Source organism: Streptomyces sp. PT12, from assembly GCF_003311645.1.
Taxonomy (GTDB): domain Bacteria; phylum Actinomycetota; class Actinomycetes; order Streptomycetales; family Streptomycetaceae; genus Streptomyces.
Window position 1 is genome coordinate 57,672 of sequence record NZ_QEST01000216.1, and the last position, 52,428, is coordinate 110,099.

Below are 52,428 nucleotides of genomic sequence, written 5' to 3' on the forward strand. Positions count from 1 at the left end.
GACCCAGGCGGCCCGGCTCCCGAGAAATGCGCCAGTGACCAGCGTTAGCTAGCAACTAGCGAATGCTGCTCGCCAGCGCAATCGGCCGATAGCCTCCCCCCCCATGACCGCCCCGACCCGTGACGCCGATCTGACGCTGCGCGAGCGCAAGAAGCTGCGCACGCGGCGCGCGCTCGTGGAGGAGGCGTTGCGGCTGTTCACGCTTCAGGGCTTCGGCGAGACCACGCTCGACGAGCTGGTGGCCGCGGTCGACGTCTCGCAGCGCACCTTCTTCAGGAACTTCGGCTCCAAGGAGGACGTGGCCCTCGCCCCGGAGAAGGAGCTGTGGGCGGCGTATGTCGCGGAGATCGAGCGCCGCCCGCCGAGCCGCGCGCCCCTGGAGGACTACGAGGCGCCCCTGTTCGCCTCCGTGCGCGGGATGGCCGAGGGCTGGGAGGGGCGCTTCGTGGCCAGCCGCGCGCTGTGCGACCGCGCCCCCGCACTGGTCGCGCACAGCCTGCGGCACTGCGCCGAGGTCACCGAGCGCGTGCTCGACATCCAGCTGGCCCGCGGCTGCCGGGGCGGCGACGGGCGCACCGCGCGGCTGCGCCACCTCGTCCTGATGGAGGTCATGCTCACCGCCTGGCGCTGGGCCGTGGGCCGCTGGTCCGCCGAGGGGGCCGAGGGCGCGGATCGGGACGCCCTGTGCGCCCTGATGACCGAGGCGTTCGCGGCCATCCCCGGCGCCCTGGCCCTGGCCGAGCCCGAGTCGTAGGCCAGGGCTCAGGAAGGCAGAAGAACGTCGACGGCCGGTCGCCCCACCCGCGGTGGGGCGACCGGCCGTCGACGTTCGAAGCCCCTACTCCTCGACCAGCAGTCCGCGGCGCAGCCGCCCCAGCGTGCGGGCCAGCAGCCGGGAGACGTGCATCTGCGAGATGCCCAGCTCCTCGCCGATCTCGGACTGCGTCATGTTCGCGACGAAGCGCAGCGACAGGATCTTCCGGTCGCGCGGCGCCAGCTCCGCGATCAGCGGCTTGAGCGACTCGATGTACTCGATCCCCTCGAGCCCGTGGTCCTCGTAGCCGATACGGTCGGCCAGGGTGCCCTCGGCCTCGTCCTCGTCCGGCTGCGCGTCCAGGGAGCTGGCCGTGTACGCGTTCGACGCGGCCATGCCCTCCACGACGTCCTCCTCGCTGATGCTCAGCCGCTCGGCGAGCTCGGCGACGGTCGGGGAGCGGTCCAGCTTCTGGGCCAGCTCGTCCCCGGCCTTCGCCAGGTCGAGCCTGAGCTCCTGAAGCCGCCGCGGGACCCGGACCGACCAGGAGGTGTCGCGGAAGAAACGCTTGATCTCGCCGACGATCGTCGGCATCGCGAACGTGGGGAACTCCACGCCACGATCGGCCTCGAAGCGGTCGATCGCCTTGATCAGACCGATCGTTCCGACCTGGACGATGTCCTCCATCGGCTCGCTGCGCGAACGGAACCGCGACGCGGCGAACTTCACCAGCGCGAGATTCAGCTCGACCAGGGTGTTGCGTACATACGCGTACTCGTGGGTGCCTTCCTCGAGATCCGCCAGGCGCTGGAAGAGGCTCTTCGACAGAGCGCGCGCGTCCAGCGGCGCCACCTCGTCGAACGGTGGGATCTCGGGCAGCGACGCGAGCACGTCGTCCACCGCCGACTCCTCGACGGCGGGGGAGGACTGCGCGTCGGCCTTGCTGGCGTCGGTACGCGGATCTGAGATGTGGGGGGCCGGTGACGACATGATGTGTCCTCCGTCTCTTCAGTCGGCATATGGCTGCCGAAGCCGTGCGTGCGTTGGTGTTGCGGCGCCTCCAAAGCCGGGTGGACAACCATCTGATGTCCTCTAGACCTACCGGTCACTCACCGCCCGTGGCAAGTCCCTTACGCCCGAATCGAGAGGAAAATGCGGCTTGTTCGGGTGTTGGGGCGTCGCCTCAGGGGCTAAGGTTTCGAGCCTGGCCAGGAACGGGGTTCGGACTCGGAGGGGGCTGCATGGACCGTGCGGTGCCGGAGGACGCGAACCGGCGTCCGTTGACGGTCGAGGTGCGGCGCGTCGGCTCGGGCGCGGTGGTCGCGCCCGTGGGTGAGCTCGATCACCATTCCGCGGACGCGCTGCGTGAGGTCCTGGGACAGTGCGTCGCCGATGGCTGCCCGCGCATACTCATCGACTGCTCGGGGCTCGCGTTCTGCGACTCCACGGGCCTCAACGTCCTGCTGGCCACGCGCCTTGACGCGGAGGCCGCGGGCGGGCAGGTCCACCTGGCCGCCATGAGCCCGATCGTGGCCAGAATCTTCGAGATTACGGGCGCCGCGGCCGTCTTCGCGGTCCACCGCAGCGTGGAGGAGGCCCTGGCGGCCATGCCGGGAGACTGACCGGTCGAAGGCCCGCTGTACGGAACGGGTCGGCCGGGTCACACTATTGCCAGGATCGGTCGGGTGTGGTCGCCGTCCAGAGGGGCAGAAGACCACTCACGCCGGGCCGGGGGACGGTCAGGGCGGGCCAGTCAGCCAAGCGGCACTGCGGTGAGGGGAGGCGCGCATGGGCGCGACACGGCCATCTCCCACGGGCGATCAGAGCCCGGAGCCGCCCGCCCCTGCCATGGCACGGAACGACTCCGTCATACCGGACGACGCCCTGCGGAACGATGCCCTGCGCAACGACACCCTGCGCAACGACACCCTGCGGAACGGCACCGAGAGGCACCTCCAGGAGGCCGAGCAGATCCAGGCCGAGCACATCCAGGCCGAGCACATCCAGCAGGTGCGCCGCCTGCGTCTCGTGGGCGGCAACGGTGTCGTCTCGCGGGCCCGCGAGTTCACGCGCGCCGCGCTGCACGACTGGGGCTGGCTCCCCGCCGCCACCGAGGAGGCGCGCGCCCTCGCCGAGGATGTGCTGCTCGTCGTCTCCGAGCTGGTGACCAACGCCTGCCTGCACGCCGACGGCCCCGACGAGCTGCGCCTTGGGCGCGGCGTCAAGCTGCTGCGCGTCGAGGTCGCCGACCGCGGCGCCGGGATCCCCGCGCTGCGCACCACGCGCCGCGTGGGAAGGCCGGGTGGGCACGGCATGTTCATCGTGCAGCGGCTGTGCCTCGACTGGGGCGTGGTCACTGAGCCCGCCACCGGAGGCAAGACCGTGTGGGCCGAGCTGGCCGCGCCCACGGGCGACTGACCCATCGGCGCCCGACCCTTTCAGTGCCCGACCCTTTCAGTGCCCGACCCTTTCAGTGCCCGGCCCCTTGAGTGACTGACCGGAACGCGCCCCCCGCGGCCGTCTACCATCAGCGCATGACCCGAGTACTGCTCGCCGAGGACGACGCGTCCATCTCGGAGCCTCTGGCCCGGGCGCTGCGACGCGAGGGATACGAGGTCGAGGTGAGGGAGGACGGTCCAGGGGCGTTGCGGGCCGGGCTGCGGGGCGATGTCGACCTGGTGGTGCTCGACCTGGGGCTGCCGGGCATGGACGGCCTTGAGGTCTGCCGCAGGCTGCGCACCGAGGGGCTCGGGCTGCCGGTGCTGGTGCTGACCGCGCGCGCCGACGAGGTGGACACCGTGGTGGGCCTCGACGCGGGCGCCGACGACTACGTCACCAAGCCCTTCCGGCTGGCCGAGCTGCTGGCCAGGGTGCGGGCCCTGCTGCGCCGCGGCACCGCGGAGAGCGTCCCCGCGCCCGCCGTGCACGGCATCCGCATCGACGTCGAGTCCCACCGCGCCTGGATGGGCGAGGACGAGCTGCACCTGACCGCGAAGGAGTTCGACCTGCTGCGCGTGCTGGTGCGCGACGCGGGCCGCGTGGTCACGCGCGAGCAGCTGATGCGCGAGGTGTGGGACACCACGTGGTGGTCGTCCACCAAGACCCTGGACATGCACATCTCCTGGCTGCGCAAGAAGCTCGGGGACGACGCGGCCAACCCCCGGTACATCGCGACGGTCCGGGGCGTGGGATTCCGGTTCGAGAAGAGCTGACGGGGGGCGGGGAGGCGTGCGGCGCCGCCTGATCAACTCCACGCTCGCCGTGGTGCTCGTGGTCATCGCCGTCTTCGGGCTCTCCCTCTTCGCGGTCGAGACGCGCACGATCGAGTCGAGCGCCCGCGACCGCCTCGAGGCCGAGGTGGCGCGCGTGCTCGCCGACGTGGAGAGCCGCATCGCCTCGGGCGAGCCCGTCACCGCGTCCGAGCTGCGCGCCTCCGCGCCCGCCGACCGCTTCGTCCGCATCGACCTGCCCGACGCCCCCGACGTCACCCTCGGCCGCCGCCACGACGGCGCGACGCTCACCGCCGATGAGACCGGCGCCCACGGCGAGACGATCACCGTCGAGCAGGCGAGGAGCGAGGTCGACGACGAGATCAACCGGATGCTGATGATCATCCTGGTGGTCTCCCTGCTGGCCGTCGCCGCCGCCGCGCTGCTCGCGGTGCGGCAGGCGCGCCGGGTGTCCGCGCCGCTGACCGACCTGGCCGAGACGGCGGAACGGCTGGGCTCGGGCGATCCGCGCCCGCGCCACCGGCGTTACGGCGTCCCCGAGCTCGACCGGGTCGCGGACGTGCTCGACGCGAGCGCCGAGCGGATCGCGCGCATGCTCACCGCGGAGCGGCGGCTGGCCGCCGACGCCTCCCACCAGCTGCGCACGCCGCTGACGGCGCTGTCGATGCGCCTTGAGGAGATCATCGCCACCCAGGACCGCGAGACGGTCATGGAGGAGGCGGCCATCGCGCTCGCGCAGGTGGAGCGGCTGACCGATGTCGTGCAGCGGCTGCTCACCAACTCCCGTGATCCCAGGTTGGGTTCCGCGGTGGGCTTTGACCTGGACGAGATCGTGATCCAGCAGGTCGAGGAGTGGCGGCCCGCCTACCGCAGCGCCGAGCGCGTCATCGTCCACTCGGGCACGCAGGGCCTGCGCGCGGTCGGCACCCCCGGCGCGGTCTCGCAGGTGCTGGCGTGCCTCATCGAGAACTCCCTGATGCACGGCGCGGGAACGGTCGCCCTGCGCACCAGGACCACGGGGAACCAGGTGGTCGTCGAGGTCACCGACAAAGGGCCCGGCGTGCCGAGCGAGCTGGGCTCCCGCGTCTTCGAGCGCACGGTCAGCGGCCACAACTCCACGGGCCTCGGCCTGGCAGTCGCCCGCGACCTCGCCGAGGCGGACGGCGGCCGCCTCGAGCTGCTCCAGCAGCGCCCCCCGGTGTTCGCGCTCTTCCTCAGCCGCGAGAGCCGCGAGGGGGAGCGGCCTCCCGCCGGGGTGTGAGCGCGGCCACCGACGCGGTCTCGTCCTCGGGGGGCGGCGGGGGCGGGGCGACCGTGCGGAAGACCCAGGTGCGGTAGGACCAGAAGCGGAAGAGGGAGCCGATGCCCAGGCCGATGACGTTCTTCGCGAGGTTGTCCGCCAGGGGCGAGGTGAAGCCGAGGCCGTAGTGCGACAGGGCCAGCGCGCCGTTCTCGATCACCATGCCGACGCACGAGAACAGCAGGAACAGCCCCGCCTCCCTGCTGCGGCCCGTCTTGTCGCGGTGCCGGTAGGTCCAGTGGCGATTGCCGAGATAGTTCGTGCAGATCGCCGCCGATGTCGCGATCACGCCCGCGCGCAGCGGCGCGAGGTGGGCGACGTGCGCGCACAGGTTGAAGACCACCACGTTCACGAGGAAGCCGAACGCGCCCACGGTGCCGAACTTCGCGGCCTCCTGGGCGATGCCGCGCAGGCGGTCGCGGAGCGTGCGCCTCTCGCTCATGGGCGCCATGCTAACGATCCGCCCCGCGGCGGGCCGAGCCGCTGTCCAAGGGTCCCCCTCCACCGCGGTCACTCCCGCCATGGACGTGTGGGGGAGGCGGCCGGTTCCGGGCGCCGGGCCGGTGTCCGAACGCGCCCGATACGCTGGCTGTGTGACATTTCCCGTGGTCGGCATGGTCGGAGGCGGTCAGCTCGCCCGGATGACGCACGAGGCGGGCATCCCGCTCGGCATCAGGTTTCGGCTGCTCAGCGACACCCCCCAGGATTCGGCGGCACTCGTGGCGGGCGACGTGGTCGTCGGCGACCATCGCGATCTCGCGACCCTGCGCGCGTTCGCCCGAGGCTGCGATGTGATCACGTTCGATCACGAACACGTGCCGACGGAGCATCTGCGGGCGCTTGAGGCCGAGGGCATCCCCGTGCGCCCCGGCCCCGACGCCCTGGTGCACGCCCAGGACAAGGGAGTGATGCGCGCCAGGCTCGGCGCGCTCGGCATCCCGTGCCCGCGCCACCGGCTCGTGCGCGACCCGGCCGACGTGGCGCGGTTCGCCGCCGAGGTGGGCGGCTTCCCCGTGGTGCTCAAGACGACGCGCGGCGGCTACGACGGCAAGGGCGTGTGGATCGTGCGGTCCGCCGCCGAGGCCGCCGACGCCACCGCGCCGTTCCTCGCCGGGGTGCCCGTGCTCGCCGAGGAGAAGGTGGACTTCGTCCGCGAGCTGGCCGCCAACGTCGTCCGCTCCCCGCACGGCCAGGCCGTCGCCTACCCCGTCGTGGAGTCCCGCCAGGTGGACGGCGTGTGCGACACCGTGATCGCCCCCGCGCCCGGCCTGCCGGAGGCGCGCGCCACGCACGCCCAGGAGCTGGCGCTGCGCGTCGCGGGCGAGCTGGGCGTCGTGGGCCATCTCGCGGTGGAGCTGTTCGAGGCGGCCGACGGCCGGATCCTGGTCAACGAGCTGGCCATGCGCCCGCACAACTCCGGGCACTGGACCCAGGACGGCGCCGTCACCTCGCAGTTCGCCAACCACCTGAGGGCCGTGCTCGACCTGCCGCTCGGCGACCCGCGCCCGCGCGCCCCCTGGACCGTGATGGCCAACGTCCTGGGCGGCGACTTCCCCGACATGTACCCCGCGTATCTGCACTGCATGGCCCGCGATCCGGGGCTCAAGATCCACATGTATGGCAAGGACGTGAAGCCCGGCCGCAAGGTCGGCCATGTCACCACGTACGGCGACGACCTGCCCGATGTCATCGAGCGGGCCCGGCACGCCGCCGACTACCTCCGAGGGACGATCGACGAATGAACAGCCCCGCGCCGCCTCTGGTCGGCATCGTCATGGGCTCCGACTCCGACTGGCCCGTGATGCGCGGCGCCGCCGAGGCCCTGGAGGAGTTCGCCGTCCCGTTCGAGGCCGACGTGGTCTCCGCGCACCGCATGCCGCACGAGATGGTCGGCTATGCCGAGGAGGCCGCGGGGCGCGGGCTCAAGGTGATCATCGCGGGCGCCGGGGGAGCGGCCCATCTCCCCGGCATGATCGCGTCGTTGACGCCGCTGCCCGTCATCGGCGTGCCGGTGCCGCTGGCGCACCTGGACGGCATGGACTCGCTGCTCTCCATCGTGCAGATGCCCGCGGGCGTGCCCGTCGCGACCGTCTCGGTCGGCGGCGCGCGGAACGCCGGGCTGCTCGCCGTCCGCACCCTGGCCGTGCACGACGCGGCGCTGCGCGAGGCGATGACCGCGTTCCAGGACCGGCTCAAGGAGCAGGCCGTCGAGAAGGGCCGCAGGCTGCGCGCCACCCTGACGCAGCGCGAGGAGGCCAGGGCATGACCGGCTCCCTCGCCCGCGCCCGTGCGCTCCTCGCCGAGCACCCCGTCGTCGACGGGCACAACGACCTGCCGTGGGCGCTGCGCCAGCAGGTGCGCTACGACCTCGACCGGCGCGACATCGCCACCGACCAGAGCGCGCATCTGCACACCGACCTGCCGCGGCTGCGCGCGGGCGGGGTGGGGGCGCAGTTCTGGTCGGTCTATGTGCGCGCCGACCTTGCGGGGGAGGCCGCGGTGAGCGCGTGCCTCGAGCAGATCGACGTGGCGCGCAGGCTCGCCGAGCGCTACCCGTCCGAGCTGCGGCCCGCGCTGACCGCCGACGACATGGAGGCGGCGCGCGCCGATGGCCGCATCGCGTCGCTCATGGGCGCCGAGGGCGGGCACTCCATCGCCAACTCACTCGGCACGCTGCGCGCGTTCCACCTGCTCGGCGTCCGCTACATGACGCTGACGCACAACGACACGATCGACTGGGCCGACTCCGCGACCGACGAGCCGCGCCACGACGGGCTTTCCGCGTTCGGTGAGGAGGTGGTCCGCGAGATGAACCGCGTCGGGATGCTCGTGGACCTCTCCCATGTGGCGCCCTCGACCATGCGCGGGGCGCTCGCGGTGACCGAGGCGCCCCTGATCTTTTCGCACTCCTCCGCGCGCGCCGTGTGCGACCACCCGCGCAACATCCCCGACGACGTGCTCGCGCTGCTGCCGGGCAACGGCGGGGTGGCGATGGCCACGTTCGTGCCCACCTTTGTGCTGCCCGAGGCGGCGGTGTGGTCCAAGCGCGCGGCGGCCCACCTGGAGGCGCATGGCTTCCACGCGCTCGACCACACCGAGCCCGCGATGCGGCTGCTCGCGGAGTTCGAGGCCGAGCACCCGCGCCCACGCGCCACGGTGTCCACCGTGGCCGACCACCTGGACCACATGCGCGAGGTCGCGGGCGTCGACCACATCGGCCTGGGCGGCGACTACGACGGCACGGCGTTCCTGCCCGACGGGCTCGAGGACGTGTCCGGCTATCCGCGGCTGATCGCCGAGCTGCTCGACCGGGGCTGGTCGCCCGCCGACCTGTCCAAGCTGACCTGGGGGAACGCCGTGCGCGTGCTGCGCGACGCGGAGGCGGTGTCCCGCGACCTGTCCGCGCGGCGCGGCCCTTCGCTCGCGACGATCGAGGAGCTTGACGCGGCCTGACGGGCCTTCGGGGGAGCAGGGGCGGGTAATTCGGGCGATCTTCCCATAGGGGTGGATAGCGCCGGGGTGGCGCGGGGTGGTGACCGACCTCACTCGGGGCCGCGGCCGCCCGCTCGCCCCGTGCGGCGGCACCCCGGTCGTCTTCTCGCCAAGTGTGCGCTTTCCGCTCCGGGTTGGGGCGCGGGAGGCGCCAACGGTCGATCACGTTAGGTTGCTTAACGTTCACGTGCGGTCGCGGAACGGTCCATGCCGGTATCGCCGATCATGGTGTGATCATCCGCTCTTAGTTGTCTCGTCCGAATTCATCGGTTTAACGTGCTCCAGCGCCGCACCCCCGCGGCCGACCGCTCCGGACGCCGAATCCTGTCACCGGTAGCGGGAACGCAGCACTTCCGTCTGACAGGAGCGGGGGACCCACCATTCGCCGGGGCGTTGCCCGACGCACCGGCTCGGGGTGAAGCCCTCGGGACCCCAGCGGTCCCCGGGGCCGGGCGACTCCGGCCCGAACCCGACAGCTCACCTCGCAGGCGTTCGAGAGGAGCACACCTATGTCCGCACGCGGACGTCACCGTCGCCCACGCGCACGGCGCATCTCCCGTATCTCCCTGTTCCTGATGGCCGGTGGCGCCGGTGTGGCGCTGCCGTTCGTCGCCGCGGGAGCGGCCAGCGCCGCCTCCGCCGATGACACCTACACCGTGGTCAGCGGCGACTCGCTGTCCAAGATCGCCCGCGCCCAGGGCCTTCCCGGCTGGGAAGAGCTCTACGACGGCAACCGCGGCGTGGTCGGCGAGGACCCGAATCTGATCCGTCCCGGTCAGAAGCTGGTCATCGGCGATCCCGTCGAGGCCGCCGCCGAGCCGGTGCCCGCCGAGCCCGCGCCCGCCGCCGAGGAGCCCGCCCCGGCTCCCGAGCCAGAGCCCGCGCCCGCGCCCGAGCCCGCCGACGAGGCCGCCAGCGGCTTTGTCGCCCCGGTCGACGCCTCGGTGACCACCGGCTACCGCGTCGCGGGGTCCTCCTGGTCCTCCGGCTACCACACCGGCGTGGACTTCCCCGTCGGCACCGGTACCCCCGTGTCCGCGATCGGCGCGGGCGAGGTCGTGACCGCGGGCAGCGGTGGCGCCTACGGCAACGAGGTCGTCATCCGCCACGACGACGGGCACTACAGCCAGTACGCCCATCTGTCGTCCATATCGGTCAGCGCCGGTCAGACGGTGAACGCCGGTGATCAGATCGGGCTCTCCGGCTCGACGGGCAACAGCACGGGCCCGCACCTCCACTTCGAGGTCCGCACCGGCCCCGACTACGGCTCCGACGTGGACCCGCTGGCCTATCTCGCGGGCAAGGGCGTCGTTCTCTGACATCCGTAGGAGCATCCGCCGTGCCACGGCGGGCGACGGCGTGACGACGGCAGGCCCCGCCCACCCCGCGGGGCCTGCCGTCGCGTCGTGGGGTGGCGCTCAGCCGCCCTGCTTCTGGTAGGTCCGCACCGAGAGCGGCGCGAAGACCGCAGTCAGGAGCACCGGCCACCCGATGGCCAGCAGCAGGGCGTTCTCGCTCGCCCAACCCCCGCCGCCAAGACCTGGGTTGCCGAACAGCTCGCGGATCGCGGTCACCGTGGCGGACAGGGGGTTCCACTCGGCGACCGTGCCCAGCCAGTCCGGCATCAGCTCGGGCGCGGTGAAGACGTTGGACACCGCGGTCAGCGGGAATACCAGCGGGAAGACGATCATCCCCACCGTGTCGGGGTTGCGCACGACCAGGCCCAGATAGATCCCGATCCAGGTGATCGCCACCCGCAGCGCCAGCACGAGCGCCACCGCGACCAGCGCTCTGCCGACGCCCCTGTGCCACTCCCAGCCGACCAGCAGCCCGCACACGAGCAGCACCGACATCTCCAGCAGCGCCCGCAGCAGGTCGGCCGCGCTCCGCCCGGTCAGCAGCGCCGAGCGGGCCACCGGCATCGAGCGGAAGCGGTCGATCACGCCGCGCCCCGCGTCCACCGCGACCGCCGAGCCGGTCGCGCCGAGGCCGTAGAGCATCGTCATCGCGAAGACCCCGGGGAGCAGGAACTCCCGGTAGTCGCCGCCGTCGGGCAGCACCATGCCGCTGCCGAAGACATAGCCGAAGACCAGCACGAACATGATCGGCAGCATGAAGTAGAGCACCACCTCCTCGGGCGTCCGCACGAGGTGCGCCATGTTCCGCCGGGTCATCGTCAGGCCGTCGGCCATCGCGTAGCGCACGCGCCTCATCGGGCCACCCCCGCCGCGCTCGTGTGCTTCCGGTCAGCCCGCCGCCCGGTGAGCCTCAGGAACGCCTCGTCGAGCGTGGGCCGCCTGGTGCCGATGTCCTCCACCGCGATGCCCGCCGCGTGCAGCGCCCTGACCACCTCGGTCAACGCGGTGACTCGGTCGGTCACCAGCGCGCTCACCCGGCGCGTGTCCTGATCGGTGTCGGGCTCGACCCCGCACACGCGCGCGATGAGCGCGGCCACCCCGAACAGGTCGGCGGCGTCCCGCACGACGACCTCGACCCGGTCGGCGCCGATCGTCGCCTTCAGCTCGTCGGCCGTGCCCTCGGCGACCACGCGCCCGGTGTCGATCACCGAGATCCGGTCGGCCAGCTGGTCGGCCTCCTCGAGGTACTGCGTGGTCAGCAGCACCGTGGTGCCGCCCGCGACCAGCGAACGGACCGCGTCCCACACGCTGTTGCGGCTGCGCGGGTCGAGGCCCGTGGTCGGCTCGTCGAGGAACAGCACCTCGGGCGAGCGCACCAGGCTGGCCGCCAGGTCGAGGCGCCGCCGCATCCCCCCGGAGTACTGCCCGGCGTTCCTCCCCGCCGCGTCGGTCAGCTCGAAGCGCTCAAGCAGCTCGTCGGCCCGCCGCCTGGCCGCCGCGCGGCCCAGCTTGTGGAGCCTGCCGAACATCACGAGGTTCTGCCGCCCGCTGAGCTGCTCGTCGACCGCCGCGTACTGCCCGGTCAGCCCGATCCGCTCGCGCACATCGCCCGGCTGCCGCGCCACGTCGAACCCCCGGATCTCCGCGCGCCCCGCGTCGTAGCGCAGCAGCGTGGCCAGCGCGCGCACGGTCGTCGTCTTGCCCGCGCCGTTCGGCCCCAGAAGGCCGTGCACCGTGCCGGTCCGCACGGCCAGGTCAACGCCGTCGAGCGCGTGGGTGCCGCGATATCGCTTGCGCAGCCCCTCCGCCACGATCGCGTGCTCTGTCATCTCCCCAACCCCGTCCCCATATCCGAGAAACTGCTTTACGTCGAAAACTGTGTACGTCGTAGACTTGGGTATACACCATACACAGTTTTAGGATGCCGTCAACCACTTCAGTGAGGGGCGAGGATGACCGACCAGCGCCAGGCGCGTCGCGACCTCCAGGCGTCGGTGGACCTGCTCTGGCGCACCAAGGGGCCCGGCAGAAGGGGCCCGCGCGGCACCCTGACCGTGGACCGGATCGTCCAGACCGCCATCGACGTCGCCGACGCCGATGGCCTCGCGGGCGTCTCGATGCGCAAGGTCGCCGAACGGCTCGGGGTCACGACGATGTCGCTCTACCGGTACATCCCGGGCAAGGACGACCTGGTCGACCTGATGTTCGAGATGGCCACGGGGCACCCCGACACCTCGGACTGGCCCGACGACTGGCGTGGGCGGCTGACCGCCTACGCGCGCGAGTGCCGCACGATGCTGCTCCAGCGCCCCTGGATGATCGACGTCCCGATCGGCAGCCCGCCCATGGGGCCCAACAACCTCGCGTGGATGGAGGCCGTGCTCGCGTCGCTCGACGGCAGCGGCCTCGGCCAGGACGACATGGTCGGCGTGCTGTTGCTCCTCACCAACTACGTGCTGAGCGAGGTCCGCCAGGAGATCACGATGAGCCGCGCCGCGCCGCGCACGGGCGTGACATACGAGGAATGGGGCGAGATCTACGGGGAGTTGCTGGCCAGGGTGGTCGGATCCGGGCGCTACCCGGCGCTGGCGCGGGTGGTGGAGGCGGGCGTCTTCGGCCCCGAGTCCGTGGGCGCGGAGGAGGACTTCGCGTATGGCCTCGACTTCATCCTGGACGGGATCGAGGCCCTCATCCGCGAGCGCAGGGGGAAGGCGCCGAAGCGCGCGGAGTGAGAACGGCCCGCGCCGCCCCCGCGGTCAGCCCAGGGACGCCACCGCGTTCGCGATGAGAGCGCGGGCGGCCGCTCCTCGTACGGCCTGCTGTGAGAGACGTTCGAATGCGCGAGCGTACAGCTCGACCTGGCTGGGCTGTATCAGTGTGGACGCGGCATCCAGGGTGTCGGCGTGCACCCTTCGGTCATCGAAGATCGTGAAGGTCGGCATGGGCCACACGACCCGTTGTTCCGAGAAGGGGACTATGCCCACGGCGACGTTCTGCACGTCCATGACTCCGAGCAGGTGGCCGAGCTGCGCCGCCATGGTCTCGGCGCTGCACAACCGGTATCGCAACACCGACTCTTCCAGCACGAAGGAGAACCGGCGCCCGCCCCCGCTCAGCACCTCGTTCCGCCGTATCCGGGCCGCCACTGCCTCGCTCACGTCGTCCGGTGTCCCTCGGAAATCCGCGATGGAGGACAGCAGTGCGGACGCGTACCCCGGTGTCTGGACGAAACCAGGGATCACATCGGATACGTAGACGCGGAAGGTCTTGGTCCGTCGGTACAGGTCGCCGGTGCTCTCTTGCAGGCGCCGAAGGCCGGTGCGCTGAAGCCGTCTCCACTCCACATGCGCTTCGGTGGACTGCCTGTTGGCCGCGATCAGGTCGGGGGCCTGGTCGTCAGCGGCGCAGGCTCGGCACCAGGCTCGGATGTCGGCATCGGAGGGAGGCGTCTTGGCGTTCTCGATCCGGGACGACTTCGATTCCGACCAACCGCACCTGATGGCCAGCTCCCGCCCGTTGATCCCCGCGTCCTTCCGGATCTCACGAAGGCGGCCCGCCAGCTTCTCTCGGGCCTTCTGAACGCGTGAAGAGGGGTGTGGGGGCATGGAGCTGGCGTGCGTCAGACCGTGTACCCGTGGTGCGGGATCGCTCGCTCCCAGACTGCCTCGAACGCGGCGGAGCACAGCTTCACGGCTTCCGGGTCCGCCGTGATCTCGTCCTCCACCACCACGCCGTCGCCCGAGAAGTGGTGCACCCGGAGCAGCGAGTCATCGAACAGCCAGAAGTCGTTTCCCGGCAGGGCGATGGCCGTGGCCTGCCGCCGGGGCAGCCAGCGGACCTGCTCCCCCGCCGTGACGTTGGCACGGGTGACGTAGTGCTCCCACCTGATGTACTCCGACACCGGCTCGGAGACCACCCGCGCCCTGCGGATCACCACGCCCCTGGCCACGGTGTCGGCGATCAGCTGGTCGTAGGGGTGCCACCACGATCCGCGGTCCTCCCAGTCGATCCGCTCCCCGCGCCTCCACGCCTCGAACCGGTCGGTGGCGGCGTAGGAGTCGCGCAACTCCAGGTGAACGGCGGATCGCCCGCACCGGCCGAGCAGCTCAGCGAAGCTGGGCACGCTCGACGGCATCACAGGCCTCCCTGATCATCGGAACCATCCGGGCCGGAATCCTGACGACGGCCTCACTGTCGGGCACCGGACCGTTCGCGGGGCTGCTCACCTCACAGTCCGCCTGAGTCTCGGGGGTCGGCTTCCACCCCTGCAACAAGATTCCCTGAACTTCCGTGTCCACCCACACCGTCGGGCAGTGGTCCCGGTCGGGGTCGATCCCAACGAACTCCACGGCCATGGCAGGCCCCCTGATCCAGTCACTTGCTCGGGTTTGCACCAGCATCTTTGAACTGGGAGAAGGCGTCAATACCGCGCGCTGGGCCAAGCGAATCGGCGTGCAAGCTCGTGCAATCTCATGGATCCGTGACGCCCGGTCTCCGTAGCCTCCTCGGCACAGCCAGTTGAGAGCCGGAGGCAACCCTTCTCCCCGGAGGTACGCACGATGAGCACAGCCGTTCAGACCCGCACCCGTGACCCGCGGATCATCCTCAACGCACTGGCCCACCGAGTGCCCCAGCTGATCACCGAGACAGAGCCGACGCTGTGGGACCGAGAAATCGCTCTCCTGTTGCGCGACAACAGCGTCATGACCCGCGACACCGCCGAACGGCTGCTGGGCCAGGCCATCGCGTACACGATCACCGCCATGGAGCGGAAGGGCGTGGACATGGGCGTCGGCTACACGGTGGACGTGGCCGTGCATGCCCTGATCCTGGACACGCCGCTGTACTTCGCCCTGTGCGACGAGTACAACAGCGGTCAGTACAAGCACCATGCGCCCCTGATCCAGCGGCGCCGCGACGGCACCGTGACGCGGACGGCCGACATCCTGAGGGACAACGGGTTCGCCGTGGACGCCGAGTTGTGGGGCATGGACGCGGCGGAGTGCTCTCCGTGCGACAACAAGGTCCCTGACAGCCACTGACACCATCCGTACCGGGTGCCCCCGTCTCCACCGGAGCGGGGGCACCGACCCAACCGTGGAACCGAGGCCGACAGTTGCCCGCTCAGCACAACATCGAGTCCGAACGCGAACTCTGGGACGCCTTCGCCGAGAGCACGAGGGACAAGACCCTGGAGGCTGACCCGGTGTTCTGCTGGACGCAGTACGCCGGGCATGGCCCAGGTCCCGAACTCCTGGGGGCACCGAGAACGGCGCTGGAGATCGGCTGTGGCACCGGGCGGGCCCTGGCGTTTCTCCTGAACCGGGGAGTCAAGGTCACGGGCCTGGATCTGTCTCCGGTAGCCGTCAAGCACCTGATCGAACGCTGGGGGTCCACGGGAGCGGAGTTCATCTGCGCGGAAGTGCTTGAGCACCTGGCGGCGAGCACCGAGACGTATGACGCCATCTATTCGATCTTCGGAGCGGTGTGGTTCACCGACCCGGCGAAACTCCTTCCGCTGATCGCCAAGCGGCTCAACCCCGACGGCACGCTGGTCTTCTCCCAACCCCCCGCGATCCCGGGGGCCTACGGCCCCCAGGGCATGTACAAGGGCGGCTTCGCGGGCAAGGCCATGTTCACCTACCGGTACAGCTACACGCCCCGCACGTGGTCCGCACTTCTCGCCAAGAGCGGCTTCCAGGACATCGAAGCAGCCGTCCTGGACGCCCCGACCGAGGGGCACATCGGAACGTTGATCGTGCGCGGCGTGAAGCGCTGATCCCCCCGGACGGGCACCGGGCGGGAACGGGCCCGTGGGGCGTTGTCGTTGTCGTTGGCGTTGGCGTTCACGGGGCTACGGGAGGTTCCGTGCCATCACGATCCGCTGGACCTGGTTCGTGCCCTCGTAGATCTGCGTGATCTTGGCGTCGCGCATCATGCGCTCCACCGGGTAGTCGCGCGTGTAGCCGTAGCCGCCGAGGAGCTGCACCGCGTCCGTCGTGATCTCCATCGCCGCGTCGGACGCCAGGCACTTGGCCGCCGCGCCGAAGAACGTCAGGTCCGCGTCGTTCCGTTCGGACCTGGCGGCGGCCGCGTAGGTCAGCTGGCGCGCGGCCTCCAGCTTCATCGCCATGTCGGCCAGCATGAACTGCACGCCCTGGAAGTCCCCCACGGGCTTGCCGAACTGCTTGCGCTCCCGCACATACCCCTTCGCGTAGTCGAGCGCCCCCTGCGCGATCCCCACCGCCTGCGCCGCGATCGTGATCCTGGTGTGGTCGAGGGTGCGCATCGCGGTGGCGAAGCCCGTGCCCTCGTCGCCGATCATGCGCGCCGCGGGGATCCTGACGTTGTCCAGGTAGACCTCGCGCGTCGGCGACCCCTTGATGCCCAGCTTCCGCTCGGGCGCCCCGAACGACACGCCCTCGTCGCCCTTCTCGACGACGAACGCCGAGATCCCGCCGCGCGTCCGCTTCTCCGGGTCGGTGACGGCCATCACCGTGTAGAAGTCGCTGACCCCGGCGTTGGTGATCCAGCGCTTGACGCCGTTGAGCACATACGCGTCGCCTTCCCGCACCGCGCGCGTGCGCATCCCGCCCGCGTCCGAGCCCGCGTCGGGCTCAGAGAGGCAGTACGAGAACATCGCCTCGCCCCTGGCGAGCGGCGTGAGGTAGCGCTCCTTCAGCTCCTTCGACCCCGAGAGCACCAGCGGCAGCGAGCCCAGCTTGTTCACCGCGGGGATCAGCGAGGACGAGGCGCACACGCGGGCGACCTCCTCGATCACGACGACCGTCGCCAGCGCGTCCGCGCCCGCCCCGCCGAACTCCTCGGGCACGTGCACGGCGTGCAGGTCGCTGGCGACGAGCGCGTCCAGCGCCTCCTGGGGGAAACGGCCTTGCTCGTCCACGTCGGCCGCGAACGGCGCGATCTTCGCCTCCGCCAGCGCCCGCACCGACTCCCGGAGCAGATCGTGCTCCTCGGCGGGGCGGTAGAGGTCGAACTCCGGTGCTCCTGCCACGTCTCTCACTCCCTGACGATCCGCCGCGATAACGACTGTTAACTCAGCTGTCATCCTAGGCCGGACGAGCGGCCATGGATACGTGGGCTGCCCGGCAACGCCGGGGTCTATGCTCGGAGTCATGTCCCCGAAGATCACGGTGATCGGCCTCGGCTACCTCGGCGCCACCCATGCCGCCGCCATGGCGGAGCTGGGATTCGAGGTGCTCGGCCTCGACATCGTCCCGGAGAAGATCGAGCTGCTGACGCGCGGCGAGACCCCCATCTACGAGCCGGGCCTCGGGGACATGCTGCGGCGGCACGTCGCCGGGCTGCCGGGATCGACGGGCCGCCTGTCGTTCACCACGTCGTACGCGGCGGTGGCGGAGTTCGGCGACGTCCACTTCATCTGCGTCAACACCCCGCAGAAGCCCGGGGAGTACGCCTGCGACATGAGCTATGTGGACAGCGCGGTCGACTCCCTCGCGCCGCACCTCACGCGGCCCGCCCTGGTCGTGGGCAAGTCCACCGTCCCGGTCGGCAGCGCCGCCAGGCTGGCCCGCAGGGTCGCCGAGCTGGCGCCCGTGGGCGACGCCGCCGAGCTGGCGTGGAACCCCGAGTTCCTGCGCGAGGGCTTCGCCGTCCAGGACACCCTGCACCCCGACCGCATCGTCGCCGGTGTCACGGGCGAGCGCGCCGAGGCGCGCCTCCGCGAGGTCTACGCCGGGCCGATCGGCGACGGCGCCCCGTTTATCGTCACCGACCTGCCGACCGCGGAGCTGGTCAAGACGGCGGCCAACGCGTTCCTCTCCACCAAGATCTCCTTCATCAACGCCATGGCCGAGATCTGCGAGACCGCGGGCGGCGACGTCGTCAAGCTCGCCGAGGCCCTTGGGCACGACGACCGCATCGGCAGGAAGTTCCTGCGCGCCGGGATCGGCTTCGGCGGAGGCTGCCTGCCCAAGGACATCCGCGCGTTCATGGCCCGCGCGGGCGAGCTGGGCGCGCCCGAGGCCGTGGCGTTCCTGCGCGAGATCGACTCGATCAACATGCGCCGCCGCGTCTCCATGGTCGAGCTGACCAGGGAGACGCTCGGCGGTTCGCTGCTCGGCAAGCGCGTGGCCGTCCTGGGCGCGGCGTTCAAGCCCGACTCCGACGACGTCCGCGACTCGCCCTCGCTCAACATCGCGGGCCAGCTCCACCTCCAGGGCGCCGAGGTCACCGTGCACGACCCCAAGGCCATGGACAACGCCAGGCGCGTCTTCCCCACCCTGCGCTACGCGGACTCCCCGACCGAGGCGGCCCAGGGCGCGCACGCCGTGCTGCACCTGACCGAGTGGCGGGAGTTCCGCGAGCTCGACCCCGCCGCGCTCGGCGAGGTCGTCGGCGAGCGGCACCTCCTCGACGGGCGCAACACCCTGGACCCCGCGCTGTGGCGCAAGGCGGGCTGGACCTATCGCGCCCTGGGCCGCCCGACCGCGTGATCGGCACCCCCGGTTCGAGTGCGTTCGGGTTTGACCCCTGACCATTCGGCAAAGCACTCCGCATGCCGAGAAGCGACCACGGGGGAGCGGAAGCCGTCCTTCCCCCCGATCACGGTGCGGGTCCTGGAGCGAGCGAGGGAAACGCCGGTGATGGCGGCGAGCTCAAGCGCGTCATCGGCCCGGGGCTGCTGCTCCTCTTCATCGTCGGCGACATCCTCGGCACGGGCGTCTACGCCCTGACGGGCCAGGTCGCCGCCGAGGTCGGGGGCGCGGTGTGGGTGCCGTTCCTGTGCGCCTTCCTGGTGGCGATGCTGACCGCCACCAGCTATCTGGAGCTGGTCACCAAGTACCCGAGGGCCGGTGGCGCGGCGGCGTACTCGCACCGGGCGTTCGGCATCCACTTCCTGACCTTCCTCGTCACGTTCGCCGTGATGTGCTCGGGGCTGACCTCCGCGTCGAGCGCGTCCAAGGCGTTCGCCGCCAACCTGCTGTCCGCGCTCGACGTCGACGGCGACCAAGGGCGCGTCGCCATGGCGATCGCGCTGGGCTTCATGGCGTTGATCAGCCTCGTCAACCTGCGCGGCGTCGGCGAGAGCGTCAAGGCCAACGTCGCCCTCACCGCCGTCGAGCTGACCGGCCTGCTGATCGTCATCGGCGTGGGCGCGTGGGCGCTGCTCCAGGGCGACGGCGAGTTCTCGCGCGTGACCGAGTTCGAGACCCCGGGCGGCGACACGGCCTTCGGCGCGATCACGGCGGCCACGGCGCTCGCGTTCTTCGCGATGGTCGGCTTCGAGGACTCGGTGAACATGGCCGAGGAGACCAAGGACCCCGTGCGGATCTTTCCGCGCGTCATGCTGATCGGCCTGACGGTCACGGGCGTCATCTACATCCTGGTCGCGGTCGCGAGCGTCACCCTGGTCGCCCCCGCCGAGCTGGGGGAGGGCGACACCCCGCTGCTCAAGGTGGTCCAGGCGGGCGCGCCCGGCTTCCCGATCGACGTGTTCGCATGGATCACGATGTTCGCCGTCTCCAACTCCGCGCTGATCAACATGCTCATGGCCAGCCGCCTGCTCTACGGCATGTCCCGCGAACGCGCCCTGCCCGCCCCGCTGTGCCGCCTGCTGCCCCGCCGCCGCACCCCGTGGGTCGCGATCACGTTCACGACGCTGCTGGCGTTCCTGCTCATCGGCTACGCCGACCTGACCGCGCTCGGCGGCACCACGTCGCTGCTCCTGCTGTGCGTCTTCGCGGTCGTCAACGTCGCGGTGCTCGTCCTGCGACGCGACCGGGTCGCGCACCGGCACTTCCGCGCCCCCACCGCGCTCCCCGTCATCGGCGCGGTCCTGTGCGTCTACCTGGCAAGCCCGCTCTCGCAGCGCTCGGGCGATGACTACGAGATCGCGGGCTGGCTCATGCTGATCGGCATCGCGCTGTGGGCGTGCGTGTGGGGCTGCACACGGCTCCTGGCGGCGCGCGCGAAGGGCGTGGGCTGAGGCGGCGCCTCGCGGCCAGCGGTCGCGTTCGGCCCTGGCTGTGTTGACTCGCGTCATCAACCCCGCGGGTCAATACAGCTGCCGGTGACCGGGCAGCCCAGTCTCGGCGAGGACTGCCGAGCACCAGGGTGCCGCCGGGAATGGCGAGGGGGCGCGTCACGCGGCGCTCGCCCCGCCGGGCGTCTGCTGCCTGCGGGCCTCGTGCGACCGGCTCCCGTTCAGGTCGCGTCGGGCGGGCCCGTGATCACCGCCGTCAGGCGGGTGCCCCGGGGGAACGCGCCCGCCGCGGCCAGGTCGCTCAGGCAGTGCAGCGCCTTCGCGACATAGCGGCGTTCGATCGGGAGGTCGTGGCGTCGCTCGAACTCCTCGGTGAACGCCGCCAGTTCGGGAGGGACCCGGCCATAGCCCCCGCCGTGGTGGGTGTGGGCGACGCGCCAGTTGGCGAAGGCCCGGCCGAACGCGGCGCGTTGCAGCCGGGTCACCTCGCCCTCCAGATAGCCCTCGCCGCCGCGCAGCACCGCGACGCCGAGGGCGGTCGCGCCGGGGGGCAGGCCCGCGGCGATCCCGGCGAGCGTGCCGCCTGTGCCGACCGGGACGCACACGACGTCCCGCGGGCCCAGGCCGGGAAGCTCGCGAGGTATCTCGGCCGCGCCACGCGCGGCAAGGGCGTTGGAGCCGCCCTCGGGCAGGACATAGCAGCGGCCGAATCGCTCCTCCAGGCGGGCGCGGGTCTCCGGCTTGTCCAAGGCGCGCAGGGTCGCGCGGTAGGTGGCGCGGTCGGCGAACACCAGCTCCATGCCCGCCGCCTCCGCCGCCGCGAGCACGGGGTTGCGCGGGGCGCGCGCCAGCTCGTCGCCCCTGATCACGCCGGTGCAGGCGAACCCCGTGGCCGCGGCCGCCGCGGCCACCGCCGCGATGTGGTGGGACCACGCGCCGCCGAACGTCAGCAGCCGCGTATGGCCGAGGTCGGCCGCGGCGCGCAGATTGGGGGTGAGCTTGCGCCACTTGTTGCCCGGGACCGTCGCATGGATGAGATCGTCGCGCTTGAGCCGCAGCGCCACGCCCGCCGAGGCCAGCACCGGGCCTGGGTCGGGCAGCTCGGCCACCGGGGACGGCAGCACCGCGGGCGACAGCATCGGGACGAGTGTACGAACGCCCGTTCCCCCCGGCCACTCCGGCCTCTCACCCCGGAGACTCACCCCGGCTGCCGCCTGGCCCGCTCCCGGTAGGCGCGCATCTTGGCGCGCGAGCCGCAGATCCGCATCGAGCACCAGCGGCGGTGGCCCGCGGGGCTGTGGTCGTAGTACGCCCAGCGGCACGTGTCTGCCTCGCACACCTTGAGCCGCCGCCAGGTCCCCTCCGCCTCGGCCACCGCGACCAGCGCGGCCACCCGCGCGGCCAGCGCCGCCGCGCCGCGCAGCCCGGGCGCCGGGACCAGCGCCGTGTCCCCCGTCGCGCCGTCCACGCGCAGCGCGAGCGGCGCGCGTGCGAACGCCTCGGTCAGCGCCTTGGCCGAGCCCTCGCGCATCGCGGGCCCCGTGTGCGCGCGACACGCCTCCCGCAGCCCCTCGCGCAGCGCCACCACCCCGGCGCGGTCGTCGGCCGTCAGCGCGACCCCGGCCCGCTCGGCGAGGGCGGCCAGGCCAACGGCCCCGGCCAGGCGGTCCTCTCCCGACTCCAGATCGACCGTATTGATCAATTCCTCGATCAGAACGAGACCGCCGGGCGTCTCCTTCTCTCCCACGCTTGCCACGTTACCGGTGAGCCGCCATGATGTGGTCACGGTCACCGTTACCATCACATGCGCCCAACAGGTAACGAGGCGCGAAGGGAGACACCATGGCCATCGCCACGCTGGGGGTCACCGTTCTCGACTGTCCCGAGCCGCGCGCGCTCGCGGCGTTCTATGCCGCGGTGCTCGACTGGAGGGTCGCCGAGGACCGCAGCGACGACGAGTGGGTCGAGCTCGAAGGGCCGCACGGGCGGACGCTGGCGTTCCAGCGGTCCGAGGGCTACCGGGCGCCGAGCTGGCCGAGCACGGAGAACCCCCAGCAGTTCCACCTGGACCTGGACGTGCCGAGGCAGCGCCTCGACGAGGCCGAGGCCGAGGTGCTGAGGCTCGGGGCCACGCTGCTCGAGGGCGACCACGGCGGCAGCCGCGACTGGCGGGTCTATGCGGACCCGGTGGGGCACCCGTTCTGCCTCTGCGCGCAGTGACCGTGCGGTGGCAGCGGGGGAGGCGCGCCGCCGGGCGCGGGGGGCCCGGCGGCGGTCGTCTCACTCGGTGCCGACGGTCACCTTCTCGTCGTTCTCCAGCTGGGAGATCAGCTGCTCGGTCAGCTCCATGTCCCACAGCACGGCCGAGCCCTGCTCGGTGGCGTAGCCGGGGTCGGCGACCGGGATGTTCATGCGCTCGGCGCCGCGCATCCCCCAGAACATCTCGCGCAGGTTCCACAGGCTCATGTCCTCGTCCACGATGAGCGCGTCGAGCCCGGCGTTCATGGTGGGGAAGAGCGTGAACGGGTTGAGCAGCGTCGAGGGCGACGCGGCCTGGTCGGCGAGCGTCCCGAGGAACTCCTGCTGGTTCTGGGTGCGCCCCAGGTCGCCCATGGCCTCCTGGTAGCGCTGCCGGTTGAACGCCAGCGACTCGGCGCCGTCGAGCTGGTGGCAGCCCGCCTCGAAGTCGGCGCCCGAGTTCTCGTCCCGGATCGGCTCGTCGAAGCACATCTCGACGCCGCCGAGGGCGTCCACCACGTTGGCGAAGCCGCCGAAGCCGATCTCGGCGTAGTGGTCGATGCGCAGCCCGGTGTTGTACTCGATCGTGCGGACCAGCAGCTCGGGGCCCTCGATGGCATAGGCGGCGTTGAGCTTCTGCTGCTGCGCGGGTATCCGGTTGCCCGAGACCGAGCCGGTGAACTCGGGAATGGTCACCCACGAGTCACGCGGCAGGCTGACCATCGTGTTCCCGTTGTCGCCGACGTGCAGGATCATGATCGTGTCCGTGCGCTGGCCGTCGGTCGAGCCGGTGTGCAGCTCCCGCTGCTCCTCCTCGCTCAGCCCCTCGCGGCTGTCGGAGCCGACGATCAGGAAGTTGGTGCCCCGGCCGCCCGTCGGCCGGTCCTCGACGGAGGCCAGGTCGACCTCGCGGCGCAGCTTGCCGTCCGCCCAGAAGTAGATGCCCACGCCCGTCACCAGCAGCACCAGCACCAGCGCGAGCGCGGTGAAGCCGATGCGGCGGCGCCAGTTGACCGGGCCGCGCGGGCGGCGCGGCCCCGGGCCGCGGTCGTCATAGGGGTCATGGCCACCGGGCGGGGGCGGGGGAGGAGGCGCGGGGGAGCGGCGGTCCTGGCCGTTGCCGCGGTAGAGCTGGCCCTCGTTGTAGCCGGAGTCGAATCCGGGGTCGGCCCCGTCGTCGTGCTGGGGCGCCCGCTGGCGCGGCGGTCTTCCGACGTGCGGCATGACCCGGGCGCTCTCCGGACGGGCGTTGCCGCTGCCCTGTCCGTAACGGTCCTGACCCCTGCCCCTCTGGGGACGGTGGGGGTGGGCCTGGTGGTCGTCGGTCCAGCCGTCGGGCCAGTCGCTCATGACATGCCAGTGTGCCGCCCCCGACCGCCGAACGGGTGGCCGGGTCCGCACTGTGGCAGAGCTGATGCAATCCGCCGGGGCGTGCGACCCCCGCTTACGCTTACGCCCATGGCCGACCTTCCGGGTAAACCCACCGCCGCGTCCCGCACCACCCTGTCGCACATCATGACGCAGGCCGATGTGAACCTCCTCGGCACGGTGCACGGCGGCGTGATCATGAAGCTGGTCGACGACGCGGCCGGAGCGGTCGCGGGCCGCCACTCGGGCGGGCCCGCGGTCACGGCCTCGATGGACGAGATGGTCTTCCTCGAGCCGGTCAAGGTCGGCGACCTCGTGCATGTCCACGCCCAGGTCAACTGGACGGGCAGGACCTCCATGGAGATCGGCGTCAAGGTGCTGGCCGAGCGGTGGAACGAGTCGACGCCCGCGACCCGCGTCGGCACCGCCTATCTGGTCTTCGCGGCGGTCGACGAGAGCGGCAGGCCCCGCGCCGTGCCGCCCGTCGTCCCCGACAACGACCGCGACCGCCGCCGCTTCCAGGAGGCACAGATCCGCCGCACCCACCGGCTCGCCAGGCGCAGGGAGATCATGGAGCTGCGCAAGCGCCCGCTGTAGCCCGGGAGTTGGGCCCTGGTGGATTCCGGGCCCTGGTGGATTCCGGGCCCTGGTGGATTCCGGGGCAAGGCGGATTCCGGGGTAAGGAGGACTACAAGCGGGCGATCCTGGCGTGGCGCTGGCGGGGCGCGCGGCGGGGCGGCGCGATCCCGGTGAGCAGGACGAGCCGCGCGGCCCTGTGGCGCTGGCCCGCGTAGGGCGCGAGCAGCTGAAGCATCCGGTCGTCGTCCGCGTCCCGCTCGCCGCCGAGCGCGTAGCCGACCGTCCTGGGCAGGTGCAGATCGCCGACGGTGAGGGCGTCGGGGTCGCCGTTGGCGCGTTGCAGCGTCTCCGCCGCGGTCCACGGGCCGATGCCCGGCACGGCCGTCAGGCGCGCCATCGCCTCGGGCAGCGCCATCGCCGCCGCCTCCTCCATGCGCCGCGCGACCCGCGCCGCGCGCACCACCGCGGCCGAGCGCTTGGGGTCCACGCCCGCGCGGTGCCACTCCCACGAGGGGATGAGGGCGAACGTCCGGGGCTCGGGCATCACATACATCCCCGCCGCCGCCCCCGGCCCTGGCGCGGGCTCGCCGTACCACCTCAGCAGCAGCCGCCAGGCCCGGTACGCCTCCTCGGTGGTGACCCGCTGCTCGAGGACCGAGGGGATCAGCGACTCCATCACGAGCCCCGTGCGGATCAGCCTGACCCCGGGGTTGCGGCGCAGCGACTCGGCGATCAGCGGGTGGTGGGGGACGAACGCCCCGGGCTCGTCCTCGGCGCCGAGCAGCGCGGGCAGCCGTTCGAGCGCCCACGCGGCGCCCGGGCCCCACGCGTCCGCGGTCACCCGGGGCTCCGCGCCGTCACGCGCCTGGGCCAGCCGCAGGGTCGCGGGACCCGCCGGCGTGCGCGTCGCGCGCCACACCACCCCGTCGCGCCCCGCGCGGAACGCCGGGTCATAAGGGCCGCGCCGCAGCACGAGGATGCTGCGGCGCAGGTCGAAGGGGCCAGCGGGGCGAAAGGCACGGGTGAGGCTGCGGTCCGGCACGGTCGAACAGGCTAACGGTTCTGCCGCGCGCCCCGTCACCGGCCCTGGAGGCGGTGGGCCGTGTCGCGGATGACCGGCAGGTCGTCGTAGAGCGCGTCGCCGGGGCACTCGGTGGCGTAACCGTCGCGGTGGCCCGAGATGTTGTTGAGCTTGACCGTGGTGCCCGCGGGGTACTTCCCGCCGCCAGAGGTGCGGTTGGCGCTGGCCGCGGGGTCGCGGTCGTGCAGGCCGAGCTTCCACGCGGTCAGCAGCGACAGCGCGTCCCGCACGTCGCGCCCTGGGTCGGTGCTCGAGTAGGTGCCGAGGACGGCCACGCCCATGCTGTTGTGGTTGAAGCCATAGGTGTGCGCGCCCTGCACGGGCAGGGCGACGCCGCCCGCGCGGCCCTCGTAGATCGTTCCGCACTTGTCGACGAAGAAGTTGTAGCCCACGTCGCGCCAGCCCTGGCTCTCCACGTGGTAGCGGTAGATGCCGCGCAGCAGCGAAGGGGCCTCGGAGCACGCGTAGTTGTTGCCGCCCGCGGTGTGGTGGACAAACGCCGTCTTGACCGAGTCGGTGTAGACGAAGCCGCTCTCCCGCAGGCTCTCGTCCGCGCCCCACTTGGAGCGGATGACGATGGGCGGGCGCGGCCCCTCGTGGTCGCCCGCCGCGGCGCCGCCCCCGGGCGCGACCTCGCCCGCGAGCTCCCCGTCCGCCTCGCCCACGCCGGGGTCGATCAGCTCCACCGAGAGCCCCTCGGGCAGCTCGGCGTCCGGCGCGTCCTCGCGCGGCTCGACCCTGACGTGCACCCCGTCGGACGCGCCGACCCAGCGGGGCGCGGTGCCGCCGCGCACGCGGTCGGCGCCCGCCTCGGCGGTGCCGGGGTCGGGTGCGTGGTCGGCGCCCGGCTCCAGGTCGAGCCAGTCCGACCAGTCCCCGGTCCCCGCGTCCCTCGCCCGCACCTGCACCGTGCCGTTCAGCTCGTCGGACGGGTCGTCCCACACGACGCCGAGCAGCGAGAACGGGTCGGTGTCCGTGGCGGGCAGGCCGCGCGTGCCCAGGGGCTCGACGGGCTCGGGCGACCCGTCGCCCGGATCGCCGCCCGAGCGGGTCTCGAAGTCGAGGGGTTGCAGCGCGAGCGACTGCGTGCCGCCGGCCCGCGCGCCCGCCTCCGTGGGCCGCGCGACCGCGCTGCCCGGCAGCAGCAGGGGAAGGGCGACGGCGGCCGCGCAGGCGGCGCCGATCGCGGAAGCAAGAGGAGATACCAGAAATGAGCGCATATCAGGATCTTCCGCACAGAATCCAACCGCTGTCCATCGGTGAGTGACCGAACGATGACCGAGGGTGAGGCTGGCCGCCCCGCCCGTCCACCCCTGGGGGCGACGCCCCCGCGTACCCTTGCGCCGATGAACATTCACGACCGCACCCCCGTCGACCTGCTGCGTTCCGCGCTCGCCACGGATGGCGCCCGGCCGCTGGTGACGTACTACGACGACGCCACCGGGGAACGGGTCGAGCTGTCCGTGGCCACCCTCGCCAATTGGGTGGCCAAGACGGCCAATCTCCTCCAGGACGAGCTGGGCGCGGAGCGCGGCGACCGGCTCGCGCTCCTCCTCCCCGCCCACTGGCAGACCGCGGTCTGGCTGCTCGCGTGCTCCGCCACGGGCGTCGTCGCCGACATCGGGGGTGACCCCGCGGGCGCCGACCTGGTGGTCAGCGGCCCCGACGCGCTCGATGCCGCCCGCGCGTGCCCGGGGGAGCGCGTTGCCCTCGCCCTGCGCCCCCTGGGCGCGCGGTTTCCCCAGCCGCCCGTCGGATTCACCGACTACGCGGTGGCGGTGCCCGCCCAGCCGGACACGTTCGCCGCCTATGACCCGGCGGGGCCATCCGATGTCGCCTATGTCGTCGAAGGCGCCGAACTCACCGGTGGCCAGGCCGTCGAACGGGCCCGCGCCGACGCCGGGGCCCTGGGCCTGACCGCGGGCTCACGCGTCATGTCCCTGGCGGGCTATGGCGGTTGGACCGGGATCTCCACCGGTCTTCTGGCCCCGCTCGCCGCGGGCGCCTCCGTGGTGCTCTGCCGCAACGCCGAACGCCTCGCCCCCGAGGCCATCGCCGCGCGCCGGGAGAGTGAGCGCGTCACCCACTTCGCGGACTGACGGTGGCCGCCCGCGCCCCGCGCCCCCAGGATCGTGCCCATGAGGGTGCCGCAACAGCCCACCTACCACCGGCTCATCGTGCCGCTGTCCGCGCCGCGGCCCGCGCCGCGGCCCGAGCCGCCGCCAGGGCCCGCCGCCGGGGGCGGCCACCGCTGGCCGCTGTGGCTGGCGTTGGCCGTGTCCTTCGCGCTGCTGGTGACCGCGGCGACGGGCTGGCTCCTGCGGCACGGCGCCCCCCAGGGCTCCGCGGCCCCCCGCGCGCCCGGGGCCCACGCGCTCCCCGTTACGGATATCGATCGTTAATCCCATGCGAACGTAAAGAGAGCTGCCTCGAAAAACCCTGAAAAGGGTAACTAGCCGGATGATTACCCCCACCTCTTGAGGTGGTGTGTGTCACCGCGATCGCAGGGCGCGGAACCTGGCAGCTAGTGTGTGCCGTCTGATCCTCTAGTAGGCACAGCGGAGGGCGCACGGACTCGTGGAAGCGCAGGGACGCGGGGGTGCGGGAGACATCGATCCCGCGGATCAGTGGGTGTTCAACCCGGAGACCGGTACCTACGAGCTGCGGCTGCCCGGGGCACGACAGGGCGAACGGCCGCAGCAGCAGGGACCGTCCTCCCCGAGCCGTCCGCGCGGTTCACGTAACGCTCCGCCGCCTCAGCGTCGCGGTCCGTCGCAGGCGCCGGGGGACCGGGAGAAGCCGCCGGTGGGCGACCGGCCCGTACCGCCGCAGCGCGACCGCCGCGCGAGCGGCAGCGGGGGCAGCCGCCGCAAGGGCCCGAGCCGCAAGGCCAAGAAGCAACGCTCGGGTACCAAGAGGGTGTTCATGTGGATCGGCGGCACCCTCGCGATGCTGCTGGTCGTCGGCTGCGCCGCGGGCTGGTACCTCTACAACCGCTTCAACAACAACATCGAGAAGTACGACGTCGGCATCGAGAACCCGTACCAGTCCGACGAGCCCGTCAACATCCTCTTCATCGGCACCGATACGCGTGACGGCGACGGCAACGACAGCTACGGCGGCGACGCCAGCGAGGGCGCGGACACCACGATCCTCATGCACTTCTCCGAGGACCGCACCAACGCCACGGGGTTGAGCATCCCGCGCGACCTGATCACCGACATCCCCGACTGCGAGGTCGTGCAGGAGGACGGCACGAGGGTCACCATCCCCGGCTCGCAGGGGGTGCGCTTCAACCAGAGCATGGGCACCAACGGGCGCGACCCCGGCTGCGTGTGGCGCACGGTGGAGGAGCTGACCGGGGTCAGCATCAACCACTTCATGATGGCCGACTTCAACGCCGTGAAGGACCTCTCATCGGCGGTCGGCGGCGTGCCCGTCTGCGTCGAAGAGCCGATAGACGACCCCAAGTCCCATCTCCAACTCGACGCCGGAAACCATGTGCTCGAGGGCGAGGAGGCGCTGGCGTTCGTCCGCACCCGCTACTCGGTGGGCACCGGGAGCGACCTCAGCAGGATCGAGCTTCAGCAGCAGTTCCTGGCGTCGATGGCACGGCAGATCACCGAGCGCGATCTGCTCTCCAGCCTCGGCAGCTTCTACGACCTCGCCGACGCCGCCACCAAGGCCCTCGCGGTGGACACCGAGATCGGCAGCATCGACAAGCTCTACGGCCTCGCCTCCGAGGTCGGTCAGGTCCCCATGTCGGACATGACCTTCATCACCCTGCCCGTGGTCGACAACCCGGCGGAGCCCGAGGACGCCAAGGCCACCGTCGTGATCGACGAGGGCAGGGCCCGGCCGATCTTCCAGATGCTCCAGCAGGACGTCTCCATGACGGACGACGGGAGCGAGGAGGGCGCGTCGGACGAGGGCGGCGACGCCGAGGGGCAGCCCGAGGCCGTCCCGGCCGCCGACATCAGGGTCGATGTCTACAACGGCGGCGACGTCATCGGCGCCGCCCAGGAGACGCTCGCCTGGATGCAGAACACCCATGGCATGACCCTGGCCACCAACGAGGGCAACGCCGCGGCCCCGCAGGCGGAGACCACCCTGGAGTTCGGCAGGGACCAGGCGGGCATGGCCGCCACCCTGGCCGAGCTGATGGGCCTGCCCGAGTCGGCGCTCCAGGAGCAGCCGGAGGACGCGGGCGACCAGCCGATGGTGCTGGTCCTCGGCGACGACTTCGCCGGCGCGGGCCAGCCCATAGAGGTCGCCCCCGAGCGGCCCGAGGACCTCGAAGGCATCACGGCGGACGACGAGGACGTCTGCGCGTCATGACGGCGCGGCGGATCTGCGGAATGTGGGGGGATTCCCGTGCGGAGTGCCGGCATACCCGGTGAGAACGAGGGTGGCCCCGCACGTGGGGTCACCCGGGCCGAGCAGCTCGGCTGGGACGAGAGCCTTTACCGGAACGCGGAGGGCGACCACGCCGTTCCCCCGCCCAGGCCGCTGGCCGACGGGGGCGGTGGCGACGCCGACGGCAACGGCGACGGCACGGGCGACGGCACGGGCGACGGCACGGGGCCCAGGCGCGCCCGCCGCGGCGAGGAGCGGACGAAGAAGCCCCGCTGGCGCCGCGTCCTCGTCTGGACGTCGGCCGGGCTGGCGTTCGTCCTCGTCGCGGTCGCCGTCGCCGGGTTCCTCTACCTCCGCCACCTCAACGGCAACCTCGCCAAGGACGAGCTGAACCTCAGCGGCGAGCAGCTCGAGCGCGCCGAGCCCAACGCCGCGGGCCAGACGCCGCTCAACATCCTGCTGCTCGGCTCCGACTCCCGCACCGGCGAGGAGAACCAGGACCTCGGCGGCGGCGGCGAGGGCGGCCAGCGCGCCGACGTCCAGCTCCTGATGCACGCCTCGGCCGACCGCAGCAACATCTCGCTCGTCAGCGTCCCGCGCGACACCATGGTCTCCATCCCCGAGTGCACCGACCCCGACACCGGCGAGGTCTACCCCGAGGTGGCCAGGGCGCGCATCAACTCCGCGCTCGACCACGGCGGTCCCGGCTGCGTCGTCGCCACATGGGAGCGGATGACCGACATCCCGATCGACCACTTCATGATGCTGGACTTCGCGGGCGTCGTGGAGATGGCCGACGCGGTCGGCGGCGTCCCGGTCTGCGTCGACGCCAACATCTACGACGACCGCTCCCAGCTGCGCCTCGAGGAGGGCACCACCGTCGTCGAGGGCGAGCAGGCCCTCCAGTGGCTGCGCACCCGGCACGGCTTCGAGAACGGCAGCGACGCCATAGGCCGCACGCGCGCCCAGCAGATGTATCTGAGCAACATGGCCGACGCGTTGCAGTCCGGCACGTCGCTCACCAACCCGAACGAGCTGATGGACCTCGCCGAGGCCGCCACCAACGCCCTCACCGTCGACCACGGACTCGGCTCCGTCCAGCGGCTCTACGAGCTGGGCGAGGACCTGCGCAACGTCCCGGGCGACCGCATCAACAGCGTGACCCTGCCCTGGCTCCCCGACCCGCTGAACCCCGATGTCACGGTGATCCCCGACCCGGAGAAGGCGGCCGACCTCTTCGAGCTGGTGCGCAACGACATCCCGCTCGACGACCAGGACGCCGAACCCGCCGACGACGGCGAGGGCGGGGACGGGGACGGCGGGGACGGGGACGGCGGCGCGAGCGAGTCGCCCGAGGTTCCCGCCGACCCGGCCGCCGACATCCCCGTCGCCGTCCGCAACGGCACGGGCGACCAGCTGAACGCCCCGGTCGACGGCCGCGCCGGGGTGATCACCGACGAGCTGCACCGCCAGGGCTTCCTGCTCGCGGGCACCGACGCCACCGAGATCTCGGCCCCCGCCACCCAGGTGCTCCACCCCGAGGGCGGCAGCGAGGCCAACGCCCGCGCCGTCGCCGACGCCCTCGGCATCCCCGCCGAAGCGGTGCTGGTCTCGGCGACCGTCGAGTCCGTCACGGTGGTCATCGGCGCCGACTGGCGCGAGGGCACGGCGTTCCCCGCCGCGAGCGCCGACCCCACCGAGGGCGACGCGGGCGGCGAGGCGACCGACGACGAAGGCCCCGTCGTGGACGAGGAGTCGATCCTCGGCGGCGACGACGAGAGCTGCATGAGCGTGAACCCGGCCTACACCTGGTAGGCCGGGCCCGGGGAACCCCGTGCGCCCAGGGCTCTCAGGGCGCGGTGACCGGGTCACGGCGCGAGGCGATCACCGCGCGCGCCAGCTTCCTCGGGCTGGTCAGATAGCCCCAGCCCCACGATAGGTGCATCGTCGCCAGCGCGAGCGGGATCCGCGCACGCGCCCCCAGCGTCAGGCCGCGCCCCGCGGGCAGCGAGCCAAGCCCTATCGCGGCCAGATAGCCCGCGGGCACGACGAACCCCCAGGGCGTCAGGGCCACTCCGGCCACCACTCCCGCCACGATCGCGAGCAGCGCGGCGGGCGGCGCGAGATAGCGGGGGTTGATCGACCCGGCGTGGTAACGCGCCACCACGTGCCGCCAACGCCCGTAGTTGCGGTACTGCTTGGCCAGCTCCCGCACCGATGGCCTGGGCCGGTAGGACACCAGCAGCTCGGGCGAGAACCAGATCAGCCCACCGGCCTGCCGGATCCTGTAGTTCAGCTCCCAGTCCTGCGCGCGGATGAACTCCTCGTTGTACCCGCCCTGTCGCTCGAGCACCTCGCGGCGGAACACCCCGAGGTAGACCGTCTCCGCCTCCCCGGCCGCGCCCCCGGTGTGGAACGCGGCGTTGCCCACGCCGATCCGCGACGTCATCGCGGCGGCGACGGCGCGCTCCCAGTCGTTCTCGCCCTCGGCGTGCATGATGCCGCCGACGTTCGCCGCGCCGGTCTCCGTCAGGAGCCGCACGGCGGTGGCGACATAGCCCTGCGAGAGCATGCCGTGCCCGTCCACGCGCACCACGACGGGGTGGCGGGAGGCGTTGATCGCGGCGTTGAGCCCGGCCGGGGTGCGGCCCGTGGGGTTGGGCACGGTCCGCACCCGGGGATCCGCGGCGACCAGCTCCGCGGCGATCTCGTCCGTCCGGTCGGACGACGGGCCCAGCGCGATCACCACCTCGATCTCGCCGGGGTACTCCTGCTCCAGAATGTGCCGGACCGCGTCGCGCAGGTGCCGCTCCTCGTTGAGCACCGGCATGATCACGGACACCGCGGGGGTCGGAATGGTGGTCACCGGCTCACGTTACCGCGATCGGGCGACCCGGACGCGCGCCACCCCAGGCCGTAGATCGTATGGACATACGGTGACGGGCGGGAGGTGACCGACGATGCAGGTCCGACGCCGAGGCCGCCGCCGAAGCCGAGGCCGCCGCCCGGTTCCGCGGATCGCCGGGGCACTCGCCGCCCTGGTGCTGCTCACCAGCGGAGTGGGCCACGCGATGGTGACCTCCGCCGAGCACAACGTCCGCCGCGTGGACCCGTTCTCGGGCCTGCGCGACCGCCCCGACGCGGGCAGCGGCCTCAACATCCTGCTCATCGGCACCGACAGCAGGGACGGCCTGTCCGCCGACGAACGCGCCAAGTACCACGTGGGCGACGCCTCGTGCCGCTGCGCCGACGCCGTTCTGCTGCTGCACGTGTCCGAGTCCCGCGAGCGCGCGACCGTCGTCAGCCTGCCGCGCGACTCCTACGCCGAGCTCCCCGAGCACACCTTCGCCCCCGACGACAGCCACCACACGCCGCACGCCGACAAGCTCAACGCCGCGCTCTCGCACGGCGGTCCACCGCTGATGGTCAACACGGTCGAGGACCTGACGGGCCTGCGCGTGGACCACTACCTCGAGGTCAGCTTCGTCAGCTTCATGCGCGCCGTCGACGAGATCGGCGGCGTCGAGATCTGCGCCAAGCGCCCGCTGAAGGACCCCTACTCGGGGCTCGACCTCCCCGCGGGCACCAGCACCCTCGACGGCCCCACGGCCCTCGCCTACGTCCGCGCCCGCCACCTCGACGGCACGTCCGACCTCGACCGGATGGAGCGCCAACAGCGCTTCCTCGCGGCGTTCCTCAAGGAGGCGGTCAGCACGGGCGTCCTGCTCAACCCGGCCCAGGTCAGCACGACGGCCGACGCCCTCCTCGACTCCGTCCGCGCCGACCCGGGCTTCGGCGCCGAACAGATGCTCCAACTCGCGGGCCTGATGCGCCACTTCACCACGGACGGCGCGCACTTCACCTCGGTCCCCGTGAAGGACCCCTCCCACCACGTCCCCGGCCTCGGCTCGACGGTCCGCTGGAACGAACAGGAGGCCACCCGCCTGTTCGACTCCCTGAGAACGGACACCCCCCTCCCCGAACCACCCCCGACCACCCCCCACTCCGAGGCCCAACCCCCGAAGAGCGCGGACGAGTTCGCCTGTTGAGCGGCGCGGCCTCAGCGCACCTCGACGAACGCGTCCGGGGTGCGCGGGGGGCGGGGGGTGGCTGGGGTGGCCGCGTGGCCGATCGCCACCGTGCCCATCGGGTCCCACGACGCCGGGAGCGCCAGCACGTCGCGGACCACGTCGCGGCAGAACATCGTCGACGAGACCCACGCCGAGCCCAGGCCCTCGCCCGCGAGGGCGACCAGGAGGTTCTGCACGCCCGCGCCCACGGCCACCACGAACATCTCGCGCTCGGCCGCCGCCCTGCGGGCGTCCGGGTAGGGGTGGGCGCCATCGGCCACCAGGCAGGGCACCACCAGATACGGCGCCGCGCGCAGCACGTCGCCGCGGCGCACACGGCGGGCGATGCTCTCCTCGGGCCTGCCGTCCCCGCGCAGGTCCGCGATCCACGCCTCGCGCATCGCGTCGAGCAGCCGCGTCCTCGCCTCGGCCGACTCGAGTAGCACGAAGCGCCACGGCGTCGTGTGGTGCGGCGCGGGGGCCGTGATCGCCGCGGCCACCGCGCGGCGCACCGCGGCGCCGTCCACCGGCGCGTCGGTGAACTCCCTGACCGTCCGCCGCAGCGTCACCGCCTCGCGGACGGCCTCGGACGTGCCGAGCCTGAACATGTCGTTGGCCGCGGGCCTGATCAGGTCGCGCGCGGTGCCGCCCGCGTCGGTGACCCGGTGGGCCAGGCCGCGGATCACCGCGACCGGCAGCCCGTCGACCTTCCCCTTGACCAGATCGCCCGCGCCCGCCAGCTCGTCGGCGACGGCGGTGAGGGTGACGCCGAGCTCGTTCCCGTGCGGGTCGGTGGTGCCGCGGAAGTCGTCGAGCACCTCGACCCCCGCCGCGCCGATCGCCACGTCCGTCTGCCCCTCGCGCCACGGGCGGCCGAACGTGTCGGTGACCACGACGCCGACCTCGACGGACAGCAGGTCGCGCAGCCCGCGCCTGATCCGCTCGGCGGAGGCGTCGGGGTCCTCGGGCAGCAACAGCACCGTTCCCGGCGGGGTGTTGGAGGCGTCGACGCCCGCGGCCGCCATCACGAAGCCGTGCCGCGACTGAACGATCCTGGCCGGTCCGCGGCGCGCGACGACGCGGACGGTCTCCTCGTCGATCGCCTCGTCCCGCCCTTCGGCCCGCCGGGTCCTGCCCTCGGCCTTGCTGACGACCTTGGACGTGACCACCAGCACGTCGCCGTCGGCGAGCCCCGGCAGCCCTGGCGCGGTGGCCGCGTCCGCGATCAGCTCGGCCAGCTCGTCCCCCGGCCTGACCTCGGGGATGCCGGGCAGCGCCCAGACCCGGTAGCCGGGGGCGGGTGAGGCGTTCACGCCGCGCCCACCTCCTTCGCGAGGGCCAGCGCCTCGCGCGCCATGGCCTCGGCCGCCGCCGCGTCGGTCATCAGCAGCGGAACGGCCCGGCAGCGGATGCCGTCCGCCTCCACCGCCTCGACCGCCGCGGCGTCCACCGTGTCCACGAGCCAGCCGTCGAGCAGCCCCGAGCCGTAGTGCCGCGCGACGCCAGCGGCCGTCGCGGGCACCCCGATCGCGGCGAGCACCTTGTCGGCCATGCCGCGCACCGGAGCGTCCCCGACGATGGGGGAGAGGCCGACGACCGGCACGCCCGCGTCGGCGATGGCCTCGCGCACACCGGGCACCGCGAGGATCGCGCCGACGCTCACCACGGGGTTGGACGGCGGGAAGACGATGACGTCGGCCGCGGCGATCGCCTCGAGCACGCCGGGCGCGGGCCGCGACCGCTCGGCCCCGACCGGCACGACGGCGTGCGCGGGAACGGCCGCGCGTAGCCGCACCCAGTACTCCTGGAAGTGCACGGCCTTGCGCCCCGCGTCGCCGTCGTCGATCAGCACATGCGTCTCGACGCGGTCGTCCGTCATCGGCAGCAGGGTCACGCCCGGCTTCCAGCGGCGGCACAGCGCCTCGGTGACGGCGCTCAGGGGGTAGCCCGCCGCGATCATCTGGGTGCGGACGACATGGGTGGCGAAGTCCCGGTCGCCCAGGCCGAACCACTCGGGCCCCACGCCGTAGGCGGCCAGCTCCTCCTTGACGGTGAACGTCTCGTCCGCCCGCCCCCAGCCCTGCTCCTCGTGGATGCCGCCACCCAGCGTGTACATCACCGTGTCGAGGTCGGGGCAGACCTTGAGGCCGAACAGGTGGATGTCGTCCCCGGTGTTGCCGATGACGGTGACGTCCGCGTCGGGGGCGGCGCGCCGCAAGCCGCGCAGGAAGCGGGCGCCGCCGATACCGCCGGACAGGACCACGATGCGTTGCATGTGCCCCAGTCTGTCAGCAGGTGAGGGCCGCCCGGGGCGCGGGCTCCTCTCCCACCGGGCGCCCTGGGGCGGCGAGCCGCGGGTGCATGCGCATCTCGGTGAGGCCGGGGAAGTACACGTGCAGGCTGACGGCGGGCTCGAGCGAGACGTTGACCATCTCGTGGACATACCCGGGCGCGAACGCCCGCATCGAGCCCGGCGTGAGCACCCGCTCCCCGCGCCCCGCGGCGCTCTCCGTGAGCGCCCCCGACAGAACGGCGCAGACGCCCGACGACCTGCCGTGGTCGTGCCGTCCGCTGCCCTGCCCCGGCACCCAGCTCAGCAGCCAGACCTCATAGCCGGGGCCGGTGCGCAGCCGGTGGTACCACCGGCTGGCCGCGTCGTACCGCACCAGGGGCTGCCAACAGCTCCGGTCCTCGGCGATCCCGGCGACGAGCGCGGCGAACTCCGCGACGGTGGCCGGGTGTTCGGCGAGGGGCGGCAGCAGGTGCGGCAGCGCGGTGGGGTCACCGGCGATGGCGTTGTCGTTGTCCATGAGGTCTTGTCGTCTCGGTGCTTCTCTGTGTGGGCGTCACGACGGATGCGGTCGCGCGGGGGGTGTCAACGTCAGCGCGCGGCCGTCGGCATTCTTTCACCACTTCAGGTCGGCGGGCGCGAGGAAAGGTTTATGCCCGCCCGGATCGGACAGGTGCGCCCTCGTCCGCGGGGGTGGACGCCGTTGCGCACCCGTGATCCCACCGTGATCCGTGTCTCGATGGGAAGCGGCGGGCAACGATCCTGGGCCCCGGCTCGTCCTCCCTCGTGAGAGGTGTGCGAAGTGAGGGGAGAACGACCGGAATGCGCGGTTGCGTGCCAGGCGAGCTGGCATAGTTTGTGCCGATTTGAACACTTTCCATGCGCTTGTGGTACCACAGGGTGAATCATCGGGTGAATAACTGATCGTGGCTTGACTGCCGCTGAGCACCCCACCTGTAATTTCACTCATGTCGTTCGAGCGGTATCGATAACGGCGGCATCACGGGGAAGCAAAGAAGACGAGGGGCGCCCATATGACCGAGCTGTTCCAACAACTGCTGGTCGACCAGGCCGACGAGGAACTTGGCTGGCAGGAGCGCGCTCTGTGCGCCCAGACCGACCCCGAGTCCTTCTTCCCCGAGAAGGGCGGCTCCACACGCGAGGCCAAGAAGGTCTGCCTCGCGTGCGAGGTCCGTTCGGAATGTCTCGAATACGCCTTGGCCAACGATGAACGCTTCGGAATCTGGGGCGGATTGTCCGAACGTGAACGCCGCCGCCTGAAGAAGGCCGCCGTCTGACCATCCCCCGCCCTGACCCGTTACGGACGGGTTCCTCCCGCGGGCGCTCGGGCGGGCCGTGACGGTCCCAACCGCTAGTGTGGTGCGCTGTCCGAGACGTTGCTCCGCCACCTTCGAGGGCGGCGACGTCCACACCGTCCAGCGAACCGGGGCCCGCACCTCGATGTCCGTGCACAGCCAGCAGGCGGCGCCGCAGCAGGCCGCCCATCCCGAATTCCCGCGGCACGTCGTCACCGCCGTGCTCGTCTCGCACGACGGCGAACGCTGGCTCCCCGACGTCCTGGCAGGACTGCTCGGACAGGACAGGCCCGTGCAGGACGTCATCGCGGCCGACACCGGGAGCGCCGACTCGTCGGCCACCCTCGTCACCGAGGCCATCGGCGCCGAGCGCGTCCTCCACCTCGCCCGCCGCACCGGCTTCGGCAGCGCGGTCGAGGAAGCCGCCCGCACCGCCCCCGTGCTCACCCCCGACGACCTCCCCTATCTGCGCCGCCCCGACGCCTGGGACCCCATCACCCGCACGTGGGACACGAGCACCTACGACCTCCCCGAACTCCCGCACGGCGAGCCCGTCCACTGGCTCTGGCTCCTCCACGACGACGCCGCCCCCGAGCCCGAAGCGCTCGCCGAGCTGCTCCGCCAGGCGGACGCCAGCCCATCGGCCGCCATCGTCGGAGCCAAGCTCCGCGGCTGGTACGACCGCAGGCAGCTGCTCGAGGTCGGCGTCTCCATCGCCAACAGCGGCCGCCGCTGGACGGGGCTCGACCGCCGCGAGCAGGACCAGGGCCAGCACGACCAGGTCAGGCCCGTCCTGTCCGTCTCCACCGCCGGGATGCTGATCCGGCGCGACGTCTACGAGCAGCTCGGCGGCTTCGACAAGCGCCTGCCGCTCATGCGCGACGACGTCGACCTCTGCTGGCGCGCCCAGGCCGCGGGCCACCGCGTGCTGATCGCCCCCGCCGCCGTGCTGCGGCACGCCGAGGCCGCCTCGCGCGAACGCCGTTCCATCGACTGCGCCGGGCGCCTCGGCGGCAGCCCGCACCGCGTCGACAAGGCCGCGGCCGCGTACACCCTGCTGGTCAACGCCCGTGGCCGCGCGCTCCCTTGGGTGCTGTTCCGGCTCGTACTCGGCACGTTGCTCCGCGTCCTCGGCTACCTCGTCGGCAAGCTGCCGGGGCGCGCGCTCGACGAGGCGGCCGGGCTGCTGTCCGCGCTGCTCCGCCCCGGCCGCGTGCTCGGCGCGCGCCGCAGGCGCGCCACGTCGGCCGCCGCTCTCGACCCGGGGGAGCTGCGCCCCCTCTTCCCACCGCCGCTCGCCACCGTCCGCACCACCCTCGAACAGGTCGTCAGCAACGTCGGCGGCCGTTCCGAGCCCGCCACGGCGGCCAGTGGGCGGCACGGCGCCGTCGAGTCGGGGCCCACGGACGACGAGGCCGACGACCTCCAAGTCGAGCAGTTCGCCCGCGTCCGCCGCCTGGTCCGCAAGCCGGGCCCCATGCTCTTCGCGATCCTGCTGATCGCCGCGCTGCTCGCGTGCCGCGACCTGATCGGCGGCGGCGCGCTCACCGGCGGCGCCCTGCTGCCCGCGCCGGCGGACGCGGGCGCCCTATGGGACCGCTACCTGGAGACGTGGCAGCCCATCGGCGTCGGCGGCGATGAGTCGGCGCCGCCCCATCTCGCCCTGCTCGCCCTGCTGTCCACGGCCCTGCTCGGCAGCACCGGGCTCGCCATGACCCTGCTGCTCGTCGCCTCGGTCCCGTTGGCCGGGGCGAGCGCGTACTTCTCTTCGAGGCCGCTCGTCATGTCGCGCGTGCTGCGCGCGTGGGGCAGCATCGCCTACGCCTTCCTGCCCGCCGTCACCGGCGCGCTCGCCGGTGGCCGCGTCGGCACCGCGGTCCTCGCCGTGCTGCTCCCGCCGATGGCCCGCGCCGCCGTCACCGCCGCCGGATACGCCGCGGGCGGCGGGCGCGGCTCGTGGCGCGCCGTCTGGGCGACCGCGCTGCTGCTGACCGTCTGCACCGCGTTTACCCCCGTGGTCTGGCCGCTGGCCGCCGTCCTCGCGATCGCCGCCATCGCCCTTCCGCCGCGCCCCGAGCCGGGGCTGCTGCGTGCCAAGGCCGTCAGGATGGCCGCCCTGCTGGCCACGCCCGTGCTGCTGCTCGGGCCCTGGTCGTGGTCGGCGCTGTTCGACCCCGAGGCGTTCCTGACCGAGGCGGGGCTGCCGTTCGAGACGGGCGGGGCCGACGCGTTCCAGCTCCTCAACATCAACCCCGGAGGCCCCGGCACCCCCGGCACCTGGCTGCTGATCGGGCTGCTGCTCGCCGCGCTCGCCGCGCTGCTGCGGCACGAGCGGCGCCTGGCCGTCACCACCGCGTGGGCCACCGCGCTGGTCGCGCTCCTCTTCGCCGTCTGGTCCGACGGCGAGGGCTGGGCGGGGCCCGCCACTCTCGTCTACGGCCTGGCCCTGCTGAGCGCCGCCGTCCTCGGCGCCGACGGCGCCAGGTACCGGGTCGCCGCGCAGAGCTTCGGCTGGCGCCAGCCGCTCGCCGTCGCCATCGCGGGCGCCGCCGCCGCGGGCCCGCTGCTGGTCGCGGCGGGCTGGATCATCGGCGGCGCCGACGGCCCGCTCGAGCGCGCCAACCCCGTGCAGGTGCCCGCGTTCGTCGCGGAGGAGAGCTCCACGCGCGACCAGGCGCGCACGCTCGTGCTCGAGGGCAGCGGCGAGCCCGACGGGCCCGTCGGGCGCGTCGACTACACCCTGGTCCGCGGCTCGGGCGCCCGCCTCGGCGACGCCGACCTCGCCGAACTCCTGGGCGAGAACGCCCCGCTGAGCGCCGCCGTCGGCGATCTCGCCGCGGGTTCTGGCGCCGACCAGACGACCGTGCTCGCCGCGTACGCCGTGCGCTATGTCCTGGTGCAGGACGGCTCGCCGCGCGAGCTGCACCGCGTCCTCGACACCACCCCGGGGCTCCAGCGCCTCAGCCAGGAGGACGGCAGCGCCCTGTGGCGCGTCGACCGCGAGGTCTCCCGCGTCATGGTGGTGCCCCCGCGGGAGGAGGGCGGAGCCGCCGCGGCCGTGCCCGTCGCGTCCGAGGCCGTCGAGGTCCACGCCGACGTGCCCGAAGGGCCCGAGGGCCGCGTGCTGCGGATGGCCGACGCCGTGTCCGACGGCTGGGTGGCCACGCTGGACGGCGAGCGGCTGACGCCCGTCACCGTGGGCGACTGGGCCCAGGGCTTCGAGCTGCCCGCGAACGGCGGCCGCCTCGACATCGTCCACGAGACCTCGGGCGGCCACACGCTGTGGACATGGGCGCAGGGCTTCGGCCTTGTGGTCCTCACGGTCCTCGCGCTGCCGGGCCGCCGCCGCGAGCTCGACGACGACCTGCCAGAGGAGCCCGCGCCCACCGCGCCCCCGACGGGCCGCCGCGCCAGGCGCGAGGCGGCGGCCGTCGCGGCGGCCGAGGCCCCCGGCGTTCCCGGTGAGGCGGGCGAGGGCCCCGAGACCGCGGAGTTCCCCGGCATCCCCGCCCAGTCCTCCGCGCCGCCAGAGGCGCCGCCCGCGTCGCCCGCCCAGGCCCCCGAGCCCGCCGCGCCCTACCCCGGCTACCCCGACCCGTACCACGAGCCCTACCGCGACGCGTACCAGGACCAGGGCTACTACCAGCAGGGCGGCTACCAGGACCAGGGGCAGTACCCGCAGCAGCCGCAGCGTTACGGCGACCAGATCCCGCAGCAGCCACAGCCCTCCTACGACCCAGGCCACGACCCCCAACACCACGACCCCCAACACCACGACCCCCATCACACGGCGCCGTACGACTATCCGGCCGACTACGGCGACGGGAGCCCTCAGCAGTGAACCGCGCGTCCCTCTCCCTCATCGCCGTCGTCACCGTCCTCGCCGCGGTGACCGGCTTCGCCTCGCTCGGCTCGGGCGACGACCAGGAGATCGAGACCCTGGAGCTCGGCAGCCCGCAGCCGGTCCAGCGCACCGCGCTCACCTGCCCGCGGCCCACGGCGGCCGAGGCGTCGTCGACGTGGTACACCGCGTTCACCCCGCCGACCGCGGGCACGGCCGAGGGCGAGGAGGCGGGCGCCGCGGCCCTGCTGCCCGCCGCCGAGTACGCCCCCGGCGCCCAGGCCCCCGACGCGGAGGAGGGCGAGGAGGGCGAGGAAGGCGAGGAGAGCGAGGAGAGCGGCGAGAACGAGGTGCCCGAGCCCGTCGTCACCTCCCAGGCCCCGGGGGCGCCGGTCACCACGCGCGTCGACGACGCCGGGGCCCCGGCCCTGACCGGCACGGCGGAGGGCGCGCTCGCCCCCGGCTGGACCGTGCAGCAGACCACGTCCGTCACCTCGGGCGTCGGCAGCGGCCTGCTCGGCACGTCGTGCCAGACCCCGGACACGGCGTTCTGGTTCGCCGGGGCCAGCACCGCGGAGAGCCGTTCCGACTACGTCCACATCACCAACCCCGACGAGGCCGCCACCGTCGTCGACATCGACCTCTACGGGCCCGATGGCCGCATCGAGGCGGAGGCGGGCCAGGGCATCACCGTCCCGGGCGGCGCCACCGTGCCGATCCGGCTCTCGACGCTGCACGCGGACGAGGTCCAGGACCTGGCCGTGCGGGTCGCCGCCCGCACCGGGCGCGTGGGCGCGCAGATCGAGGCGCTCGACAGCGACCGCGGCTCCGACTGGCTGCCCCCGAGCACCGCCCCCGCGGGGGAGGCCGTGCTCCCCGGCATCCCCGGCGACGCGGAGAGCGTGCGGCTCGTGGCGTTCGCGCCGGGCGACGAGGACCTCACCCTCGACGTCTCCCTGGCCGGGCCATCGGGCACCATCACCCCCGCGGGGCACGAGACGGTCTCCGTCCACGCCGGAACGCTGACCGGCGTCGACCTCGGCCCCCTCACCCAGGGCGAGGCGGGTTCCCTCGTGCTGACGCCCGCCGAGGGGTCGGGCGGCGGCCCCGTCGTCGCGGCCCTCCAGGTGGTGCGGGGCGAGGACGACGAGCGCGAGGCCGCGTACATCACCGGCACCGCCCCCGTCGAGGGCCGCGCCACCATCTCGGGGAACTCGGCCGACGGCACCCAGCTCTCCCTGGTCGCCCCCGGCGACGCGGTCGAGGTCGACGTCACCCTGTCCGCGGGCGCCGAAGGCGGCGAGCCGGTCACCGAGACCTACACGGTGGACGGCGCGACGACGCTGACGTTCGCGCCCGAGGTCCCCGAAGGCACCGAGGGGCTCTATGCCCTGACGATCCAGCCGTCGGGCGGGCCCCTCTACGCCGCGCGGGCCCTGAGCACGGAGAGCGAGGGGCGCGACACGTTCACCGTGCAGACCGTGCCCGACGACCGCTCCACGGTCGCCGTCCCCGAGACCGCCCCCGACCTGTCCGTGCTCGCCGACTGAACGGAAACGGCCTGAACACGAACGGCCCGCTCACTCCTGCCCGTACTTCGGGTCGACGGACTCGGGCGCGAGGCCGAGCAGCTCGGCCGCCTGCTCCACGACGACCTCGTGCACGAGCTGCGCGCACTCGTCCTTGTCGCGGCTGCGCAGCTCGACGGGCCGCCGGTAGACCACGATCCGGTCCGGCCGCCCGCCCGAGGCCCGCTCGAGCCCGCCGAGCGGGACGACCCCGTCGGCCGACCCATCGCCCTCGCGCGGCAGGAACGGCACCTCCCGCACGCCGAAGTCCACGCCCGCCAGCTGCGGCAGCCGCCGCCGCAGCCGCTCGGCCGAGTCGTGCACCAGGGAGTCGAACGTGTCCGCCCTGCTCACCGCGAGCGGAACCTGCGGCGGGGCGACGGGTCCGCGCATGCCGCGGCCGTGCCGGTCCCGGTGCCGATGGCGGTCGGCCGGGCCGGAGGGGACGGGGGGGACGCTGCCGGAGGTGTCCATCGCATCGACCATAGAGGACGCGGCGCCGCGGGGTCAGAACGCACCCGCGCACCGCTCGCGTTCGGGCCTTGCGGTGACCCTTGGGGTGACCCTTGCGACGAATCAGTACAGGCCGGGCGCCCTGTCACGACACGGGCGGGTGACGCGGCGCCGATCCGTCGCGACCCGCTCAGGAGTGCGGTACGTTTCACCATCGTGAGCCCCGTACGTCGCTGTTCGCGCACCGCGTGCGCCCGCCCGGCCGTCGCGACGCTGACCTATGTCTACGCGGACTCCACCGCCGTTCTCGGCCCCCTCGCCACCTATGCGGAGCCGCACTGCTACGACCTGTGCGCCGAGCACTCCGAGCGGCTCACCGCCCCCCGCGGCTGGGAGGTCGTCCGCCTCGCCGTCGACGCGGGCGCGGCCCGCCCGAGCACCGACGACCTCGAGGCCCTGGCCGACGCGGTGCGCGAGGCCGCGCGCGCCCCCAAGCGCCGCGACGCGCCCCCCGTCGCCGCCCCGGGAGCCGATCCCATGGAGGTCGCCCGCCGCGGGCATCTGCGGATCCTGCGCTCACCTGAGCCGTGACGCCCGGCCGGTACATTGAGGTGCGGAGCGCTCCTGACAGCACACCGCCCATCCTCAAGACCTCAAGACAAGGGGTTAGCTGTGCCGGACCTGTCGCAGATCGTGAAGGCATACGACGTCAGAGGTGTGGTCCCCGACGAGTGGGACGAGCGCCTCGCCGAGCTCTTCGGCGCCGCCTTCACCGAGATCACCGGCTCACGCGCCATCGTCATCGGCCACGACATGCGGCCTTCGTCCCCCGGCCTCGCCCACGCGTTCGGCCGCGGCGCCGCGCAACGAGGCGCGGACGTCACGGAGATCGGGCTCTGCTCCACCGACCAGCTCTACTACGCGAGCGGCGCGCTCGACCTGCCGGGCGCCATGTTCACCGCGAGCCACAACCCCGCCCGCTACAACGGGATCAAGATGTGCCGGGCCGGCGCCAGGCCCGTCGGGCAGGACAGCGGCCTTGCCGACATCCGCGCGCTCGTCGAGCGCTGGCTCGACGAGGGCGCCCCCGAGCCGGTCGCCGCGCGGGGCGCCATCCACAGGCGGGATGTCCTCGAGGACTACGCCGACTACCTCAAGTCCCTGGTGGACCTGGCCTCCATCCGCCCGCTCAAGGTCGTCGTGGACGCGGGCAACGGCATGGGCGGCCACACCGTCCCCACCGTCTTCGCCGGGCTGCCCATCGAGCTCGACGCGATGTACTTCGAGCTCGACGGCACGTTCCCCAACCACGAGGCCAACCCCCTCGACCCGGCCAACATCGTCGACCTCCAGGCGCGCGTGCGGGCCACGGGCGCCGACGCGGGCCTCGCGTTCGACGGCGACGCCGACCGCTGCTTCGTCGTGGACGAGCGCGGCGAGCCCGTGCCCCCGTCCGCCATCACCGCCCTGGTCGCCTCACGCGAGCTGGCCAAGGCGCCGGGGTCGGCGATCATCCACAACCTGATCACCTCGTGGACCGTCTCCGAGGTCGTCAAGGAGCACGGCGGCACCCCGGTCCGCACGCGCGTGGGCCACTCGTTCATCAAGGCCGAGATGGCCAACACCGGCGCCATCTTCGGCGGCGAGCACTCCGCGCACTACTACTTCCGCGACTTCTGGAACGCCGACACCGGCATGCTCGCCGCCCTCCATGTGCTGGCCGCCCTGGGCGAGCAGCCGGGGCCGCTGTCCGAGCTGGTCTCCGCGTACGACCGGTACGCCTCGTCCGGCGAGATCAACAGCCGTGTCGACGACCAGGCGGGCCGCGCCGCCGCGGTCAAGGGCGCGTTCGCCGACCGCCAGGGCGTCACCCTCGACGAGCTCGACGGGCTCACCGTGACCGCCGACGACTGGTGGTTCAACCTCAGGCCGTCCAACACCGAGCCCCTGCTGCGCCTCAACATCGAGGCCCGCGACAGAGCCACGGTGGACCGCGTCCGCGACGAGGTCCTGGCCATCGTCAGGGGCTGACCAGCGGTCCTGCGGCTCCCGGCTTCCGGATGTCTGTGCGGCGTCCCTCCGGGTAGGGTGACCAGCGAAGCCGGTCACCCAGGGAGGGACGCCATGCCGCTCGTCGAGGCCGCACTGCTCGACATCCTCGTCTGCCCCGCATGCCACGCCACCCTCCGCGAGGAGGGCTCCGAGCTGGTGTGCAACGGCGAGGGCTGCTCGCTCGCCTACCCCGTGCAGGACGGCATCCCCGCCCTGCTTGAGGGCGAAGCCCGCCGCACCGGCTGACCCCCGGGCCCGGCACCGGAGTTGCCATGATCGACGAAACGCTGCTCGACGAGCCGCACGCGCTCGTCCGCGCCGACAGCCGCGGCCTCCTGCGCTCCGTCGCCGCCGCGGGCGCCCATGTGCGCACCTCGGCCCGCGCCGCCGACGAGTCGCCCGTGGCCCGCCTCACCCCCGACGACCGCCCCGGCACGCTGCTGATTGCGGGCACGGGCCACGCCGTCCCCCTGGCCGCCGGGCTGCTCGCCGCCCTCGCGGGCGATGGCGTTCGCGTCACCCACATCGAGCCGACGGGCCCGTTCGCCGACCCCGGCGCGCTCACCTGGCACCTGCCCCGCTGGGTCGGCCCGCTCGACCTGCTGCTGATCCTGACCGCCGATGGCACCGAGCCAGGGCTGACGCTGCTGCTCGAGGCCGCGTACCGCCGCGGCTGCGCCGCCGTCACCGTCGCGCCCGAGATCTCGCCGCTCGCCGAGGCCACCGCCCACCGCCGCGGCCTCGGCATCCCCCACAGCCCGGCCCCGCACGCCGAGTCGGCCGACCACCCCCTGACGCCGGGGCTCGCGTGGGCGCTCATCGCGCCGCTGCTGCCGCTCGGCGACCGGCTCGGCCTGTTCGCCGCGCCCGCGGCCGACGTCCTGGCGATGGCCGACCGGCTCGACGCCGTGGCCGAGCGCTGCGGCCCCACCACGCGCACCCACGACAACGTCGCCAAGGCCCTCGCCGCCGAGTTCGCCGCGACCGTTCCGCTGCTGTGGAGCGAGGGCCCCCTCGCGCACGCCGCGGCACGGCACGCCGCGGCCACCCTCACCGGCCTCGCCGCGCGGCCCGCGCTCGCCGCGCCCCTGCCCGGCGCGTTCACCGAGCACGGCGCGCTGCTCGGCGGCAGCCTGGTCCCCGGCGCCGATCCCGACGACTTCTTCCGCGACCGCGTCGACGAGCCCCAGCCGCTGCGCGCCCGCGTCCTGCTGCTGAGCGACACCGACTCCGAGGCGTCGCCCGACCCGGCGGCGCCGGAGCGCGCGCCGGGCGCGCCAGACGTGCCGAGCGCGGCCTCGGCGGCGCGCGCCCTGGCGTTCGACCAGGGCGTGGCGTTCAGCGAGCTGGCCGTCGCGCGGGGCGGCGGACCGCTCGCGACCGCCGCCGAGTTCGTCGCCCAGCTCGACTTCGCCGCCGTCTATCTCGCCCTGGCCGCGGGATCGGGCTCCTGACGCCCGCGCCGCCGCGCCGCCGCGCCGCCGCCCCGCCGCTCTCGAAGCCCCGAAGGACTCACGCACCGATGGACCGCCTCGACACCACCATCAGGACCTACGCCTGGGGTTCGCCCACCGCGCTGCCCCAGCTGCTCGGCACCGCGCCGACCGGCGACCCGCAGGCCGAGCTGTGGATGGGCGCCCACCCCGGCGCGCCCTCCCGCGTGGACCGCGGCGCCGGGCCCGTCTCGCTGGCCGACGCGATCGCCGCCGACCCCGTGGGCGAGCTCGGCGGGCCGACCGTCGAGGCGTTCGGGCCGCGGCTGCCGTTCCTGCTGAAGCTCCTGGCAGCCGAGACCCCGCTGTCCCTCCAGGTCCACCCCGACCTCGACCAGGCCAGGGAGGGCTTCGCCGACGAGGAGGCGCGCGGCGTTCCGCTCGACGCCCCCCACCGGAACTACAAGGACGCCAACCACAAGCCCGAGATGATCTGCGCGCTCACCCCGTTCGACGGGCTGTGCGGCTTTCGGCCCGCCGCCGAGGCCGCCGAGCTGCTCGAAGGGCTCGGCGTCCCGCGCCTGAAGCCGTATGCCGACCTGCTGCGCGCCCGCCCCGAGGGCGAGGCCCTGCGCGCCGTGCTCACCGCCGTGCTCACCGCCGAGCCCGACGCCATGGCCGCCACGGTGAACGCCGCGGCCGAGGCCGCCGTGCGGCTCGCGCCCGAGCGCCCGGCGTACGCGCCCTACGCCGCCCTCGCCACCCACTACCCCGGCGACCCCGGCGTCCTGGCCGCGATGCTGCTGCACCACATACGCCTCGCGCCGGGCGAAGCCCTCTACCTCGGCGCCGGCGTACCGCACGCGTACATCAACGGCCTGGGCGTCGAGATCATGGCCAACTCGGACAACGTCCTGCGCTGCGGCCTGACGCCCAAGCACATCGACGTCCCCGAGCTGCTGCGCATCGTCCGTTTCGAGGCCGCGCCCCCCGGCGTGCTGCGGCCCGCGCCCGCCCCCGAAGGCTCGGGCGAGGAGGTCTACCCCGCGCCCATCGGCGAGTTCCGCCTCTCCCGCCTCCCGCTGGCCGCGGGCGACCCGGCCCGAGCCCTGCCGGCGGGCACCCCGCAGATCCTGCTCTGCACGGAGGGCCGCGCCACGCTCACCGGGCCCGAAGGCGCCCAACTCACCCTGGAACGCGGCAGGTCGGCGTACGTCCCCGCGGGCGAGGCCGTCCGGGCCACAGGCGAGGGCACCCTGTTCCGGGCGACCACCGCGCCCTGACGATTCACGGCCGGGAATCTGGCCGGGAATCACCGGCCGTCTTGAGCCGCGCCGGGGGCCTCGGTGTAGATTTGGGCCGGAAGTCGACGTCGCTGCTGATGGCAGTCGGGCGGCCCGAGGGCCGGCCCGGCCGAGGGGTAAGAAGGCCCTCCGACGGACTGCGGGGTTTCGGACGTGCGCTCATGTCCGCACGCCCGTAGCCGCATCGTGTCCGCATCGCATCGCTTTGAGGAGCAGTCGTCATGTCAACGAGCGACTCCACCGCTCAGGACTTCAAGGTCGCCGACCTCTCGCTGGCCGACTTCGGCCGCAAGGAGATCACCCTCGCCGAGCACGAGATGCCCGGCCTGATGGCGATCCGCGAGGAGTACGCCGCCAGTCAGCCGCTGGCGGGCGCCCGCATCACCGGCTCGCTGCACATGACCGTGCAGACCGCCGTGCTCATCGAGACCCTGGTCGCGCTCGGCGCCCGCGTCCGCTGGGCCTCCTGCAACATCTTCTCCACCCAGGACCACGCCGCCGCCGCGATCGCCGCCGCCGGCATCCCGGTCTTCGCCTGGAAGGGCGAGACCCTCGAGGAGTACTGGTGGTGCACCGAGCAGGCGCTGACCTGGGACGACGCCCCGACGGGCGGCCCCAACATGATCCTGGACGACGGCGGTGACGCCACGCTCCTGATCCACAAGGGCGTCGAGTACGAGAAGGCGGGCAAGGTCCCCGACGTCTCCACCGCCGAGAGCGACGAGCACCGCGTCATCCTGGAGCTGCTGACCCGCACGGTCGCCGAGTCCCCGCGCAAGTGGACGCAGGCCGCCTCCGAGATCCGTGGCGTCACCGAGGAGACCACTACCGGCGTCCACCGCCTCTACGAGATGTTCCGCGAGGGCACGCTCCTGTTCCCCGCGATCAACGTCAACGACGCCGTCACCAAGTCGAAGTTCGACAACAAGTACGGCTGCCGCCACTCGCTCATCGACGGCATCAACCGCGCCACCGACGTCCTCATCGGCGGCAAGGTCGCCGTCGTGTGCGGCTACGGCGACGTCGGCAAGGGCTGCGCCGAGTCCCTGCGCGGCCAGGGCGCCCGGGTCATCATCACCGAGATCGACCCCATCTGCGCCCTCCAGGCCGCGATGGACGGCTACCAGGTCGCCCGCCTCGACGACGTCGTCGAGACCGCCGACATCTTCGTCACCGCCACGGGCAACAAGGACATCATCCTGGCCTCCGACATGGCCCGGATGAAGCACCAGGCGATCGTCGGCAACATCGGCCACTTCGACAACGAGATCGACATGGCGGGGCTCGCCAAGCTCCCCGGCGTGGTCCGCGACGAGGTCAAGCCGCAGGTCCACACGTGGACGTTCCCCGACGGCCACACGATCATCGTGCTGTCCGAGGGCCGCCTGCTGAACCTCGGCAACGCCACGGGCCACCCGTCGTTCGTCATGTCCAACAGCTTCGCCAACCAGACGATCGCCCAGATCGAGCTGTTCGCGAAGACCAACGAATACCCCACGGGCGTCTACACGATCCCCAAGCACCTGGACGAGAAGGTCGCCCGCCTCCACCTCGACGCCCTCGGCGCGCGCCTCACCGAGCTGCGCCCCGACCAGGCCGCCTACATCGGCGTCCCTGTCGAAGGCCCCTACAAGCCCGACCACTACCGGTACTGACACCGGTACCGATCGAAGCACCACCGCCCGGCCGCGCCCCGGCGCGCGGCCGGGCGCGTGCGCCGACACCCATGCCACGCGGCCGCTACAGCCTCCACGACCCCGACGACGGCGCCCTCATCGGCGAGGAGCGCTTCCAGTGCGCCCCGGGCCCCGGCGGCTGGCGCTATGTCTCCCGCACCTTCGCCCCCGACGGCGAGCCCACCGGCTCCCTCGACCTCACCCTCGACGCGCTCGGCCGCCCGATCCGCCTCGAACTGGCCGCCGCCGACTGGCGGATCCGCGGCGCCGCCCTCCACGGCGTCACCTGGGTCCGCGCCTCCACCACGGGCGGCGACGGGACCGAAGGCAACGCCGCCGCCCGCGCGTTCACCGGCGCGTCCCCCGCCTTCCTGATCGCCACCGCCCAGCTGCTGCGCGCGGCCGAGCCGGGGTCAGGAGGGCGCGTGCGCCTTGTGGCGTTCACCCCGCCCGTCCTCGCGCCCCGCACAATCGACGAGCACTGGACGCTGACCGGTACGCACATCCACGCCGATGACGGCGCGTCGCTCGCGGTGGACACCTATCGCGTCGACGACCTGGCGACCGGGGAGCGGCGCACGATCCACCTCGGCGGGGACGTCGTCCTGGCCGCGCCTGGCGTCGAGCTCGAGGACCTGGACGGACCCCCGTCCACGCTCACCCCGGGGGAGTGAACCCGGTCTTCCGCTCAGGCGGCGGCGCCTCGGGCCGATACGCCTCCCGCGGCTGCGCCCACGGCTCCGGCTCCGGTATGTGACGCGGCGGCGCCGGGGGAGCCACAGGAGCCGTCGGCTGGGTCCCGAACGCCCGCTCCGCCTCCCGCCGCTGCCGCTCCCCGGCCACCGCGCTCAGATACGCGGCCGGGTGCAGCCCAGGGGGCGCGGGCGCCCCCACGCGCGCCACCATGTCGTCGGCCAGCCGCACCGCCATCGTCCACGCGACGCCCTGGTCCAACTGCCGCATCCGCGACAGGTATTGCCGCACCGCGAGCCACAGGCTGTCCGGCACCCGCGACAGGTCGAGCTCGGCCAGCTGCCCCGCGACGGCGGGCGGCGGGGGCGCGACCGGCAGCGCGCGGCTACCCGGCACGCGCTCCCGCACCACCATCGTTCCCGCGAAGACATCGCCGAGCCGCCGCCCCTCCGCCGACACGAGCGACGCGATCGCCGCGACCGAGCCCGCGGTGAAGATGATCTCGACAAAGCCGATCGCCCCGCGCACCAGCGCGTGCCGGAACCTCACCGGCCCCCCGTCGTTCCGCACGACCCGCAGCCCGAACGCCAGCTTCCCCAGCGAACGCCCCCGGCTGAGCGTCTCGACCGCCACGGGACCGCCGACGAGCACCAGGATGAGCAACGCCACCCCGACCGCCTGCGCGGCGGCGGACCCCAGAGGCAGCACGCTGCTCAGCAGGACGACCGACACCAGCAGGTACACGCCCACGACCAGCACCAGGTCGATCGCAAGCGCCATCGCCCGGCTCGGCAGCCGCGCCACCTGCAACCCCAGCACCACGGCGTCACCCGTGACCAGCCGACTCATTCCACCCACCTCCCCGACCCAGTCTGTCACCGCGGTCTGACAAGCTCTGAGCATGGATGTCGACGTGTTCGTCGCCGCGCACCGGGACGAGTGGACCCGCCTCGAGGGGCTGCTGCGCCGCTCCCGCCGCTCCCTCACCGGGGCCGAGGCGGACGAGCTCGTCACGCTCTACCAGCGCGCGGCCACGCATCTCTCCCAGCTCCAGTCGGCCGCGCCCGACCCGGCGCTCATCGGCAGGCTGACCGCGCTGGTCGCCCGCGCCCGCAGCGCCGTCGTCGGCTCGCGCCGCTCCACGTGGCGGGACGCGCTCGGCTTCTTCACCACGGGCTTCCCCGCGGCCTGTTACCGGACGCGCCACTGGTGGGTGCCGACGGCGCTGCTGTTCACGGCCCTGGTCGCCGGTCTCGGCTGGTGGATCGCGGACAGCCCCGACGTCCAGGCCCGTATCGCCGCCCCCGAGGACCTCCGCGAGATGACGCGCCCTGGCGGCAGCTACGAGACGTACTACTCGAGCAGCCCGGCCGCCGCGTTCTCCGCCCAGGTCTGGACGAACAACGCCCAGGTCGCGGGCCTCTCCCTGGCCTTTGGCGCCCTGCTCGGCCTGCCTGTGGTGTGGCTTCTCCTCCAGAACGCCGTGAACGTCGCGCTCGGCGTGGGGCTCATGGCGTCGGCCGACCGGCTTGACGTCTTCCTCGGGCTGATCCTGCCGCACGGCCTGCTGGAGCTGACGGCGGTGTTCGTCGCCGCCGGGGTCGGCCTGCGCCTGGGCTGGACGGTGATCGACCCGGGCCCGCGGACCCGGCTGACGGCCCTGGCCCAGGAGGGCAGGGCGGCGCTCGGCATGGCCATCGGCCTAGCCGTGGTGCTGCTGATCTCCGGGGTGATCGAGGGCTTTGTCACCCCGTCGGGGCTGCCCACCTGGGCCCGCGTCGCGATCGGCGTCGCCGCCGAGCTGGCCTTCCTCGCCTATGTGTTCATCCTGGGCCGCAGGGCGGTCGCCGCGGGCGAGACGGGCGACGTGGCGGAGGCCGACCGCCCGGCCGAGGCCCCCGTCGCGGCCTGACCCCGCCACCCTCGGCTTGACGCTCCCGCCACACGGGCGTAACGTTGCCCGGGCGCTCTTGACAGGGCGCACTCCACCACAAGCGTTCAAGGGCCCG

General features: G+C 72.9%; 51 protein-coding genes and 1 riboswitch. Of the genes, 32 read left to right on the plus strand and 19 right to left on the minus strand.

The features are described from left to right. The first annotated feature begins 103 nt into the window (after positions 1-103). Positions 104-754, plus strand: coding sequence for a TetR/AcrR family transcriptional regulator (locus tag DEH69_RS23340; protein ID WP_113688959.1), 651 nt, complete (start codon positions 104-106; stop codon positions 752-754). An 84-nt stretch (positions 755-838) separates the two neighbouring features. Here the strand turns inward: DEH69_RS23340 and DEH69_RS23345 are convergent, their stop codons facing one another. Next, a complete protein-coding gene (locus DEH69_RS23345; RefSeq protein ID WP_113688960.1) occupies positions 839-1,744 on the minus strand; it encodes an RNA polymerase sigma factor SigF in 906 nt (301 codons plus the stop codon). Positions 1,745-1,995: 251 nt separating this feature from the next. Between DEH69_RS23345 and DEH69_RS23350 the strand changes: the two genes are divergently transcribed. The 4 genes from DEH69_RS23350 to DEH69_RS23365 all read left to right on the plus strand — a co-directional run bounded on the left by DEH69_RS23350 (position 1,996) and on the right by DEH69_RS23365 (position 5,245). Further along, positions 1,996-2,376: an STAS domain-containing protein gene (locus DEH69_RS23350; protein ID WP_113688961.1), complete on the plus strand. Its 381-nt coding sequence runs from the start codon at positions 1,996-1,998 to the stop codon at positions 2,374-2,376. A gap of 226 nt (positions 2,377-2,602) precedes the next feature. Continuing rightward, the gene (locus DEH69_RS23355) at positions 2,603-3,172 is read left to right on the plus strand and encodes an anti-sigma regulatory factor (protein WP_258534899.1); all 570 of its coding nucleotides are present in this window, start codon (positions 2,603-2,605) and stop codon (positions 3,170-3,172) included. A gap of 116 nt (positions 3,173-3,288) precedes the next feature. Next, positions 3,289-3,966, plus strand: coding sequence for a response regulator transcription factor (locus DEH69_RS23360; protein WP_113688963.1), 678 nt, complete (start codon positions 3,289-3,291; stop codon positions 3,964-3,966). Between the two features lie 16 nt (positions 3,967-3,982). Beyond that, a complete protein-coding gene (locus DEH69_RS23365) occupies positions 3,983-5,245 on the plus strand; it encodes an ATP-binding protein (protein ID WP_113688964.1) in 1,263 nt (420 codons plus the stop codon). Here the strand turns inward: DEH69_RS23365 and DEH69_RS23370 are convergent. Further along, on the minus strand, positions 5,199-5,726 hold the full coding sequence (locus DEH69_RS23370; protein WP_113689008.1) for a GtrA family protein: 528 nt from the start codon (positions 5,724-5,726) through the stop codon (positions 5,199-5,201). The two genes, DEH69_RS23365 and DEH69_RS23370, sit on opposite strands and share 47 nt — an antisense overlap. A 151-nt stretch (positions 5,727-5,877) precedes the next feature. Between DEH69_RS23370 and DEH69_RS23375 the strand changes: the two genes are divergently transcribed. From DEH69_RS23375 to DEH69_RS23390, 4 genes are all read left to right on the plus strand, one after another. Then, positions 5,878-7,026, plus strand: coding sequence for a 5-(carboxyamino)imidazole ribonucleotide synthase (locus DEH69_RS23375; RefSeq protein ID WP_181727571.1), 1,149 nt, complete (start codon positions 5,878-5,880; stop codon positions 7,024-7,026). Next, positions 7,023-7,550 carry a 5-(carboxyamino)imidazole ribonucleotide mutase gene (purE, locus tag DEH69_RS23380; RefSeq protein WP_113688966.1) on the plus strand — a complete coding sequence of 176 codons (528 nt, stop codon included), beginning with the start codon at positions 7,023-7,025 and terminating at the stop codon, positions 7,548-7,550. Before DEH69_RS23375 ends, purE begins: the two co-directional genes overlap by 4 nt. Further along, positions 7,547-8,737, plus strand: a complete 1,191-nt coding sequence (locus DEH69_RS23385) for a dipeptidase (protein WP_113688967.1) — start codon at positions 7,547-7,549, stop codon at positions 8,735-8,737. Before purE ends, DEH69_RS23385 begins: the two co-directional genes overlap by 4 nt. 344 nt (positions 8,738-9,081) lie before the next feature. Continuing rightward, positions 9,082-9,282, plus strand: a riboswitch (cyclic di-AMP (ydaO/yuaA leader). A 3-nt stretch (positions 9,283-9,285) separates the two neighbouring features. Beyond that, on the plus strand, positions 9,286-10,095 hold the full coding sequence (locus DEH69_RS23390; protein WP_113688968.1) for a LysM peptidoglycan-binding domain-containing M23 family metallopeptidase: 810 nt from the start codon (positions 9,286-9,288) through the stop codon (positions 10,093-10,095). 99 nt (positions 10,096-10,194) lie between these two features. Here DEH69_RS23390 and DEH69_RS23395 read toward each other — a convergent pair whose 3' ends face one another. Both DEH69_RS23395 and DEH69_RS23400 read right to left on the minus strand, forming a co-directional pair. Next, positions 10,195-10,989, minus strand: a complete 795-nt coding sequence (locus DEH69_RS23395; RefSeq protein ID WP_113688969.1) for an ABC transporter permease — start codon at positions 10,987-10,989, stop codon at positions 10,195-10,197. Then, on the minus strand, positions 10,986-11,963 hold the full coding sequence (locus DEH69_RS23400) for an ATP-binding cassette domain-containing protein (protein WP_113688970.1): 978 nt from the start codon (positions 11,961-11,963) through the stop codon (positions 10,986-10,988). The genes DEH69_RS23395 and DEH69_RS23400 overlap by 4 nt, the downstream gene beginning before the upstream one ends. 123 nt (positions 11,964-12,086) lie before the next feature. Here DEH69_RS23400 and DEH69_RS23405 point away from each other — a divergent pair, with 123 nt between their 5' ends. Continuing rightward, on the plus strand, positions 12,087-12,866 hold the full coding sequence (locus tag DEH69_RS23405) for a TetR/AcrR family transcriptional regulator (RefSeq protein WP_113688971.1): 780 nt from the start codon (positions 12,087-12,089) through the stop codon (positions 12,864-12,866). A gap of 24 nt (positions 12,867-12,890) precedes the next feature. Here the strand turns inward: DEH69_RS23405 and DEH69_RS23410 are convergent, their stop codons facing one another. From DEH69_RS23410 to DEH69_RS23420, 3 genes are read right to left on the minus strand one after another with little or no spacing between them, the layout of a single operon-like run. Then, positions 12,891-13,739, minus strand: coding sequence for a helix-turn-helix transcriptional regulator (locus DEH69_RS23410; protein ID WP_113688972.1), 849 nt, complete (start codon positions 13,737-13,739; stop codon positions 12,891-12,893). A gap of 14 nt (positions 13,740-13,753) precedes the next feature. After that, complete coding sequence (locus DEH69_RS23415) at positions 13,754-14,269, minus strand: DUF6879 family protein (protein ID WP_113688973.1); 516 nt, start codon at positions 14,267-14,269, stop codon at positions 13,754-13,756. Next, complete coding sequence (locus DEH69_RS23420; RefSeq protein ID WP_113688974.1) at positions 14,241-14,489, minus strand: hypothetical protein; 249 nt, start codon at positions 14,487-14,489, stop codon at positions 14,241-14,243. Before DEH69_RS23420 ends, DEH69_RS23415 begins: the two co-directional genes overlap by 29 nt. A 204-nt stretch (positions 14,490-14,693) precedes the next feature. Here DEH69_RS23420 and DEH69_RS23425 point away from each other — a divergent pair, with 204 nt between their 5' ends. Beyond that, positions 14,694-15,176, plus strand: coding sequence for a hypothetical protein (locus DEH69_RS23425; protein ID WP_113688975.1), 483 nt, complete (start codon positions 14,694-14,696; stop codon positions 15,174-15,176). Between the two features lie 74 nt (positions 15,177-15,250). Further along, positions 15,251-15,913, plus strand: coding sequence for a bifunctional 2-polyprenyl-6-hydroxyphenol methylase/3-demethylubiquinol 3-O-methyltransferase UbiG (locus tag DEH69_RS23430; RefSeq protein ID WP_113688976.1), 663 nt, complete (start codon positions 15,251-15,253; stop codon positions 15,911-15,913). A gap of 75 nt (positions 15,914-15,988) precedes the next feature. Here DEH69_RS23430 and DEH69_RS23435 read toward each other — a convergent pair whose 3' ends face one another. Further along, a complete protein-coding gene (locus DEH69_RS23435; protein WP_113688977.1) occupies positions 15,989-17,149 on the minus strand; it encodes an acyl-CoA dehydrogenase family protein in 1,161 nt (386 codons plus the stop codon). A 121-nt stretch (positions 17,150-17,270) separates the two neighbouring features. On the opposite strand from DEH69_RS23435, the gene DEH69_RS23440 reads away from it, so the two are divergent. Together DEH69_RS23440 and DEH69_RS23445 are read left to right on the plus strand one after the other, a co-directional pair. After that, positions 17,271-18,611: a UDP-glucose/GDP-mannose dehydrogenase family protein gene (locus DEH69_RS23440; RefSeq protein ID WP_113689009.1), complete on the plus strand. Its 1,341-nt coding sequence runs from the start codon at positions 17,271-17,273 to the stop codon at positions 18,609-18,611. 62 nt (positions 18,612-18,673) lie between these two features. After that, positions 18,674-20,104, plus strand: coding sequence for an APC family permease (locus DEH69_RS23445; protein WP_113688978.1), 1,431 nt, complete (start codon positions 18,674-18,676; stop codon positions 20,102-20,104). 218 nt (positions 20,105-20,322) lie between these two features. Here the strand turns inward: DEH69_RS23445 and DEH69_RS23450 are convergent, their stop codons facing one another. Next, positions 20,323-21,240: a 1-aminocyclopropane-1-carboxylate deaminase/D-cysteine desulfhydrase gene (locus DEH69_RS23450; protein ID WP_113688979.1), complete on the minus strand. Its 918-nt coding sequence runs from the start codon at positions 21,238-21,240 to the stop codon at positions 20,323-20,325. 59 nt (positions 21,241-21,299) lie between these two features. Continuing rightward, a complete protein-coding gene (locus DEH69_RS23455) occupies positions 21,300-21,848 on the minus strand; it encodes a CGNR zinc finger domain-containing protein (protein ID WP_258534900.1) in 549 nt (182 codons plus the stop codon). Positions 21,849-21,943: 95 nt separating this feature from the next. Here DEH69_RS23455 and DEH69_RS23460 point away from each other — a divergent pair, with 95 nt between their 5' ends. Continuing rightward, positions 21,944-22,321 (plus strand): VOC family protein, encoded by a 378-nt coding sequence (locus DEH69_RS23460; RefSeq protein WP_113688981.1) that lies wholly within the window; start codon positions 21,944-21,946, stop codon positions 22,319-22,321. A gap of 60 nt (positions 22,322-22,381) precedes the next feature. Here DEH69_RS23460 and DEH69_RS23465 read toward each other — a convergent pair whose 3' ends face one another. Further along, a complete protein-coding gene (locus tag DEH69_RS23465; RefSeq protein ID WP_113688982.1) occupies positions 22,382-23,689 on the minus strand; it encodes an LCP family protein in 1,308 nt (435 codons plus the stop codon). Between the two features lie 108 nt (positions 23,690-23,797). Here DEH69_RS23465 and DEH69_RS23470 point away from each other — a divergent pair, with 108 nt between their 5' ends. Then, positions 23,798-24,304 carry an acyl-CoA thioesterase gene (locus DEH69_RS23470; RefSeq protein ID WP_113688983.1) on the plus strand — a complete coding sequence of 169 codons (507 nt, stop codon included), beginning with the start codon at positions 23,798-23,800 and terminating at the stop codon, positions 24,302-24,304. Positions 24,305-24,395: 91 nt separating this feature from the next. On the opposite strand, the gene DEH69_RS23475 is transcribed toward DEH69_RS23470, so the two are convergent. Both DEH69_RS23475 and DEH69_RS23480 read right to left on the minus strand, forming a co-directional pair. Then, a complete protein-coding gene (locus DEH69_RS23475; protein WP_113688984.1) occupies positions 24,396-25,328 on the minus strand; it encodes a DNA-3-methyladenine glycosylase in 933 nt (310 codons plus the stop codon). Between the two features lie 35 nt (positions 25,329-25,363). Then, positions 25,364-26,587: an N-acetylmuramoyl-L-alanine amidase gene (locus DEH69_RS23480; RefSeq protein ID WP_113688985.1), complete on the minus strand. Its 1,224-nt coding sequence runs from the start codon at positions 26,585-26,587 to the stop codon at positions 25,364-25,366. 126 nt (positions 26,588-26,713) lie between these two features. On the opposite strand from DEH69_RS23480, the gene DEH69_RS23485 reads away from it, so the two are divergent. The 4 genes from DEH69_RS23485 (at position 26,714) to DEH69_RS23500 (ending at position 31,538) form a co-directional block, all read left to right on the plus strand. Beyond that, positions 26,714-27,466: a TIGR03089 family protein gene (locus tag DEH69_RS23485; protein WP_113688986.1), complete on the plus strand. Its 753-nt coding sequence runs from the start codon at positions 26,714-26,716 to the stop codon at positions 27,464-27,466. 39 nt (positions 27,467-27,505) lie between these two features. Further along, positions 27,506-27,769, plus strand: a complete 264-nt coding sequence (locus tag DEH69_RS23490) for a hypothetical protein (protein ID WP_113688987.1) — start codon at positions 27,506-27,508, stop codon at positions 27,767-27,769. A 403-nt stretch (positions 27,770-28,172) separates the two neighbouring features. Next, positions 28,173-29,705: an LCP family protein gene (locus tag DEH69_RS23495; RefSeq protein WP_309302897.1), complete on the plus strand. Its 1,533-nt coding sequence runs from the start codon at positions 28,173-28,175 to the stop codon at positions 29,703-29,705. A 36-nt stretch (positions 29,706-29,741) separates the two neighbouring features. Then, positions 29,742-31,538 (plus strand): LCP family protein, encoded by a 1,797-nt coding sequence (locus tag DEH69_RS23500; RefSeq protein WP_258534901.1) that lies wholly within the window; start codon positions 29,742-29,744, stop codon positions 31,536-31,538. A 34-nt stretch (positions 31,539-31,572) separates the two neighbouring features. On the opposite strand, the gene DEH69_RS23505 is transcribed toward DEH69_RS23500, so the two are convergent. Beyond that, positions 31,573-32,580, minus strand: coding sequence for a glycosyltransferase family 2 protein (locus DEH69_RS23505; protein ID WP_113689011.1), 1,008 nt, complete (start codon positions 32,578-32,580; stop codon positions 31,573-31,575). A gap of 103 nt (positions 32,581-32,683) precedes the next feature. On the opposite strand from DEH69_RS23505, the gene DEH69_RS23510 reads away from it, so the two are divergent. Continuing rightward, positions 32,684-33,772 carry an LCP family protein gene (locus tag DEH69_RS23510; protein WP_113688989.1) on the plus strand — a complete coding sequence of 363 codons (1,089 nt, stop codon included), beginning with the start codon at positions 32,684-32,686 and terminating at the stop codon, positions 33,770-33,772. 11 nt (positions 33,773-33,783) lie between these two features. Here DEH69_RS23510 and DEH69_RS23515 read toward each other — a convergent pair whose 3' ends face one another. From DEH69_RS23515 to DEH69_RS23525, 3 genes are read right to left on the minus strand one after another with little or no spacing between them, the layout of a single operon-like run. After that, positions 33,784-35,106 (minus strand): coenzyme F420-0:L-glutamate ligase, encoded by a 1,323-nt coding sequence (locus DEH69_RS23515; RefSeq protein ID WP_113688990.1) that lies wholly within the window; start codon positions 35,104-35,106, stop codon positions 33,784-33,786. Then, positions 35,103-36,068: a 2-phospho-L-lactate transferase gene (gene cofD, locus DEH69_RS23520; RefSeq protein ID WP_181727572.1), complete on the minus strand. Its 966-nt coding sequence runs from the start codon at positions 36,066-36,068 to the stop codon at positions 35,103-35,105. Before cofD ends, DEH69_RS23515 begins: the two co-directional genes overlap by 4 nt. 13 nt (positions 36,069-36,081) lie before the next feature. Beyond that, on the minus strand, positions 36,082-36,603 hold the full coding sequence (locus DEH69_RS23525) for a cysteine dioxygenase family protein (RefSeq protein WP_113688991.1): 522 nt from the start codon (positions 36,601-36,603) through the stop codon (positions 36,082-36,084). A 514-nt stretch (positions 36,604-37,117) separates the two neighbouring features. On the opposite strand from DEH69_RS23525, the gene DEH69_RS23535 reads away from it, so the two are divergent. The 3 genes from DEH69_RS23535 to DEH69_RS23545 all read left to right on the plus strand — a co-directional run bounded on the left by DEH69_RS23535 (position 37,118) and on the right by DEH69_RS23545 (position 42,790). Further along, positions 37,118-37,381 carry a WhiB family transcriptional regulator gene (locus DEH69_RS23535; protein ID WP_049578918.1) on the plus strand — a complete coding sequence of 88 codons (264 nt, stop codon included), beginning with the start codon at positions 37,118-37,120 and terminating at the stop codon, positions 37,379-37,381. Positions 37,382-37,544: 163 nt separating this feature from the next. After that, a complete protein-coding gene (locus DEH69_RS23540) occupies positions 37,545-41,240 on the plus strand; it encodes a glycosyltransferase family 2 protein (protein WP_113688993.1) in 3,696 nt (1,231 codons plus the stop codon). Continuing rightward, a complete protein-coding gene (locus tag DEH69_RS23545; RefSeq protein WP_113688994.1) occupies positions 41,237-42,790 on the plus strand; it encodes a DUF5719 family protein in 1,554 nt (517 codons plus the stop codon). The genes DEH69_RS23540 and DEH69_RS23545 overlap by 4 nt, the downstream gene beginning before the upstream one ends. Before the next feature lie 30 nt (positions 42,791-42,820). Here DEH69_RS23545 and DEH69_RS23550 read toward each other — a convergent pair whose 3' ends face one another. Beyond that, positions 42,821-43,282 carry a metallopeptidase family protein gene (locus DEH69_RS23550; RefSeq protein ID WP_113688995.1) on the minus strand — a complete coding sequence of 154 codons (462 nt, stop codon included), beginning with the start codon at positions 43,280-43,282 and terminating at the stop codon, positions 42,821-42,823. Between the two features lie 195 nt (positions 43,283-43,477). Between DEH69_RS23550 and DEH69_RS23555 the strand changes: the two genes are divergently transcribed. From DEH69_RS23555 to DEH69_RS23585, 7 genes are all read left to right on the plus strand, one after another. Further along, positions 43,478-43,852: a DUF3499 domain-containing protein gene (locus tag DEH69_RS23555; protein ID WP_181727573.1), complete on the plus strand. Its 375-nt coding sequence runs from the start codon at positions 43,478-43,480 to the stop codon at positions 43,850-43,852. 81 nt (positions 43,853-43,933) lie between these two features. After that, positions 43,934-45,292, plus strand: coding sequence for a phosphomannomutase/phosphoglucomutase (locus tag DEH69_RS23560; RefSeq protein ID WP_113688996.1), 1,359 nt, complete (start codon positions 43,934-43,936; stop codon positions 45,290-45,292). A 93-nt stretch (positions 45,293-45,385) separates the two neighbouring features. Continuing rightward, positions 45,386-45,559, plus strand: a complete 174-nt coding sequence (locus DEH69_RS23565; RefSeq protein WP_113688997.1) for a Trm112 family protein — start codon at positions 45,386-45,388, stop codon at positions 45,557-45,559. A gap of 26 nt (positions 45,560-45,585) precedes the next feature. Continuing rightward, complete coding sequence (locus DEH69_RS23570) at positions 45,586-46,767, plus strand: SIS domain-containing protein (RefSeq protein WP_113688998.1); 1,182 nt, start codon at positions 45,586-45,588, stop codon at positions 46,765-46,767. Between the two features lie 68 nt (positions 46,768-46,835). Continuing rightward, positions 46,836-48,029 (plus strand): mannose-6-phosphate isomerase, class I, encoded by a 1,194-nt coding sequence (manA, locus tag DEH69_RS23575; RefSeq protein ID WP_113688999.1) that lies wholly within the window; start codon positions 46,836-46,838, stop codon positions 48,027-48,029. A gap of 242 nt (positions 48,030-48,271) precedes the next feature. Beyond that, a complete protein-coding gene (ahcY, locus tag DEH69_RS23580) occupies positions 48,272-49,705 on the plus strand; it encodes an adenosylhomocysteinase (RefSeq protein ID WP_113689000.1) in 1,434 nt (477 codons plus the stop codon). Positions 49,706-49,776: 71 nt separating this feature from the next. Beyond that, positions 49,777-50,400: a hypothetical protein gene (locus DEH69_RS23585; protein WP_113689001.1), complete on the plus strand. Its 624-nt coding sequence runs from the start codon at positions 49,777-49,779 to the stop codon at positions 50,398-50,400. On the opposite strand, the gene DEH69_RS23590 is transcribed toward DEH69_RS23585, so the two are convergent. After that, the gene (locus tag DEH69_RS23590) at positions 50,384-51,268 is read right to left on the minus strand and encodes an RDD family protein (protein ID WP_113689002.1); all 885 of its coding nucleotides are present in this window, start codon (positions 51,266-51,268) and stop codon (positions 50,384-50,386) included. The genes DEH69_RS23585 and DEH69_RS23590 overlap by 17 nt on opposite strands. 52 nt (positions 51,269-51,320) lie before the next feature. On the opposite strand from DEH69_RS23590, the gene DEH69_RS23595 reads away from it, so the two are divergent. After that, a complete protein-coding gene (locus DEH69_RS23595) occupies positions 51,321-52,331 on the plus strand; it encodes a stage II sporulation protein M (RefSeq protein WP_113689003.1) in 1,011 nt (336 codons plus the stop codon). Positions 52,332-52,428: the final 97 nt, after the last annotated feature.

Coding starts and splice junctions, on each gene's coding strand:
- DEH69_RS23465 (WP_113688982.1), bottom strand. CDS start 23,689: ATGAGCGACTGGCCCGACGGCTGGACCGACGACCACCAGGCCCACCCC.
- DEH69_RS23400 (WP_113688970.1), bottom strand. CDS start 11,963: ATGACAGAGCACGCGATCGTGGCGGAGGGGCTGCGCAAGCGATATCGC.
- DEH69_RS23550 (WP_113688995.1), bottom strand. CDS start 43,282: ATGGACACCTCCGGCAGCGTCCCCCCCGTCCCCTCCGGCCCGGCCGAC.
- DEH69_RS23565 (WP_113688997.1), top strand. CDS start 45,386: ATGCCGCTCGTCGAGGCCGCACTGCTCGACATCCTCGTCTGCCCCGCA.
- DEH69_RS23350 (WP_113688961.1), top strand. CDS start 1,996: ATGGACCGTGCGGTGCCGGAGGACGCGAACCGGCGTCCGTTGACGGTC.
- DEH69_RS23490 (WP_113688987.1), top strand. CDS start 27,506: ATGAGGGTGCCGCAACAGCCCACCTACCACCGGCTCATCGTGCCGCTG.
- DEH69_RS23370 (WP_113689008.1), bottom strand. CDS start 5,726: ATGAGCGAGAGGCGCACGCTCCGCGACCGCCTGCGCGGCATCGCCCAG.
- DEH69_RS23425 (WP_113688975.1), top strand. CDS start 14,694: ATGAGCACAGCCGTTCAGACCCGCACCCGTGACCCGCGGATCATCCTC.
- DEH69_RS23480 (WP_113688985.1), bottom strand. CDS start 26,587: ATGCGCTCATTTCTGGTATCTCCTCTTGCTTCCGCGATCGGCGCCGCC.
- DEH69_RS23585 (WP_113689001.1), top strand. CDS start 49,777: ATGCCACGCGGCCGCTACAGCCTCCACGACCCCGACGACGGCGCCCTC.
- DEH69_RS23570 (WP_113688998.1), top strand. CDS start 45,586: ATGATCGACGAAACGCTGCTCGACGAGCCGCACGCGCTCGTCCGCGCC.
- DEH69_RS23360 (WP_113688963.1), top strand. CDS start 3,289: ATGACCCGAGTACTGCTCGCCGAGGACGACGCGTCCATCTCGGAGCCT.
- DEH69_RS23405 (WP_113688971.1), top strand. CDS start 12,087: ATGACCGACCAGCGCCAGGCGCGTCGCGACCTCCAGGCGTCGGTGGAC.
- DEH69_RS23390 (WP_113688968.1), top strand. CDS start 9,286: ATGTCCGCACGCGGACGTCACCGTCGCCCACGCGCACGGCGCATCTCC.
- DEH69_RS23385 (WP_113688967.1), top strand. CDS start 7,547: ATGACCGGCTCCCTCGCCCGCGCCCGTGCGCTCCTCGCCGAGCACCCC.
- DEH69_RS23450 (WP_113688979.1), bottom strand. CDS start 21,240: ATGCTGTCGCCCGCGGTGCTGCCGTCCCCGGTGGCCGAGCTGCCCGAC.
- DEH69_RS23510 (WP_113688989.1), top strand. CDS start 32,684: ATGCAGGTCCGACGCCGAGGCCGCCGCCGAAGCCGAGGCCGCCGCCCG.
- DEH69_RS23420 (WP_113688974.1), bottom strand. CDS start 14,489: ATGGCCGTGGAGTTCGTTGGGATCGACCCCGACCGGGACCACTGCCCG.
- DEH69_RS23540 (WP_113688993.1), top strand. CDS start 37,545: ATGTCCGTGCACAGCCAGCAGGCGGCGCCGCAGCAGGCCGCCCATCCC.
- DEH69_RS23440 (WP_113689009.1), top strand. CDS start 17,271: ATGTCCCCGAAGATCACGGTGATCGGCCTCGGCTACCTCGGCGCCACC.
- purE (WP_113688966.1), top strand. CDS start 7,023: ATGAACAGCCCCGCGCCGCCTCTGGTCGGCATCGTCATGGGCTCCGAC.
- DEH69_RS23535 (WP_049578918.1), top strand. CDS start 37,118: ATGACCGAGCTGTTCCAACAACTGCTGGTCGACCAGGCCGACGAGGAA.
- DEH69_RS23445 (WP_113688978.1), top strand. CDS start 18,674: ATGCCGAGAAGCGACCACGGGGGAGCGGAAGCCGTCCTTCCCCCCGAT.
- DEH69_RS23485 (WP_113688986.1), top strand. CDS start 26,714: ATGAACATTCACGACCGCACCCCCGTCGACCTGCTGCGTTCCGCGCTC.
- DEH69_RS23355 (WP_258534899.1), top strand. CDS start 2,603: ATGGCACGGAACGACTCCGTCATACCGGACGACGCCCTGCGGAACGAT.
- DEH69_RS23590 (WP_113689002.1), bottom strand. CDS start 51,268: ATGAGTCGGCTGGTCACGGGTGACGCCGTGGTGCTGGGGTTGCAGGTG.
- manA (WP_113688999.1), top strand. CDS start 46,836: ATGGACCGCCTCGACACCACCATCAGGACCTACGCCTGGGGTTCGCCC.
- DEH69_RS23460 (WP_113688981.1), top strand. CDS start 21,944: ATGGCCATCGCCACGCTGGGGGTCACCGTTCTCGACTGTCCCGAGCCG.
- DEH69_RS23595 (WP_113689003.1), top strand. CDS start 51,321: ATGGATGTCGACGTGTTCGTCGCCGCGCACCGGGACGAGTGGACCCGC.
- DEH69_RS23410 (WP_113688972.1), bottom strand. CDS start 13,739: ATGCCCCCACACCCCTCTTCACGCGTTCAGAAGGCCCGAGAGAAGCTG.
- DEH69_RS23340 (WP_113688959.1), top strand. CDS start 104: ATGACCGCCCCGACCCGTGACGCCGATCTGACGCTGCGCGAGCGCAAG.
- DEH69_RS23345 (WP_113688960.1), bottom strand. CDS start 1,744: ATGTCGTCACCGGCCCCCCACATCTCAGATCCGCGTACCGACGCCAGC.
- DEH69_RS23395 (WP_113688969.1), bottom strand. CDS start 10,989: ATGAGGCGCGTGCGCTACGCGATGGCCGACGGCCTGACGATGACCCGG.
- DEH69_RS23470 (WP_113688983.1), top strand. CDS start 23,798: ATGGCCGACCTTCCGGGTAAACCCACCGCCGCGTCCCGCACCACCCTG.
- DEH69_RS23415 (WP_113688973.1), bottom strand. CDS start 14,269: ATGCCGTCGAGCGTGCCCAGCTTCGCTGAGCTGCTCGGCCGGTGCGGG.
- ahcY (WP_113689000.1), top strand. CDS start 48,272: ATGTCAACGAGCGACTCCACCGCTCAGGACTTCAAGGTCGCCGACCTC.
- DEH69_RS23525 (WP_113688991.1), bottom strand. CDS start 36,603: ATGGACAACGACAACGCCATCGCCGGTGACCCCACCGCGCTGCCGCAC.
- cofD (WP_181727572.1), bottom strand. CDS start 36,068: ATGCAACGCATCGTGGTCCTGTCCGGCGGTATCGGCGGCGCCCGCTTC.